Source organism: Salinarimonas rosea DSM 21201 (assembly GCF_000429045.1).
In the GTDB taxonomy this organism is placed as follows: domain Bacteria; phylum Pseudomonadota; class Alphaproteobacteria; order Rhizobiales; family Beijerinckiaceae; genus Salinarimonas; species Salinarimonas rosea.
In genome coordinates this window covers 113,883-167,213 of record NZ_AUBC01000012.1, presented here as the reverse complement: position 1 = coordinate 167,213, position 53,331 = coordinate 113,883, and the positions used below count along the sequence as shown (strand labels likewise).

Below are 53,331 nucleotides of genomic sequence, written 5' to 3'. Positions count from 1 at the left end.
CGAGCGCGGCCTTGACCTGCGCCATCAGCGAGGTCGGGCGCTCCTCGACGACGAAGCCGGCCGCCTCCATCTGCTCCGCCCAAGTCGTGCAGCAGCCGCACAGCGGATCCTTGTGAACGATCATCGTCCGCTCCGCCGGCGCGGCGGCGGCCGGTCCCGCGGCGAGGGGGACGAGAAGGACCAGCGCGGCGCCGAGGGTACGAGCCTTCGTCATGTCGATCGTCTCCGATGGGTCGCAGGCGGGCCTGCGCGCTCGCGCGACATGCCCCGAAGGTAGATCCGCAGCCGGCTCGGCACAAGCTCGCGGACGACGGGGAGGCTCCCGGGACGAGCACTCTCCCGGGACGCGGATTTTCCCTGGACTGAGGACTCTCCCGGCCGGGCGCGGACCCTCGCGGACGCGCGCGAGCGCCCGCGCCGCGAATGCCACCACCTTCGGCAACGGCCTTCGGAACGAAATCGGGCATACGACCATTCGTCATGGGCAACGAAGCCGGAGGAGCAGATGCCTGAGGAGCCGATGCCGGACCGATCGGGGCGCGGGGGATCGAGGCACATGGCCATGGGCGCGCTCGCGGCCATCGTCGGGCTGTTCGTCCTCGCCGGGATCGTCGGGCTCTCGATCGTCTACGGCGGCCTCTACAACGTCGCCGCAACGGAGGAGCATGCGTCCTTCACGCGCTGGACCTTCGACACCACCTTCCGCAATTCCGTCGAGAACCGCGCCGAGGATATCCTCGCGCCGGAGGCCGTCGCGCCGGCCCTCGTCGCCCGCGGGGCCGAGACCTACAAGTCGTCCTGCCAGCTCTGCCACGGCGGCCCGGGCGTCGACCCCGAGGAATGGGCGAGCGGCATGCGCCCGCGTCCGCCGCACCTCGCCGAGGCCGCGGCCGAGTGGGAGATCGAGGAGATCTACTGGCTCGCCTCGAACGGCGTGAAGATGTCCGGCATGCCCGCCTTCGGCCCGAGCCACGACGAGGAGACGCTCTGGGGCGTCGCCGCCTTCGTGAAGGGGCTCCCCGGGCTCACCCCCGAGGACTACGCGCAATCCGCCATCGAGCCGGACGCTGTGCCTTCGGGCGTGCCGGGCGCCGGCAGCGCGAGGGAGTAACAACGAGATGTCCTACTGGCGTTTCGCCGCGATGATCGCGACCTCCACCGTCGTGATGTATGGCCTGATGTATCTCAACACCTACGCCTGGGAGCAGGTCTTCTGGTCGGAGACGCGATTCTGGATGGCGCTGATCATGGGAGCGACCATGGCCGTGATCATGCTGTCCTACATGATGAAGATGTACTCGAGCCGCATCACCAACCTGGCGATCTTCGGCTCGGCGATCGCGGTGTTCGCGCTCTCGCTGTGGCTCGTGCGCAGCCAGGCCACCGTGGACGACCAGGATTTCATGCGTGCGATGATCCCGCACCATTCGATCGCGATCCTCACCGCCTCGCGGGCGCAGATCTCGGACCCCCGCGTGCGCAAGCTCGCCGACGAGATCATCGAGGCGCAGGAACGCGAGATCGCCGAGATGCACTACCTGATCGAGGACCTGGAGGAGCGCGACTGATGGCCCGGCGCACCTCCCGCACCCCGCGCCTGCTCGCGGTCGCCGGGGCGACCCTCGCCCTCGCCGCCTGCGCCGACGCGGTCGCGCCCGACGACGTCGTCGATCCCGCCCGCGGCGACACCGTCGCGCGCATCGTCCCCGCCGAGGAGGCGCTGGAGGGCGTTCACCTGCCGCCCCTCGACCCGGCGACCATGGTGCCGGCGGAAATCGAGGCCGCGATCGAGGCGCCGAGCATCTGCGTCTTCCGCTACACCAGCACGGGCCGTCCCATCCTCGCCACCGGCTTCGGGCCCGACGCGCGACCGATCCAGGGCGTCGTCAAGCTCGCCGGGAAGCTCGTGATGCTCGACGCGAGCGCCGGCACGGACGGCGCGCAGTACGATCTCTCGGCCGGCGACATCCGCATCACCGTCTCGCCGCTGGCGGGCGAGGATCGCGTCGCGGAGCTGACCTTCGCCGTCGGCGAGACGCTGCAGGCGGGCTATCGCGGCTATCACGACTGCGCCGGCTGAGCCGCCCGCGCGCGAGAGCCTCGTCTCACCGGCGGGATCCGGTCGGCGAATCCCGGTGATGCCCTCCGACATGGAGACCGTGCCGTCCTACCGTGCCCACTGGTCGAGGAGCAGCGCCGCGCCCGCCGGCCGACCGGCCGGCGATCCGGCTCGACCACCGGACTAGCAGGTCGGCCACTCCCGGCTGGCGAGGAACTCCCGCAGCAGCGGGACCCGCCGCGGGCGGAAGCCGACGCCGGGCTCGGACAGGGTGCGGATGCGGTCGAGCCGGAACGACCGGAAATCCTCGCGCAACCGGCAGAAGGCCAAGAGGATCAGGGCGCGCTCGAAGAACACCACCGACAGCGGCCAGATCCGGCGGCTCGTCTCCGTGCCCGCATCGTCGACGTAGACGACGTCGAGCGCCTGCTCCTCCCACACGGCGCGCCGGACGATCTGCGGGTCGATGGCGACGGCCGGCTTGGAATGCACCCGCGCGACGCGCAGCGCGGCGTGGCGGGCCTGGTCGCGCAGGCTCTCGGGCAGCGTCGCGGTGATCTTCGCGAGGGCATCCCGGGCGGCACGGGCGAGGCTCGGGTCGCCCTCCGCCTGCACCGTGGAGAGGCCGAGGATCACCGCCTCCATCTCCAGGCGCCCGAGCATCTGCGGCGGCAGCACGATGTCCTCCTCCAGCGTGAAGCCGTAGCCCGCCTGCCCCTCGATCCGCGCGCCGAGCGCCCGCAGGGCCGCCATGTCCCGGTAGACCGAGCGCTCCGAGACGCCGGTGAGGTCCGCGAGCCGCGCCGCGGTGACGGGCGGCCGCTCGGTGCGCAGATGCTGGAGCAGCTGGAGCAGCCTGTCGCTGCGGGGCATCGATCGTCCTCCTGACGCGAACCGTCAGCATCCCGGGCGCAAGGATAGCCCGTCGATGAAACGAGGACATCCCATGCTGACCTTCTACCACGCCTCCAAGTCCCGCTCAGACCGCGTGCTGTGGCTGCTGCAGGAGCTCGACGCGCCCGTCGAGACGATCCGCACCGACATCCGCCGGCAGGACGGCAGCGGCGGCCGCGACCCGCGCAACCCACACCCCGAGGGCAAGGTGCCGGCGCTCGTGCACGACGGCGACCTCGTCACCGAGAGCGGCGCGATCCTGCTCTACCTCACCGATCTCTTCCCGGAGCGCGGCCTCGGCATCGGCGCCTCGGAACCGGGCCGGGGCGCCTACCTGACCTGGCTGTTCTGGTACGGCGGCGTGCTCGAGCCGGTGTACCTCCTGGAGATGATGGGCGTGTCGGACCACCCGATCGCCCACACCACCTTCCGCGACCGCGAGGCCGTCGCCGCGCGTCTCAGTGCGGCGCTGCGGACGGGCCCCTGGCTGATGGGCGAGCGCTTCACCGCGGCCGACATCCTGCTCTGCTCGCTCTACCTGTACCTACCGGATGCGGTCCCCGCGGACCCGGCGGTCCGCGACTGGATCGCCCGGTGCACGGCGCGGGACGCCTTCGCGCGTGCCCAGGCCCTCGACTGACGCCTCGCGTGATCGGCGCGCGGATTCGCGCTTGCGTCGAGGCGGGATCCGTGCACGATCCGTTCTCATGACGAAACGCTCCGGCAGCGCCGATCTCCCGCTCCACGGCGGCCGTGTTCCCCGCTGGCTCGGGGAGCGGATGACGGCGCTCGGCGCCGTGATGGCGGAAGCGATCGTGCTGGAATACGGGCGCGACGAGTTCCTGCGGCGCCTCGCGCATCCGTTCTGGTTCCAGAGCTTCGGCGCCGTGATCGGGATGGACTGGCACTCGTCGGGCGTGACGACGAGCGTGCTCGGTGCGCTCAAGCGCGGGCTCGGCCCGCGGGCGGGCGAGCTCGGCATCCACGTCTGCGGCGGGCGGGGCAAGCAGTCTCGCGCCACGCCGGCCGAGCTTCTCGCCGTGGGCGAGCGCACGGGGGTCGACGGCGCCGCCCTCGCCCGGGCGAGCCGGCTCGTCGCCAAGGTGGATTCCGCCGCGGTGCAGGACGGGTTCGCGCTGTATCTCCACGGCTTCGTCGTCACCGACGACGGCCGTTGGGCGGTGATCCAGCAGGGCATGAACGGGGACCGCAAGCAGGCGCGGCGCTACCATTGGCTGTCGGAGGGGCTCTCGAGCTTCGTCGACAGCCCGCACGCGGCGGTGGACGGGCCCGGCCAGGGCACGATCGTCAACCTGGCGGACCGCCGGGCGCAGGCGTCGCGTGCCCGCCAGCTCGATATCCTCGCAGAGATGGGGCCGGACGGGATCGTCGGCGAGATCGCGCGGCTCGACGCGGCGGCGGCGCGTGAGGCCGGGCGCACGCCGGCTCCCGCCGAGCCGCAACAGCCGCTCCTGCCGCATCTCGTGATGCCGGCGCACGAGGAGGTGCGCGCCGAGACCGTCGTCGCGCGGCGCCTGCACGGCGCGCTCGCGGCAGCGACCGAGCGCGGGCCGGTCGACTTCCCCGACCTCCTGCTGACGCCGGGCGTCGGCGCGCGCACCGTCCTCTCGCTCGCCATGGTCGCGGAGGTCGTGCACGGCACACCCTGCCGCTTCAGCGATCCCGCCCGCTTCTCGCTCGCCCACGGCGGCAAGGACCGCAACCCGTTTCCCGTCCCCACCGCCGTCTACGACCGCACCATCGCCGTGATGAAGGCCGCCGTGCGCAAGGCGCGCCTCGGCGAGGCGGACGAGCTCGCCGCCCTGCGCCGCCTCGACGCCCAGGCCCGCCGGCTCGAGGCTCATGCGACGGGGCCGTCGGTGGACGCGTTCATGGCGCAGGAGAAGGCGCGCTCGCACGAGTACGGCGGGCGCAGCGTGTTCGGGTGGGAGCCGGCACCGACGGGGCGCGGCGCGGTCGAGGGTTCGTGAACGCGACGGAGCATCGCCCGGCCGATGTCGCGCGTTGGATCGGAACCGATCGGCGGCAGCACGCTGCCTTCCCCGCTCGTCCCTGCGAACAGAGAGTCCCCATGCCCGACACGACACCCCACGACCGCGTCCTCCTCGTCACCGGCGCCTCCACCGGCATCGGCGCCGCCACCGCCCGGCGGGCCGTCGAGGCCGGCTGGCGCGTGGCGCTGGCCGCGCGCTCGACCGATAAGCTCGCGGCGCTCGCCGAGGAGCTCGGCGCCGAGCGCGCCACGACGATCCCCTGCGACGTCACCGACTACGCCGACCAGGAGCGCATGGCGGCGACGGTGCTCGAGCGCTTCGGACGGCTCGACGCAGTGTTCGCCAATGCCGGCGTCGGCGGCGAGCCCGGCGGGTTCTCGGGGGCGCCGCCGGAGAGCTGGCGGCGGATCGTCGAGGTCAACATCCTGGGCGTCGCGCACACCCTGCGCGCGACGCTCGCCCACGTGAAGGCGGCGCGCGGGCACGTGCTGATCACGGGCTCGATCGCCGGGCGGCGCACCCTCGCCGGCTCGATGTACGCGGCCAGCAAGTGGGCCGTGACCGCCATCGGCTACAACCTGCGCGAGGAGCTCGCCGGCACCGGCGTTCGCGTCACGCTGATCGAGCCGGGCATGGTCGACACGCCCTTCTTCGACGAGGCGAAGCCCGACGCCCTGCGCCCGGACGACATCGCGCGCGGCGTGGTCTACGCGCTCTCGCAGCCCGAGAGCGTCGACGTGACCGAGCTGGTCATCCTGCCGACCCCGAAGGCGGGCTGACCGGCGGAACGGCTCCGGCGGCCGCACGATCGAGCGTGCGACCGGGCCGCGCGCCGGTCCCCGCGCCCTCGCGCCAGACCTCGCGGCCGTTGACGAGGACGCTGCGGATGCCCTCCGCCGGCCGCGTCGGCGTCTCGTAGGTGGCGCCCTCGCGGATCAGGTCGGGGTCGAACAGGACGAGGTCGGCGAAGCCGCCCTCGGCGATGCGCCCGCGCCCGGCGAGACCGAAGCGGTCCGCCGGCATCGAGGTCATGCGCCGCACCGCCTCCTCCAGCGTGAACAGCGGGTGCTCGCGCACGTAGCGGCCGAGCACCCGCGGGAAGGTGCCCCAGGTGCGCGGGTGCGGGTGGGAGCCCTTGGCGATGCCGTCCGAGCAGACGATCGTGTGCTCGTAGGCGAGGATGCGCTGGACGTCGCCCTCGTCCATGATGAAGAAGATCCCCGTCGCCGGCACGAGCCGCTCCACGGCCTCGTCGAGATCGACGCCCCATTCCGCCGCGACGTCCGCGAGATCGCGGCCGGCGCATTCCGGATGCGGCTTCGATTCGGCGACGATGACCCGAGTCGCCTGGCGGTGGCGGCCGGAGTTCAGCATCGTCGAGGAGGCGATCCACGGCGTCGTGTCGAGCCCGATGTCCTGGTGCGCGCGGGCCTCGTCGATGATCTTGAGCGTCGTCTCCGAGAGCCCGTGATTGGCGAGCCCGGCGCACTTGTGGTGCGAGACATGGACGCCGCAGCAGGCCTCGCGCCCGATCTGGAGTGTCTCCTGCAGCGCCTCGACGACGCGGTCGCCCTCGTCGCGCATGTGCGTGACGTAGAGCTTGCCGTGAGCCTGCGCGACCTCGGCCATGGCGACGAGCTCGGACGTCGGCGCCGCGCGCGCGGGCGGATAGAACGGCCCGGTGGAGAGGCCGATGCCGCCCTCCGCCAGCGCGCGGTCCAGCGCCGCGCGCATCGCGGCGATCTCGCGCGCGTCCGCCGGGCGGCCGAGATCGGCGACCTCGTTGATGCGCAAGGTGCCGTGGCCGATCAGGCAGGCGGTGTTGACGGAGGGCGGCGCGGCGTCGAGACGCGCCTTGTAGGCGCCGTAGCTCGAGAAGCGCGGCGCCGTCTCGTCCAGGATCATGCCGAGCGGCGCCGGCAGCGGGCCGGAATGGGTGAGCGGCGCGATCGAGAAGCCGCAATTGCCGTTGATGATCGTCGTCACGCCCTGGCTGACCATGCAGGCCATGTCCGGATCGCCGAGCACGACGTCGTCGTGGTGCGTGTGCGGATCGATGAAGCCGGGTGCCAGCGCGAGCCCCGTGCAGTCCTCGACGCGGTTCGCGCTCCAGCGGGAGAGGTCGCCCACCGCGACGACCCGGTCGTCGACGACGGCGACGTCGCCCGTGCGGCGCGGCGCGCCGGTGCCGTCGATGATCTGCGCGTGGCGGAACAGGGTGTCGGCCCGCATGCGGGTGCCTCCTCCAATGCGTCTCGGATGGGATCGTATGCCGGCTCAGCCGTCCGCGGACGGCACCGAGCCCGCCGGGTCGCCGCACCAGCGCGCCGCGAGGTGGACGAGGATGACGACCACCATCAGCGGCACCGCGATCGCGACGACGAGCGTCGGCACGTCGAGCGTGCTCGCGCTCATGCGCGCATGACGCAGCAGGAACCCGCGCTCGAAGTTCATGCCGGGCCCGTAGACGCTGTGCCAGAGGATCGGCAGCAGGTAGACGAGCACCACGAGCGACTGCATGACGGCCGCGCCCACGGCGAGCGCGGCCAGCCGCGGGTGCGGGTTCTGGAACATGGCGGGGTCGAAGCGGCGCTTGAACGACATCGTCGCGCCCATCAGCCCCGCCCAGATCATGGCGTAGCGCGCGAGCTCCTCCGTCCACGCCGGCGGCGAGTCGAAGGCGTAGCGCGCCACGACCTGGATCATCACCGCGACGACGAGAACGCACAGGAAGGTCACGGTCAGTGCCCGCGCCACGCGGTCGAGCCCGTCGCTCGCGGCGATCACCGCCCTGCCCAGCGTCTTCGTCATCTCACGGCTCCGATCCCGCGCGGCCTCACTGGCCGCGCACCTGCGCCAGCGCGTCGAGATAGGCCTGGAGATCCTCGGCCGTCATGATCGAGTCCCAGGTCGGACGGGTCGCCTCCGCCATCTTGTCGCGCTCGCCCGGCGCGAGCTCGGAGAGGGTGACGCCCGCCTCCAGATGCCGCTCGGTGACGATGCCGGACCACTCGTCGATCCAGGCCCGGTTCGCCTCGATGCCGGCCTCGATGGCCGCGTCGATCGTGGCCTGCTCGTCGTCCGAGAGGGAGGCGTACCAGTCCTCGGAAATCAGCACGGCGCGGGTCGAGGGCGAGATGTTCGCCTGGGTGAAGTGCTTCAGGAACTCGGTGTGGCCGGTGCGGATGGCCGAGTTCGGCGGGTTGAGGTAGCCGTCGGCGATGCCGGTCTGGATGGCGTTCGCCACCTCCGACCAGGCGACGATCGTCCCGTTCGCGCCCAGCGCCTCGATGTACTCGAGCTGCTCGGCATTGAGCGCGCGGAAGCGGATGCCCTCGAGGTCCGCCATCGTCGTGATCGGGACCTCGGTGTTGTGGATGCCGATCGGCATGCCGATGTAGTTGAAGCCGGCGAGCCGAACGCCGTTCTCCAGGAGCGGCTCGTTCATCTGGTCGAGCAGGTCCGTCTGCGCCACGATGGCGTCGAACTCCTCGTTCGACTCGAACATGAACGGCAGGAGCACGCCGCGCAGGAGCGGGCTCATGCCGAAGGCGGTCGAGACGGTGGCGAGGTTCAGCTCGACGAGCCCCTGGGCGACCTGGTCGAAGCGCTCCTGCTCGTTGCCGAGCGTGCCCGACGGGAAGACCGCGGCGGTGAAATCGCTGCCCTCCAGCGCCTGCGCGAAGCCGCGGGCGAAGGCGGCCTCGGCGTTCGTGACCGGATCGTCGACGCCGTTCATGGCGATCTTGATCTCGTACGCGAGCGCCGCGTTCGGCACCAGCGCCGTGCCGGCGAGGAGGGCCGCCGCGAGCATCGCGGGGGCGAGGGCTGTCCGGGTCATGTCCGCTCTCCTGTTCGTGTTTTCTCGTTGAGGGTTCGTGCCGGCCTCAGGCGAGGCCGAGCGCACGCGGCAGGGCCAGCGTGATCGCGGGGAAGAAGGTGAGCAGCGCCAGGATGCCGAGCTCCGCCAGGAAGAAGGGCAGCGTCGCGCGGATGAGGCGCCAGTAGTTCATGTTCACGGTGGTGGCGAGGATGAGCAGCACGCCCCCGAGCGGCGGCGACAGGAGGCCCGTCGTGATGTTGAAGCAGATGACGATGCCCAGGTGCACCGGGTCGATGCCCATGGCCAGCGCCGGCGGCACGAAGATCGGCGCGAACAGGGCCACCGCCGCCTTCACGTCCATCGCCATGCCGGCGACGAGGAAGACGACGTTGACGAGCATCAGGTAGCCGAGCGGCGAGAGGCCGAAGCCGGCCACCGCCGCGGCGATCGCCTGCGGCCATTGCTGGAGCGCGGCGAGGTAGCTGAAGGTCGAGATCGCGCACAGGATGATGAACAAGGCACCGAGGAGCACGCCGGTACGCTTGAGGCTCGCGAGCACCCGCGCGGCGTCGAGGTCGCCGTACGCGACGCCGATCGCGAGCGCCGCGACCACGGCGACGGCCGCCGCCTCCGCCGGCGTCATCACGCCGAAGAGCGTGCCGCCGAGGATGATCACCGGCAGCGTCAGGGCGGGAAGCGCCTTGGCGAAGGACGGCAGCAGCCGGGGCACGTCGAGGTCGCTGCCGCCCGGATGGTCGTCGCGCCAGGCGTAGAAGGCGTTCATCGCCATGAGCACGCCCGCGAGCAGCAGCCCCGGCACGATCCCGGCGGCGAACAGCGCCGCGACGGATGTCTCCATCAGCGCGCCGTAGAAGATCAGGATCGTGCTCGGCGGGATGATCGGCCCGATGATCGAGGACGCGCCGGTGATGGCGGCGGCGTAGTCGAGCTTGTAGCCGCGGCGGGTCATCTCGGGCACCAGCGCGTTGCCGAGCGCGGCGGCGTCCGACACGGCGGAGCCCGAGACCCCGGCGAAGAACACGCTGGTGAGCACGTTGACGTGCCCGAGCCCGCCCTTGAGCCGCCCGACGAGCGCCATCGAGAAGTCGATCAGCGCCTTGGCGAGGCCGCCGCGGTTCATCAGGTCGCCGGCGAGGATGAAGAGCGGCATCGCCAGGAAGGCGAAGACGTCGAGCTGCGAGAACAGCCGCTGCGGCAGCACCGCGAGGAAGCGGGTGTTGTCGGCGAGCACGAAGGTGAGGACCGCCGCCGCGCCGATGGCGTAGGCGATCGCCGCCCCCGACAAGAGGCCGATCAGCAGAAAGCCGATGACGACGCCAGCCTGCATCCCGCGCAGTCCCCCCGGCGGCCGATCGCCGCACTTCGCGGGTCAGTAAAGAAGCCTCCTTGCGTTTCGGAAACAGAAAAGATTTGCGCCTCCCATAGAAGCTTTCTATGGGTGCTTCCGGGGCTTCCGCATGCGCTTCGTCACCGTTCAACGTCTGCAGGTCTTCTGCGCCGTCTTCGAGCAGGGCTCGGTGAGCGCCGCCGCACGGCTGCTCGGGCTCTCGCAGCCGACCGTGAGCCGCCACCTGCGCGACTTCGAGCGCGCCATCGGCCTGCCCCTCTTCGTGCTGGAACGCGGGCGCATCTATCCGACGGCGGAGGCGGAGGGGATCTATGCGGAGAGCCGCTTCCTCGGCGACGGGCTCGATCGGCTGGAGCGCTCCATCGCGGAGGTGCGCACGGGACAGGGCCGGCGCTACTCGATCACCTGCGTCGGCCTGCTCGCGCAGCTCCATCTGCCGCGCGCGATCGCGGAGCTGGCGCGGCGCATGCCGGAGCTCGAGATCGACGTGGACGTCGGCGGCGCCATCCAGCAGCTCGCAGCCCTGCGCGCGGGCCGCGCCGACATCGGCATCGTCGCGGGATCGGTCGACGCGCCCGACCTGCACGCGACCCGCATCGGCGAAGGCCGGCTCGTGGCGCTCCTCCCCGCCGGCCACCCGTGGGAGGGCCGAGCGGCCGTGTCGCAGGAGGAGATCGCGGCCGAGCCGCGGCTCATCGGGATGCCGCTCGACCGGCCGATCGGGCGCCTCGTCGCGCACCTCGCGCCGGCGGACGGTGCGGGCGGGCGCGAGCGCATCACCGCGAGCTCGCTCCTCGCGGTGCCGAACCTCGTGCGCACCCTCGGGCGGGTCTCGATCGTGGACGAGTTCACCGCGGAGGCGGCGACGCACGTGGGCGTCGCCGCCGTCCCGATCGCGCCGCCGCTCGTCTTCGAGATCCAGGCGCTGTCCGTCAGGCCGCTCGAGACGCGGCGCGCCGGACCGATCCTCGTCGAGGCGCTGCGCGAGCTCCTCGCGGCCCGCTGACGTGCGCGCGTGTCACTGCGGGCCCATGAAGAGGTTCGGCAGGAACAGGCTCAGCTGCGGGAAGGCCGCCAGGCAGGCGAGGACGATCAGCAGCGGGATGAAGAACGGCAGCACCGCCCGCACGATGTCCTCGATCGGCGTCTGCGCGATCCGCGAGGTGACGTAGAGCCCGATCCCGAGCGGCGGCGTCGCGATGCCGAGGATCAGCGACATCTGCAGCACGATGCCGAAATGCACCCGGTCGATGCCGTAGGCGTCGACCAGCGGCAAGAGGATCGGCACGAGCAGCAGCTTGATCGTGATCCCGTCGATGAAGCAGCCGAGCACGAGCACCGTCACCGAGACGACGAGAAGGAACATCCCGATCGACTCGACCCGGCTCGGGATGCCGCGCGCGAGGTCCTGCGGGATCTGCTCGATGGCGAGGAGCCAGCCCATCGAGCCGGCGAAGCCGATGATGATCATGATCATCGACGTGATCAGCACCGTCTCGGTGAGCGCCTTGGTCAGCGCCTCCCAGGTCAGCGTGCGGAAGATCGCGCCGAGCAGGATGACGTAGCCGGAGGCGAGCACGCCGGCCTCGGATGCGGTCGTCGTCCCGGTCAGGATGCCGCCCATGATGATCGCGGGCGCGATCAGCGCCGAGGCGCCCGACAGGGTCTGGCGCCAGACCTCGCCCAGGCTCGCCTTCTCCTGCTGCGGGAACTCGACCCTCGTGGCGAGCAGCCGGTTGAAGATCATCAGGGCCACCGCGACGAGGAGCCCCGGCACGATGCCCGCGAGGAACATGCGCGCCACCGACGTATTCGACAGGAAGGCGTAGACGACGAGCGGCACCGAGGGCGGGATGAAGGGCGCGACGATGGCCGAGACCGCCGTGATCGCCGCCGCGAAGGCCGGCTTGTAGCCGCGCTCGCGCATCGCCTTGATCTCGACGGCGCCGAGGCCCGCGATGTCGGCCACCGCCGCGCCGGTGCCGCCGGCGAGCAGGACCGAGGCGAGCACGTTCACCTGCGCCAGGCCGGCGCGGAAATGGCCGACGAGGGCGTTCGCCAGGTTGAAGATGCGCTCGGTGATCCCGATCGCGTTCATCAGGTTGCCGGTGAGCACGAAGAAGGGGATCGCCAGCAGCGAGGCGTTGCCCGCCCCCTCCAGCACCTTCATCGGCACGATCCAGAGCGTGGTCGAGAAGCCGGCGGCGATCAGCGCGCCGACGACGGCGATGCCGATCGCCATGGTGATCGGGGTCCTGAGCGCGATGAGCGCGAGGAATCCGGCGAAGAGCGCGACGGCGGTCATGGGCGGGCCTCCCGCGGCTCGGGCCTGTCGTCCGGGGTCTCGTTGCGATGATGCGCCTCGAACGCGGCGCGCTTCGGGTCCGCGACGGCGCGGACGGCATCGCGCAGGTCGAGGACGAACTGGCAGGCGATCAGGAAGCAGGAGACGAAGAGCGGCACCGAGAGCCAGTAGCGCTGGATGCCGACGAGATCGATGACGCCGACCTGGCGCGGGATCAGGGTGGGCGCCTGGGCGAGGATCGTGGCGAGGAGCGAAAGCGCGAGCAGATCCACGAGGACGCGCACGAACGCGCGCCCGCGGTCCGGCAGACGTCGCACCAGGACGTCGACGGCGACGTCCTGCCCCCGGCGATAGATGCAGAAGAAGCCGAGGAAGATCGTCCAGACGAACAGGACGCCGGTCCAGGGGAAGACCCAGATGATGCCGAGGTCGAGGATCAGGCGCGAGAGGATGTTGGCGAGGTTGATCGCCAGCATGGCGAGGAGCAGCCCGTTGGCCGCCGCCAGGAAGATCCTGTCGGCGGCCGAGAGGCCCCGGTCGAGGAGCCGCCACATGGCTCAGTTCGCGGCGCGGGAGGCGTCGACGGCTTCGAGGAAGCCTTCCGGCAGCGCGCCCTCGGCATCCATCTGCCGGTAGAGCTCGGCCATACGGGCGACGAAGGGGCCGGTGTCGACGGCGGAGTAGGACACGTCCTCCTCGGCCATCCGCGCGAGCGACTCCTCGGCGACGCGATCGGTCTCGGCGGCGAACTCGGCCGCCACCTCGTCGTAGGCCTCGATGATCTGCCCGCGGGTCTCCTCGTCGAGCCCGTTCCAGGCGTCGGCGTTCGCCATGAAGGCGAGGCCCTGCGGGTACTCGTCGTGGCGGGTGATGTGGGGCGCGACCTCGTAGAAGCGCATCGGCTCGACCAGCGCGACGGGGCTGTTCACCGCCTCGACGATGCCGCGGCCGAGCGACTCGTAGACCTCGGTCCAGGCGAGCGTGCGCACCTCCGCGCCGAGATGCCGCCAGGCGGCTGCCGCGAGCTCGTCCGGATGCAGGCGCAGCTTCAGGCCCGCGACGTCGTCGAGGCTCTCGATCGGCTTCGTCGAGACCATCACCCGGTAGGGGCCGCGCACCATCTTGGTCGAGTCGCCGATGACGGTGATGCCGGCCTCGTCCTCGATCGCCTGGTGCCAGCCCTCGACGAGGTCGGTCGCCATGAAGCGCGACCAGTGCTCGCGATCGTCGAACAGGAAGGGCGCGCTGACGAACTTCATCTCCGGCACCCACTTCTGCAGGTACGAGGAGCCTTCCGGGTAGATGTGGACCGTGCCGAGCTGGAGCTGCTCGAGGATGGCGTCGTCCTTCCCCAGCTGCTCGTTGGGGTACACCTCGACGGTGATCTCCCCGTCCGTCTTCTCGCCGATCCGGTCGGCCACCGCCTGGAAGATGCGGCCTTCGATCGAGTCGGCGGGCATCTTGTGGGCCATGCGCCACGTCTCCGCCTGCGCCGCGCCCGCCGCGACGAGGGCGGTGGTCGCCACGAGGGCGAGAAGTGCGTTCTTGATCGTCATCGTCCGGTCCTCCCGTTGGTGAAGCAGCCGCGGCCGGCGTTCCCTTCTGCTCGGCCGCGGCGGGGTTCGATCAGCGCGCCGCCATGACCTTGGCCGTCGCGCCGGAGATGTCCGGCAGCTTCTCGCCGGCGCGCAGGCGGTCGAGGAGCCCGAGCTCGCGCTCCTGCATCCCGATCGCCCGCTCGGCCACGGCCTGGATCTGGCCGGGCTTCAGGAAGAGCACGCCGCTCTCGTCGGCGAGCACGGCGTCGCCGGGCTCGACCGCGCAGCCGCCGACGCTGACGGGCACGTTCATCGCGCCCTCGAGGCCGAGCAGCTTGGTGGTGATCGGCGAGGGGCCGCGGCACCACACCGGCATCTCGCAGCGGCGGATCTCGTTGAAGTCCGTTGCCGGCCCGTCGATCACCGCGCCGACCACGCCCGCGAGCTTCGCCGCGTTGGTGACGACCCCGCCCCAGCACGCGTGCCTGGTGTCGCCGGCACGGTCGATGACGAGGAAGTCGCCAGGCCGCACGAGGGCGAGCGCATGGTGCAGGAGGGTCGAATCCGCGCCGGGGATGCGCAGCGTCACGGCCGTGCCGGCGACACGGGTCTCCGGCAGGACGCCGCGCAGCGCCGCGTCGGCGAACTGGCTGTGCAGGAAGTGCCCGACGGTGGCGGTCTCCACCTGCTCCAGCAGGCGAACGAGGCGGGGGTCGATCTGGCGGGGAAGGTCTCTGATCTCGAACACGGGACGGCTCACAGCACGTGGTGGGTGGCGACGGGGACGTTCCGGCGCACGCGCGCCTGGTACTCGGCATCGATGCGCGCGACCGCATGGCCCTGGTGGTCGCCGACCTGGGCGACGATGTGCCCCCACGGATCGATGATCATGCTGTGGCCGTAGCAGGCCTTGCGGCCGCCGGCATGCGTGCCGATCTGGCCGCAGGCGAGGACGTGCGTCTGCGTCTCGATGGCGCGCGCCCGCAGCAGCACCTCCCAATGATCCTTGCCGGTCATCAGCGTGAAGGCCGCCGGCAGCACGATCAGGTCGGCGCCGCGGTCGCGCAGCGCCCGGAACAGCTCGGGAAAGCGCAGGTCGTAGCAGATCGAGCAGCCGATCATGTAGCCGCCGCAGGAATAGGTGACGATCTCGCGCCCGGGCGAGATGGTCTCGCTCTCGCGATGGCGCATGCCGCCGGGCACGTCGACGTCGAACATGTGGATCTTGCGGTAGCGCGCGATCTCCCGGCCCTGCGGGTCGAAGACGAGGCTCGTGTTGTAGAAGCGCTCGCCGTCGGTCTCGACGATGCTGCCGCCGTGCAGCGTCACCCCGTGCGTGCGGGCGAGCTCGGCCATGGTGGAATAGGCCTCGCCCTCGGGGAAGCGCTCGGCGCTGGCGTGGAACTCGGCCGGCCCATCGCCGAGACAGGCCCAGTATTCGGGCAGGACCACCAGATCCGGCTTGTCCTGCGCGGCCTCGTCGACGAGACGTCGGGCGGCATCGAGGTTCGCCCCCTTGTCTCCCTGCGAGTTCATCTGTACGACGGCGACCTTCATGCGTGACCTCCCCTGACGTTCGTTCGAGAACATCTTCGCGAGGGGGTCCGCCAGCTGTCAAAAGACAAATTTCTGTCGCCGCGATCGGGTTTCGTTATGCAACCGCCCGCTACCAGGCGAGGGCCGGCTCCTGGCCGGCGCAGAAGTCGCGGGCCACCTCCCGGGCGAGGTCGGCGAGGGCGGCGGGCAGGTGCGAAGCCGGCCCGTCCCGGTAGGTCGCCTGGAAGCCGAGCGGCGGGAAGGGCTGGCGCACGTCGAGCCGCACCAGCTCGCCGCGCTCGATCTCCCGGCGCACCACCGTGGGCGGTATGGCCGCGACGCCGATGCCGTCGACCGTCATGCGGATGATCGTGGCCAGCGAGTTCGTCGAGTAGAAGGTCGGCTGCGCTTCCGGGAAGCGGCTGAAATAGCGCATCATCGCCTCGTGCGGCTGCGAGCAGCGCGGGAAGGATACGATGGCGTGCTGCGCGAGGTCGCCGACGTCGAGCGTGCGTCCGTGCAGGTCGAGGCCGGGCGAGGCCAGCCATGCGGAGGCGTAGGTGCACAGGTCGATCTCGACGACCTCCGGCCCGCCGACCGGCCCCATGATCAGCCCGAGATCGATCTCGCCGGCGACGAGCATGTCGGCGAGCCGCAGGCTGGTGTCGGCGACGAGCTCGAGGTCGATCCTCGGGTGGGTGGCGCGCGAGCGGCGGATGAAGTCGATGAGCCAGGTGTGGGAGATCGTGTCGATCACCCCGATCCGCGCCGTGCCCCGCAGGCCGTCGCCGCCCGCCACGTCGCGATAGAACTCCTTCGAGCAGCGCAGCATCCGCTCGGCATGGGCGAGCGCCCGCTCGCCCTCGGGGGTCAGCCGCACGTCCCGGGGCTCGCGCAGGAAGAGCTTGACGCCGAGCTCGCGCTCCAGCGAGGCGATGCGCGCCGACACCGCGGCCTGCGTGGCGTGCATGCGCTCCGCGGCGAGCGTGAAGCTCCGCAGGTGCGCCACCCAGACGAAGGTCTCGAGGAACGTCAGGTTCATCGTCGCGCGGCCTCCGGGCTCCAGTCGAGCACCGGGGGGCGAGGTGCGCAAGGGTCGGGGTGCGCGGACGTTCTGGGAGGGTGTGCACGGGGGCGGACGGCGCGCCGCTCCCCTGCGGGGCGGGGGCGCTCCGTTCACGAGCCCATCGGGTAACGGGACAGCGCTGCGCTCAGCCGTACTTCGCCGCGAGGTGGCGCAGGTAGGGCGCCGGATCGAGCCCGCGGCCCGTCGCCTGCGCCAGGAGCTCGTCGCGGCCGAAGCGCCGGCCGTGGCGCCAGACCGCGGCGCGCAGCCAGTCCGCGAGCGGCGCGTAGTCGGCCCGCTCCAGGGCGTCGATCGCGCCGGGATCGTCCTCGCGCACCGATTCCATCAACTGCGCGGCCATGACGTTGCCGATCGTGTAGGTCGGGAACGAGCCGATGTAGCCCGACGACCAGTGCACGTCCTGGAGCACGCCCCGGCGCGCATCCGGCACGACGAGCCCGAGGTCGCGCCGCACCCTCTCGTCCCACGCACCCGGCAGGTCGGAGACGCCGAGGTCGCCCGCCATCAGCGCCGTCTCCAGCTCGACGCGCAGCATGATGTGCAGATCGTAGGTCAGCTCGTCCGCCTCGACGCGGATGAAGCCCGGCTCGGCGCGGGTCACCGCGGCGTAGAAGGCGTCGGCGTCGACGTCGGCGAGCTCGTCGGGGAAGTGCGCCTTCAGCTCGGGAAAGTGGTTCGCCCAGAAGGTGGGCGTGCGCGCGACGTGGTTCTCCCACAGGCGCGACTGGCTCTCGTGGGCGCCGAAGCTCGTCCCGCCCACCGCGTAGAGGCCGACGAGGTCGGTCGCGAGCGCGGAGCGGGTGTAGGCCGGCTCGACGTTCTGCTCGTAGAGCGCATGGCCGGTCTCGTGGAAGATGCCGAACAGCGAGCCGGGCAGGTAGTCCGGCCGGTAGCGCGTGGTGATGCGCACGTCGCTGCGCGTGAAGCTCACCTCGAACGGGTGCACGGTGGTGTCGAGCCGGCCGTGGGCGAGGTCGTAGCCGAAGCGCTCGGCGATGGAGAGGCCGAAGGCGCGCTGGCCCTCTTCTCCGTAGCCGCGGGCGAGGAAGTCGTCGCGCGCCGGCGCGCGCCCGCGAGCGGCATCGAGGAGCGGCGCGACGCCCGCGCGCAGGGTGGCGAACAGGGCCGAGAGCGAGGCGGCGGTCTCGCCGGGCTCGAACATCCCGACCATCGCGTCGTAGGGATGCGCCTCCCAGCCGACGGCGTCGGCATAGGCGCGGGCGAGGCTGATCGTCTCCTCGAGATAGGGGGCGAAGAGGGCGAAGTCCGAGGTCGCCCGCGCCTGCGTCCACGCGGCCTGCGCGCGCGTGCGCAGCGCCGCGCGGCGCTCGATCAGGTCCGCCGGCACCCGCGCATGATGTGCGACCGCGGAGAGCGTCTGCGCGACGGCGCGGGCGTCGGGGTGATCCGCGGGCAGGCCCTCGACGGCGCGCCGCGCCGCGTCGAGGGCGCGGGCGAGGTCGGCGCCCAGCAGCCGGTCGCGGGCGGCGCGGATCAGCGTCGCGATCTGCAGACCGCGCGTCTCGGCGCCGCCCGCCGGCATCATCGTGCGGCTGTCCCAGGTGAGCACGGACGCCGCGCAGAGCAGGTCGTTGATCGCGCCGATCTCGGCGCGGAAGGGTGCGAGCGTCACGCGACGCCTCCGTCGTGAAGGTGGCAGGCGGCGCTCTGGCCGGGCCCGATGGATTTCAGCACCGGCGCCTCGCGGCCGCAACGGGGGCCGGCCGACGGGCAGCGGGGGTGGAAGTGGCAGCCCTGCGGCGGCGCCAGCGGCGAGGGGATCTCGCCGGCGATCGGGCGGAAGACGCCACGGCCCGCGCCGATCTTCGGCACGCTCTCGAACAGCGCCTTCGTGTAGGGATGCGCCGGCGCGGCGTAGAGGGTCCGGGTGGGCGCGGTCTCGACGATGCGGCCGAGATACATGATCGCCACCCGGTCGGAGACGTGGCGCACCACGCCGAGATCGTGGCTCACGAAGATCGCGGTGAGGTCGAGGTCGCGGCGCAGGTCCTGGAACAGATTGAGCACCTGCGCCTGGATCGAGACGTCGAGCGAGGCCACCGGCTCGTCGAGCACGAGCAGGTCGGGCTTCATCGCGAGCGCCCGGGCGATGGCGATGCGCTGGCGCTGCCCACCCGAGAACTGATGGGGAAAGCGCCGGCGCGAGGCGGCGTCGAAGCCCACGCGCTCGAGCATGTCGGCGACGTAGGCGTCCGCGTCCTTCTGCGAGACCAGCTTGTGCGCCACCGGCCCCTCGGCGACCGTGTCCGCGACCCGCACCCGCGGGTTGAGGCTGGCGAACGGGTCCTGGTGGATCATCTGGACGCGGGTGGTGAGCTTCTCCACCCGCCGCCCGCGCGAGACGGCCACGGGCGCGCCCTCGAACCGGATGCGGCCGTTGCTCGGGGTGTAGATGCCCGCGACCATGCGGCCGAGCGTCGACTTCCCGCAGCCGCTCTCGCCCACGAGCCCCACCACCTCGCCGCGGGACACGGTCAGGCTCACGTCCGTGACGGCGCGCACGATCTCGGGCGCGCCGCCCGCGCCGAGCGCGCGCGCGATGCGCTCGCCGAGCGTCGTCTGCTTCACGAAGCGCTTCGAGACGCCGTCGATGTCGAGGAGGTGTTCCATGCTGCGTCGGGCTCGATCGGGTGGTGGCACAGCGCCGCGCGGCGCTCGCCGTCGTAGGTCTGGATGACGGGGTCGACGAGGCAGGCGTCCGTCGCGCGCGGGCACCGCGGGCGGAAGGCGCAGCCCTCGGGGCGCTCCATCGGCGGCGGGGCCGAGCCGGGGACCTGCGGCAGGCGCTCGCCGGGCTCGTGCAGGCTCGGCACCGAGGCGAGCAGCCCCTGCGTATACGGGTGGCGCGGGGAGGCGATCACGGCCTCCGCCGGCCCGCGCTCGACGATGCGCCCGGCATACATCACGCAGACCTCGTCGGCGAGGCTCGAGACCACCGCGAGGTCGTGCGTGATCCACACGAAGGCGGTGCCGGTCTCGTCCGCGAGGCGGCGCACCTCGGCCAGGATCTGGCCCTGGATGGAGACGTCGAGCGCGGTCGTCGGCTCGTCGGCGATGATCACCGACGGGCTGTGCAGCAGCGCGGTGGCGATCGCCACGCGCTGGCGCATGCCCCCGGAGAGCTGGTGCGGGTAGGCGTCGAGCCGCTCCTCTGGCGAGGGGATCCCCACCGTCCCGAGCGCGTCCCGGGCCCGCGCCAGGGCCTGCGCCTTCGACACCCGGTCGTGGGCGCGCACGGCCGCCGCCATCTGCGTTCCGATCTTCAGGACGGGGTTGAGCGTCATCATCGGGTCCTGGAAGACCATGGCGACGCGCGCCCCGCGCATGCGACGCAGCTTGTCGGGGGAGAGCGCGAGCAGGTCCTCGCCCTCGAGCAGCACGCGCCCGCCGACGATCTGGCCGGGCGGCTCGATCAGGCCCAGGATGGAATAGCCGGTCACGCTCTTGCCGGAGCCGGACTCGCCGACGAGCCCGACGACCTCGCCCCGGCGCACGTCGAAGGAGACGCCGTCGACAGCCTTGAAGCTGCCGGCGCGGGTGGCGAACGCCGTCGCCAGTCCCTGGACCGAGAGGACGACGTCGCTCATCGGCCGCGCCTCGGGTTGAGCACGTGACGCACCTGGTCGCCGACGAGGTTGATCGAGACGACGAGCACCATCAGCACCAGCCCGGGATAGATCGAGATCCAGTAGCGCCCGGAGAGCAGATACTGGAAGCCGTTGGAGATGAGCGAGCCGAGCGAGGGCTGCGTCATCGGCAGGCCGAGCCCGAGGAAGGACAAGGTCGCCTCGAGCGAGATGGCGGAGGCGACCTGCACCGTCGCGACCACGATGAGCGGCGGGAGCGCGTTCGGCAGGAGGTGCTTGAACAGCACGCGCCGGGCCGGCAGCGGCGTCGAGAGCGCCGCCTCGATGTAGTCCTTGCGCCGCTCGGCGCTCGCCGCGCCGTGGGTGGTGCGGGCGAAATAGGCGTATTGCGCGGCGACCAGCGCGACGATGAGCTGGATCATGCCCTGGCCGAGCACGGCGACCAGAACGAGCGCGAGGAGGATCGCCGGCATCGAGAGCTGGAGGTCGATCGTGCGCATGATCAAGGCCTCGATCCGCCCGCCGTAATAGGCGGCGACGAGCCCCACGGTCGCGCCGAGCGCGAGCGCCACCGCGCCGGCCGCGACCCCCACCGTGAAGCTCACCCGCAGGCCGTAGAGGATGGCCGAGAACAGGTCCCGCCCCATGCCGTCGGTGCCGAGCAGATGGACGTAGCCGCCGCCGCCGACGCTGCCCGGCTCGAGGCGGGCGTCGAACAGGTCCAGCGTCGCCTGGTCGTAGGGGTTCTGGGGCGAGATCAGCGGCGCGAGGGAGGCCGCGACGAGCAGGATCACGACGATCGCGAGCGCGATCACGGCGACGGGGCTCTGCCGGTAGTCGTACCAGACATCGGCGAGCCGGGCCCGGCGGCTCGGGGCGGCGGCGGCGGTCATGCGGCGCCCTTCGTGCGGATGCGGGGGTCTAGCTGGCCGTAGACGAGATCGACGACGAGGTTGATCGTCACGAACAGGACCACGACGAGGATGAGGTAGGCGACCATCACCGGGCGATCGAGCACCATGATCGAGTCGATGATCAGCTTGCCCATGCCGGGCCAGGTGAAGATCGTCTCCGTGACGACGGCGAAGGCGAGCGTCGAGCCGAACTCGAGGCCGAACACCGTCACGATCGGGATGGAGATGTTCTTGAGCACGTGCAGGCCCACCACCTGGCGCTCCGGCAGGCCCTGCGCGCGGGCGAAGCGCACGAAGTCCGAGCTCATCACCTCGATCATGCCCGCGCGCGCGAGCCGGATCAGCAGGCCGAGCTTGAACAGCGCGAGATTGAAGGCCGGGAGCGCGAGATGGGAGAGCCCCTCCCACGAGAAGATCGAGACGTCGACGCCGAGGATCTCCTGCGTCGGCCCGCGCCCTCCCGAGGGCAGCCAGCCGAGCTCGATGGCGAAGAGCATGATCAGGAGGAGCCCGACCCAGAAGGTCGGCACCGAGAAGCCGAGCACCGAGAGGCCCATGATCAGCTTCGAGGACACGGCGTCCGGCTTGTAGCCGGCCCAGATCCCGAGCGGGATGCCCAATACGGTGGCGATCACCATGGCGGAGAGCGCGAGCTCCAGCGTCGCCGGCAGGCGGGAGAGGATCAGGTCGAGCACCGGCAGGCGGTAGACGAAGGACTGGCCGAAGTCGCCGGTGAGCATGTTGCCGAGGAAGGTGAGGTACTGCACCGGCAATGGCTGGTCGAAGCCGTATTGCCGGATGAGCGCCTCTCGCAGCGCCTGATCGGCGGCGGGGTCGATCAGGACGTCGATCGGGTTGCCGATGGCGTAGACGCCGACGAAGACGATCAGCGACATCACGAAGACGACGGCGATCGCCTGGAGGAGCCGTTGGATGAGGAAGCCGATCATGCGGGACGCGTCGTCTCGGTGAGGGGACGGGTCCGGCCGGGAGCGGGCGCGCCCGGCCGGATGGTCGGTTCAGCCGCGGCTCACGGCTTCGGCGTGATCTTGTAGGCCAGGGTCTCCTGGTCGATGCGCGGCGTGAAGTCGAGCATGTCGGCCTTGGCGGCCCACACCGTCTGCAGCTGCACGGTCGGGATCAGGATGCGCTCGTTCATGGAGATCTCGGTGACCTGCTCGAACAGCTCCGCGCGCCGGTCGTCGTCGAGCTCGGCCGCGGCCTCCTGGATCAGCGCGTCGAGCTCCGGGTTCGAGTAGTCCGCGCGGTTGAAGGCGCCGAGCCCGACCTCGGGATCATTGGTGTGGACGAGCGAGCCGTAGGTGTAGGAAGCCTCGCCGGTGAGCGTGCCCCAGCCCGACATCCACATCGAGTATTCCTTCCGCGAGACCGCGGGGAAGAACACCGTGCCGTTGAGCGCCTCGGCGCGCACCGTCAGGCCGGCGCGGGCCCACATCTGGCCGAGCGCCTCGCACACCGCGGCGTCGCCGGGCAGGCGGTTGTTGGTGCATTGGAACGGGATCTCGAAGCCGTCCGGATAGCCGGCCTCGGCGAGCAGCGCCTTGGCGCGCTCGAGGTCGTACACGCGCTCGGGCAGGTCCATGCTGCCGCCGAAGAAGTGGGGCGGCATCAGCTGGTTGGCGGGCTTGCCGAGGCCCTCGAGCACCACGCGCACCAGCGCGTCGCGGTTGATGGCGAGGTCGAAGGCCTCGCGGACGCGGGCGTCCTGGAACGGGTTCTCGTCGATCTCCTGCCCGTCGACCCGCACCTTGATCGGCAGCTCGTCGGCGAAGCTGAAATAGATGTCGAGGATGTAGACGCTGTCGCCGATGAAGGTCTCCAGCGAGGAATCCCGCTGCATGGCCGCGTAGTCGGTCGCCGGCACGTAGTTGATCATGTCGACCTGGCCGGACTTCAGCGCCGCGACGCGGGCCGGGTCGTTGGGGATCTCCTTGCGGACGACGGTCTCCCACTGCGGGGCCTCGCCCCAATAGTCCTCGAAGCGCTCCATCACCAGGTCGCCCTTCGGCTCCCAGGAGACGAGCCGGTACGGGCCGGTGCCGATCGCCGCCTCGCCGGAGTTGAACTCCTCGTTGCGGGGCTCCATGCCGATGTCGTCCTGCACGACGAAGAGACGGATGAAGTCGTTCGGCAGCGTGGGCGCCGGGCCGTTCGTCTTCACGTGCAGCGTGTAGTCGTCCACCACGATCGCCTCGGCGACACGCTTGGTGTAGATCGTCATGCTCATCGGCCCGGTGACGACCGGGATCCGCTCGATGGAGAACTTGACGTCGTGCGCGGTGAGCTCGGTGCCGTCGTGGAATTTCACGCCCTCGCGGATCTTGAACTCCCAGGTCGTATCGTCGACCGGGGTCCAGGAGGTGGCGAGCGCCGGCTCGAGCTGGAGGTTCTCGTCGACCCCGACCAGCGTGTCGAAGATGTGCCGCAGCGCTTCCGCGTGGCTGCCGAGCGTCGACCAGTGCGGATCGATCGACTCCGGCCCGGCGCGCACGCCGAGCGTCAAGGTCTGAGCCTCGGCCACGCTGGTCAGCGCGGTTGCGGCCATGAGCCCGGCGGCGAGCGCGCCGGCGAGCGCGAGAGACTTCGTCATCCGCATCCCCTCTTGATTTGGTGATTGTTTTCCGTCCAGACTGTTCTAGACGGATATGACAGTAGGCAGCGCGAAGAACGAGTGTCAACCGCCTCGTCAGCCGTCGTCGGGAAGGAAGTGCGGCCATGGCCGGTAAGCGTACCAGCGCGATAGAACGCAGCGATGTCCCGGCACCGATCTCGCGGCCGGTCTCCCGACTCGTGGCGGCGCTCGACCGGGGGCTGCCGATCCCGCTCGGAGTGCAGCTGCGCGGCCTCGTAGAGTACGGCATCGCGTCCGGCGAGCTGAAGCCCGGAGACCGGCTTCCGTCCGTGCGCGAATGCGCAGAGGAGGCGGGCATCGCGCCGATGACCGTGTCGAAGGTCTACGACGAGCTGCGCGAGGCGGGCCTGATCGCGACGAAGCCCGGCGCCGGCACCTACGTCGCCGAGATCGCCCCCGGCGGGCTCGAGCGCATGCGCGCGCTGCGGCGGCTCCAGAGCCGTGCCGAGGCGCTTTTCGCCGAGGCCGAGGCCGCCGGCCTGAGCGCTGCAGACGTGGCGAATCTCGTCTCCGCCCGTGCGGCGCGGGGCGCCCCGCGGGGGCTCGCGCTCCTGTTCGTCGGCGTCTTTCCCGATGCGACGCGCGGCTATGCCGAGCATCTCGCGCGCCACCTGGAGCCGCGCGACCGTGTCGACGCCGCGACGATCGACGATCTGCGCGCGGGCGCCGTCGCGGCGGCGGACTACGACGTCGTCGTGTCGCTGGTCCACCGCCGGGGCGAGGTCGAGGCGCTGGTCGGCCCGGGCCTTCCCGTCGTCGGCCTGTCGGTCATTCCCTCCGAGGAGACTCGCGCACGGCTCGCCGCCATCGATCCGATGGCGCGGGTGGGCATGGTCTCCGTCTTTCCGGAGTTCGTGCCCATCATGAAGCCCGGCGTGCTGCGCTTCGCCCCCGACGTCGCCGACGTCGACATCCGCCTGCTCGACGACCCCGACCTCGACGTGCTTCTGCGCGGGGTCGACGTGCTGGTCTACGCCAGCGGGGCCGAGCTGGCGCTGCCGCGCCTGCCCCGCGGGGCCGTGGCCATCGAGTTCCGCCACGTTCCCAGCCCGCACGCGGTCCGCGAGACGCTCCTGCCTCTGGTCGAGGAGATGCGCGCGGGCCTCGCCAGGGACAACGCCACTTGAAGAACGACGCGCCGTGAAGGAGAACGCGACTTGAAGATCGCCGAGACCAACTGGATGCAGGTGGAGGACTACCTTCGCCGCGACGACCGCTGCGTGGTGCCTCTGGGCTCCACCGAGCAGCACGCCTACCTGTCGAACTGCGTCGACGCCATCCTGTCCGAGCGCATCGCGCTCGAGGCGGCCGAGCCGCTCGGGGTGCCTGTGTTCCCGGTCCTCGCCTACGGCGTGACGCCGTACTTCGCGGCCTATCCGGGAACGGTGTCGCTGCGGCTCGCGACCTATCTCGCGGTGGTGCGCGACGTGCTCGACAGCCTCGCCCGCACCGGCTTCCGGCGCATCCTGCTGGTCAACGGCCACGGCGGCAACAGCCCGGCCCAGACCGGCGCGATGGAGTGGATGACCGACAACCCGGAATGCCGGGTGCGCTTCCACAATTGGTGGTCCGCGCCGCAGACCATGGCGAAGGTGAAGGAGACCGACCCGCTCGCCTCCCACGCCTCCTGGATGGAGAACTTCCCCTGGACCCGGCTCGCCGGCGTCGCCGCGCCCCCCGAGCAGAAGCCCATGGCCGACATCGAGCGCATGCGCAGCCTGCCCGCGATGCGCGCCCGCGAGATCCTCGGCGACGGCAATTTCGGCGGCCTCTACCAGCGCCCCGACGCCGACATGCTGGCGATCTGGGACGTCGCGACCGCCGAGACGCGCGCGCAGCTCGAGGGGGACTGGGCATGACCGGTCCCGTCCTGATCTGGGGCGCGGGCGCCATCGGCGGCGTGCTCGGCGCCTATCTCGCCCGCGCCGGCGAGGACGTGCTCCTCGTCGACATCGCGGCCGACCACGTCGCGGCCATGAACCGCGACGGGCTCTCGATCGAGGGCCCGGTCGAGACCTTCACCCAGGCCGTGCGCGCGGCGACGCCGGAGGAGGTCGAGGGAACCTTCACCCGGGTGTTCCTCGCGGTGAAGGCGCACCACACGAGCGACGCGATCCGCGCCATCCGCCCGCACCTGGCGGAGGACGGCTATGTCGTCTCCGCGCAGAACGGGCTCAACGAGCTCGTCATCGCCGAGGAGATCGGCGTCGAGCGCACCATCGGCTGCTTCGTCAACTACGGCGCGGACTGGCTCGCGCCGGGGCGCGTCCTGCTCGGCAACCGCGCCACCGTCGCGGTGGGCGAGCTCGACGGCCGGGAGACCGACCGCGTGCGCGAGGTCCATCGCCTGCTCTCGATCTACGAGCCACAGGCGGTGCTCACCGACAACATCTGGGGCTATCTCTGGGGCAAGCTCGGCTACGGCGCGATGCTGTTCGCCACCGCGCTCACCCCGGCCTCGATGACCGAGAACTTCGCCAGCGCGCGCCACTTCCCGGTCTTCCGCGCGCTGGGCTGCGAGGTGATGGCGGTGGCGCAGGCCAAGGGCGTGCGCCCGCTCGGCTTCAACGGCTTCGACCCCGCAGCCTTCGCGCCGGGCGCGCCCGAGGAGGCCGCCCGCGCCTCCGTCGCGGCGATGGCGGACTTCAACAGCCGCACCGCCAAGACCCATTCCGGCGTCTGGCGCGATCTCGCCGTGCGCAAGCGCAAGACCGAGGTCGACGCGCAGATCGCGGTGATCGCCGAGGAGGCGCAGGCCGCCGGCATCGCCACGCCGGCCATCGGGCGACTCGTTGCGCTGATCCACGACATCGAGGACGGCCGCCGCCCGCAATCCTTCGACACTCTGGACATGTTGCTCGACACATGCACATCGACCTCTCGACCCGCCGCGTAGCGGTCACCGGCGCGGCCCAGGGCATCGGCCGCGCCGTCGCGCGCGCCTTCGCCGCCGAGGGCGCGCGCGTCCACGCGCTCGATCGCGACCCCGACGGCCTCGCGCTGCTCGAGGCGGACGGCGTCGCCACCGCGAGCCTCGACCTCGCCGACCGCGCCGCCGTGCAGGCGGCGTTCGCCGCCGTCGCAGCGGAGGGCGACGGGATCGACACCCTCGTCTGCTGCGCCGGCGGCGTGCGCGGGCAGGTGGCGCGCCCGCTCGAGGAGATCGACGAGGCCTCCTGGCGCGTGCTGTTCGAGGCCAATGTCGAGAGCGCGCTCTGGTGCGCCCAGGCCGCCGCGCCGGCCATGAAGGCCGGCGGCTTCGGGCGGATCGTCACGATCTCCTCGGGCGCGGGCCTGCGCCCGAGCCTCACCGGCATCCAGGCCTACACGGCGGCGAAACACGCGCTGGTGGGGCTCACCAAGCAGCTCAGCCAGGAGCTCGGGCCGCACGGCATCACGGTGAACAGCGTCGCGCCGGGCTTCGTGCTGTCGAACCCCGCCACGCAGCGACAATGGGAGAGCTACGGCCCCGAGGGCCAGAAGCGGCTCGTCGAGAGCATCCACACACGCCGGCTCGGGCGCCCGGAGGACATCGCGGACGCGGTGCTCTTCCTCGCGTCGGACCGGGCGTCCTGGATCTCGGGCCAGATCCTGTCCGTCGACGGAGGGCGCTCGTGAGCGCGCCCTTCGCCGCGGGCACGCCCGAGCGAGAGCGCCTGGAGCGGCTCCTCGCCATCCCCTCCGTCAGCGCCGACCCGGCCTCCGGGCCGGCGATGGGGCAGGCCCGCGCGCTCCTCGCCGGCTGGCTCGCAGCCATCGGCTTCGAGGGCATCGTCGAGCTCGACGGCGGCGGCCATCCGGCGCTCTATGCCGAGTGGCTGCACGCCCCGGGCAAGCCGACGCTCCTGGTCTACGGCCATTACGACGTCCAGCCGCCGGATCCGCTCGACCTCTGGGAGAGCCCGCCCTTCGTCGCGACCGAGCGCGACGGGCGGCTCTACGCACGGGGCGCCTCGGACGACAAGGGCCCGGTCGCGGCGGCTCTATTCGCGCTGGAGCGGCTGATGGCCGAGACCGGCGGCCTGCCGGTCAACGTCAAGATCCTGCTCGAAGGCGAGGAGGAGGTCGGCAGCCGCACGCTCGGCGCGCTGCTCGAGCGCCACCGCGAGCGGCTCTCCGCAGACGCATGCCTCTCCGCCGACGGCGCGCGGTGGCGCCCCGACCTGCCGACGGTCAATGTCGGCACGCGCGGCATCGCGGCCCTCGAGTTTCGGGTGCGCACCGCCGCCAAGGACCTGCATTCGGGTCGCTACGGCGGCATCGCGCCGAACGCCGCGCAGGTCGCGGCGCGGCTCGTCGCGAGCCTGCACCGAGAGGACGGCGCGATCGCGGTCACAGGCTTCAACGACGACGTGACCACCCCGGATCCGGTCGAGCGGGCGGCGGCACAGGCGTTTCCCTTCGACGCCGACGCCGTGCTCGCCGAGGTCGGCGCGGTTCCCGCGGGCGACGCGGCCTTCGCGCCCATCGACCGTCTCTGGTTCCGGCCGACGCTCGAGATCAACGGGATCTTCGGCGGCTACGACGGGCCGGGCTCGAAGACCGTGATCCCCGCGCGGGCCGGGGCGAAGATCACCATGCGCCTCGCGCCGGGCCAGGACCCGGCGCGCTGCCGCGACCTGGTCGAGGCGCATCTGATCCGGCACTGCCCGCCGTTCGCGACGCTGTCCGTCCACCACGAGGAGGGCGGCGTGGAGGCGACGCGGCTCCCCTCGGAGCACTGGCTGCTCGCGGCCGTGGAGGAGACCGTGGCGATACAGGCCGGCCGGCGGCCTCTGCGCATGCGCATCGGCGCGACCTTGCCGATCACGGCGCTGTTCGCGCGCATCCTCGGCATCGAGACGGTCATGTTCTCCTGCTCCACGGCGGACGAGGACTTCCACGCGCCCAACGAGCACATCCGCCTCTCCGGCCTCGCGGACGGCGTCGCCGGCTGGCGCGACGTGCTGGAGCGGCTCGGCCGCGCGCCGTGGCCGGGATGACGAGCCTGGCCGCGCCGGCGACGCCGCAATCGACCCTGCGCGGGGCGATCCTGCTCGTGTGCGCCGCGCTCGCCTTCACGCTGGAGATCGTGCTCGTGCGGCTGACCAGCCCTGCGGTCAGCCAGATCGACATCGTGGTCTTCCGCGCCGGCGCGCAGCTCCTGTTCGCGACGACGTGGCTCCTGGCCACGCGCGGCCCCGCGGGCTTTCGCACGTCGCGGCCGGGGCTGCACGTGGTGCGCGGGCTGCTCAGCCTGTTCTGCTGGGCCTTGTACTACGCGAGCTTCGTGCGGCTCGAGATCGCGCTCGCCACCGTGCTCACCTTCACGACCTCGCTCTTCGTCGTGGCGCTGGCCGGGCCGGTGATGGGCGAGACGGTCGGGCGCGCGCGGGTCGCGGCGACGCTCATAGGCTTCGTCGGCGTGGTGATCGCCTCGGGGCTCGGCACCGTGGGGTTCGAGCCCGCGGTGCTCCTGGGGCTCGCCGCCTCGCTCGGCGGCGCGGGGATCGTGCTGATGAACCGCCGCCTCTCGGCGAGCGAGCCGACGCCCACCATCATGGCCTATATCGGCATCGTCACGGTCGCGGGCAGCCTGCCCGTGGCGGCTCTCGACTGGAGCGTGCCCGTGGGGCGCGACCTCCTGCTCCTCGTGCTCATCGGCGGCGTCGGGACGCTGGGCATGTGGCTGACGATCGAGGCCTACCGGGTGGGCGAGGTCTCGGCGCTCGCGCCCATCCCCTATGTGCGCCTCGTCTTCGCGACGCTGGCGGGCTTCCTCGTCTTCGGCGAGGCGCCCGCGTCCGTGTTCTGGATCGGCGCGGGGCTGATCGTCGCGAGCGCCCTTCTCCTCCATGCCCGTCGCCCGCGGGCGACGACGAAGACGGAGCCCCGATCATGACCGACACGCCCGAGGACCACGGCGACCTGCAGCCCTGGCAATGGCCCGAGCCGCGCTGGCGCTCCGCCGTCGAGCAAGCCGTCGCGACCGTCCTCAGCGCCCGGTGATGCCGGGGAAGGCGATGAGGACGCCAACCGCGACGATCTGCAGGGCGATGAAGGGCAGGAGCGCGCGGAAGATCTCGCCGAGCGTCATGTCCGGCGGCGCCACCGATTTCAGGTAGAAGGCGGCGGGCCCGAAGGGCGGCGAGAGGAAGCTCACCTGCATGTTCATGGCGAAGAGCACGCCGAACCAGATCGGGTCGTAGCCGAGCTCGATCACGATCGGCACGAAGATCGGCACCGTGAGGAGGGCGATGCCCACCCAGTCCAGGAACATGCCGAGCACGAACAGGATCAGCATCATGAAGAGGATGATCACGATCGGCTCCTCGGAGATGCCGGTGATCAGTCCCTGAACGAAGCGCAGGCCCCCCATCAGGTTGAAGACGCCGACCAGCGCGGAGGCGCCGATGCCGATCCAGACGATCATGCCCACGGTGGCGAGCGTCTGGGTCGCTGCGCCCATGATCAGCGTGCGCGAGAACTCCCCGCGCACCACGGTGGCGAGCGTCACGCCGAGAACACCGATGGCGGAGGCTTCCGTCACGCTGGCGAAGCCGCCGTAGATCGAGCCGAGCACCATCACGACGACGAGGAGCGGCAGCGAGACGCCGATCAGGAGCCGGTTGCGCTCGGTCTTCGAGACCGCGCCGGGCTCCGGGACCGGCGCGACCTTCGGGTCGAGGTAGGCGCGCACGAGCACGTAGGCGACGTAGAACGAGGCCAGCATCAGTCCCGGCAGGAAGGCGGCGGTGAACAGCCCGCCGATCGAGACGTTCGCCGAGAGCCCGTAGATGATCAGCACGATCGAGGGCGGCACCATCGTGCCGAGTGCCCCGCCGGCGCAGCACACGCCGATGGCGAGGCTGCGGTCGTAGCCGAGCCGCAGCATCTGCGGCAGGGCGATGACGCCGAGCAGCACCACCTCGCCGCCGATGATCCCCGACATCGCCGCGAGCACGACCGCGACGACGAGCGTCTGGATGGCGACGCCGCCGCGCAGCCGCCCGCCGATCAGGCGCATGGCGTCGAACAGGTCGCGCGCGATGCCGGAGCGGTCGAGGATCGCCGCCATCAGGACGAACATCGGCACCGAGGCGAAGACGAAGCTGTTGACGAAGGAGAAGATCCGGCTCGCGATCAGCGGCACCGCCATCGGGCCGAACCAGCCGAGCGCGAAGATCAGCGCGACGAGCAGCGTCACGAAGGCGAGCGGCATGCCGGTGAGCAGCAGTGCCATCAGCGCGCCGAACATGAGCAGCGTCGCCGTCTCGATGCCCATGGCCTTGAAGTCGGGGAGGAAGCCGAGCAGGTCCAAGCCTCACCGCCCCCGGGCGTAGTTGATCGCGAGCACGGCGAACTGCAGCGCCATCACGATGAGCACGACGAAGAGGAAGACCTTGAGCAGGCCCGGCGTCGGCGGGTTCCAGGCCGAGCCCGACGTCTCCAGGCGGAACGCTCCCGCGGGCGTCCAGATCGCGCGGCGCACGACCTGCCAGGCGGCCCAGGCGAAGATGGCGGACGCGACCGCGTTGGCGATCGAGATCGCGACGTTCAGGATGCGTCGCGCGCCCGGCTGCAGGGCGTCGTAGATGAGCACCACCCGGATGTGCCTGTCGCGCGCGGCGACCAGCAGGCCGCCGTAGACGAAGGTGATGGCGGTGAGGAAGATCACCGTCTCGTGGGCCCAGATCGTGGGCGCGTTGAAGACGTAGCGAAGCGCGATCTCCATCACGAGGACCGCCGCCGATGCGATGATGGCGAGCGAGAACAGGGTGGAGAGCGCGTTGATGCCCCGGCCGAGAAGCCCCGCCGCGGGGATCGCGTCGGGCTCCTTGCGCGGTGCGTCGGCCGACGGAGGCTGGTCCATCCGGGCCACCTTTCACGGAACTCGGAAGGCCGGGGCCGCGGCGCGACGGCGCGCCGCGGCGGGACAGCCGGCCTCACTCGGCGGTGAGCAGGCCCACGTCCGTGAGGTGCGTGGTCAGCGCGTCGAACACGCGCTGGGCGTTCTCGGACTGCTCGGCGACGTTGCTCCACTCGCGGACCGCGATGGCGCGGAACTTGGCGCGCTCCTCGTCGGACCAGTCGTGGATCGTGATCTCCGGGTTGGCGCGCGCCTCGGCCACGGCCTTCTGATCACGCAGGGCGAGCTGGGAGGTCATGTCCCGGGCGAAGTCGCGCACGGAGACCTCGAGGATCGCCTGCAGGTCGGCCGGCATCGAGTCCCAGGTCGCCTTGTTCATCGAGACCTCGATGAGCGGCAGCGAATGGAAGCCCGGATAGACCGGATGCGGGGCGACGTCGTGCAGGCCCTGCGCCTGGTTCGTCGAGAACACGGTATAGTCGGCCGCGTCGATCACGCCCTTGTCGAGGGAGGTGAACACCTCCGACCCGGGCAGGTTCACCGGTGCGGCGCCCGCGGCGGCGAAGACGTTCTGCACGAGGCCCTCGGGCGCGCGCAGCTTCAGGCCCTGGAGATCCTCGACGCCGTCGAGGGGCACCTTGGAGACGAAGGACTCGAGGCCCGGCGTCGTCGCGCCGATGAACTGGAGGCCGTAGGGGTTGAGGAGCTCGTTCATCAGCTCCTTGCCGCCGCCGTATTCGACGAACTGGAGCATCTGGTCCGGCGAGCTCCAGGCGCCGACCGGGTTCGCGATCAGGCCGAAGGCGGGGTCCTTGCCGGTGAAGTAGCTCGTGTCGGTGACGTGTCCGTCGATGATGCCGGCAGCCACCGCGTCCTGCGTCTCGGTGTGCTCGACGATCGAGCCGACCGGGAGCATCTCGATGGTGACGCGCCCGCCCGACATCTCGGCGACGCGCTCCGCCCATTCCTGCTTGAGCACGAAATTCGGGTTGCCGGCGGGGTCGGACGACTGGAAGCGCAGCGCGAAGTCCTGGGCCGCGGCTTCGGGGACCGCGAGGCCCGAGGCGATCACGACCGCGGCCGCGCTGGATGCGAGCAATTTCTGAGCGTAATTCATCGACAGTTCCTCCCTAGCTTCTTATCTTTGCTCTCCTGGAGTGCCATGGCGGCGAGCGGATCGTCAACGCCCCGGCTCTGTGACCGATCCAGGGCAGCGCGTGAAATCGGCGGCCCGGGTCCGGTGGTGCGCGGACGCGCGCAACGGTTCACGCCGGCCGCCGGTCGACGGCGCCGCCGTGGACGAACACGTCCTTTCCGCCGCCCTCGGACTCGATGAAGCCGTTGCCCTTCTCGGGGGCGGACCCCTCGACGGTGCCGGTGGGCACGATCGTCTCCTTTCGCTCTCCCGTGCCGAACGCGCGACGGACCGTCCCGTTTCAGGTCCGCTCCGTGCAATCGTCGTGGAGCGCGCGGCTGATCTCGTTCCACGGCGCCAGCCCGCCGTCGGTGACGTCCAGACGGTCGATCAGCCGGGCGCGGTCGTCGGGGGCGAGCAGGTCGAGAACGTCGACGACCCGCGACAGCAGCCGAGGGGCCATGACGTTCGTGCAGGCGTTGTTGTCGAGCCCGCCTCCGGGGCGAGCCGGCGGGCCTCGTCGAGGCGACGCTAGCGGTAGCGCAGCAGGGCGCGGGTGAGGACGGGCAGGCGCAGGTTCGAGTAGGGGAAGATGAACAGCTCGTCCCACGTGGCGTGGCCGCGATAGGCCTCGCCGTGCCGGCCCCGGGGCGGCACGCCGACGTGGCGGTCGACCGAATGGCGGGACGCGGTCTGGAGCAGGTGGAAGACGCTCCCGGTCGTCACGCCATCCCGAGCGCCTGCATGTAGAGCTCGAGGATCGCCTCCTCCTCCTGGCGCTCGGACGCGTCCTTCTTGCGGATCCTGAGGATCTGGCGCACGGCCTTGGCGTCGAAGCCGCGGCCCTTCAGCTCGGCGAAGACGTCCTTGATGTCGGACTGGATGCCGGCCTTCTCCTCCTCGAGCCGCTCGATGCGCTCGATGAACTGGCGCAGCTCGTCGGCGGCTACCCCGGAATCGGCGACGTCGGCGACCATGGCGATGTCCTCTCGTGATGAAGGCGGGCGAGGCGTGCCGGTGCCGGCACGCGAGACGAGGCGGTTGCGATAGAGAACCGCGGGGCCTCTGGCAAGGGCGCGAGAGCCACAGGCGCCGGCGCCCGCGCGTCGCGCCTCAATGCTCGCCCTGCGCCTTCTCGAAGGCCGCCTTCTGCTCCGGCGTCGCCTCCCCCTGGTGCTTCGCCTTCCAGGCGTCGTAGGGCATGCCGTAGACCGCCTCGCGGCTCTCGTCCTTGGAGAGCGCGACGGCGCGCTCGTCGGCGGCGTCCTTGAGCCAGTTCGAGAGGCAATTGCGGCAGAAGCCGGCGAGGTTCATCAGGTCGATGTTCTGCGCGTCGGGGCGCGAGGCCAGGTGGGCGAGGAGGCGGCGGAAGGCCGCGGCCTCGAGCTCGGTGCGGGTCGCCGGGTCCAGGTCTGAGAAGCGCATGCCGTCGGTCCTCGATGGCGTGGATCGGATCTCGTCCTCGGAGAGCGCGACGGCGCGCTCGTCCGTGGATGAGACGTCGTGCCCACGATATGGCGGATGACCCCGCGCCTGAAAAGGCATAAGGAAGGAAACAGAACCTTCGAGAAGCGCGCATAGCGCTCGGGTGCGGGAGGGACCGATGCGAGCAGGGACGACCGACGCCGCCGCGCGCCGCGCGCTCGCCGCGCGGATTTTCGACGCCGCCGTGGCGCGTGCGCATCCGCAGACGTGCCTGCCGCCGCACCTGCCGCCCGCGCCCTCCGCCGGACGCATCGTCGTTCTCGCCACGGGAAAGGCCGGCGCGAGCCTCGCGGCGGCCGCCGCGGCGCACTACGCGGAGGCGGGCGTCGCTCCGGGGCGGATCGGCGGGCTCGCGGTGTGCCGCCACGGCTACGCGCAGGACGCCGGCCCGATTCGCGTCGTCGAGGCCGGGCACCCGATGCCCGACGAGGCGGGCGTCGCGGCCACGCGCGAGACGCTGCGGCTCGCCCGCGAGGCGGGACCCGACGACCTCGTGCTCGCGCTGATCTCGGGGGGCGGCTCGGCCAACTGGATCGCGCCCGCGGGCGACCTGACGCTCGCCGACAAGCAGGCGGTGACGAGGGCGCTCCTGCGCTGCGGTGCCTCGATCGGCGAGATCAACTGCGTGAGGAAGCGCCTCTCGCTGATCAAGGGCGGGCGCCTCGCCGCGCTCGCCGCCCCCGCGCGGCTCGAGGCCTTCGCCATCTCGGACGTGCCGGGCGACGACCCCGCCACCATCGCGTCGGGCCCGACGGTGCCCGACCCGACGACGAGCGCGGATGCCCGCGCCGTCGTCTCCAAGTACGGCCTCGCGCTTCCCGACGCCGCGCGCCGGCTCCTCGACGATCCCGCCAACGAGACGCCCAAGCCCGGCGATCCCTGCTTCGCCCGCACGCGCTTCACCGTGATCGCCCGCCCCGCCGAGGCGATCGAGGCCGCAGCCCGGGCCGCCGGCGCCGCAGGCTACGAGCCGATCGTGCTCGGCGCGGACGTCGAGGGCGAGGCGCGCGAGGTCGCCCGCGCCCACGCCGCCCGCGCCCGCGCCGAGAAGGCGGCGGGGCGGCGCGTCGCCATCCTGTCCGGCGGCGAGCTCACGGTGACGATCCGCGGCGCGGGGCGCGGCGGGCCGAACCAGGAATATGCGCTCGCCCTCGCGCTGGCGCTGGAGGAGACCCCCGGCATCGCCGCGCTGGCGGGGGACACCGACGGAACCGACGGCGGGTCCGGCGCGTCCTCGGACCCGGCGGGCGCCTTCGTCGACGAGACCACCCTGGCGCGCGCCCGCGCGAAGGGCCTGGACGCCGCGCGGTTTCTGGACGAAAACGATTCAACGGCCTTCTTCGAGACCCTTTCCGATCTGCACGCCCCCGGCCCCACCCGCACGAACGTCAATGACTGCCGCATCATCCTCGTCGACTGAGCGGCGCGTCCGCGCGCGCGCCGCACGCCTCCTCGCCGCATGCGCCCTGGCGTCGCTCGCCACGACGCTCGCGTCGCGCCCGGCGGCTGCGGATCTGCGCCTGTGCAACATGACGGGCTCGCGCGTCGGCATCGCCGTCGGCCATCGCGATGCCGACGGCTGGATCACCGAGGGCTGGTGGAACCTCGACCCGCGCGCCTGCGAGACCCTGCTGGAGGGTGCCCTCGCCTCGCGCTTCTACTATGTCTACGCGATCGACTACGACCGCGGCGGCGAGTGGGGCGGGCGCACGCAGATGTGCACCCGCGAGCGCGAGTTCACCATCCGCGGCGTCGAGGACTGCCTCGCCCGCGGCTTCGACCGAAACGGCTTCTTCGAAGTCGACACCGGCCAGCAGCGCAGCTGGACCATCCAGCTCACCGATCCCGATAGACCCGGAGCCGCTCTGCGATGACGCGATCGAGACGCACCAAGATCGTCGCCACCCTGGGACCCGCTTCCAGCACGGTCGAGATGGCCTGCCGGCTGCACGAGGCCGGGGCGGACATGTTCCGCATCAACATGAGCCATCTCTCGCGCGACGACCTGCGCGCGCGCGTCGAGATGGTCCGGGAGGTGGAGGAGCGCGTTCGCACGCCCGTGCCGGTCCTCGTCGACCTCCAGGGACCGAAGCTGCGCGTGGGCACCTTCTCCGGCGACCGAGCGGAGATCATGGCCGGCGACCGGTTCGTCCTCGACGACGACCCGCGCCCGGGCGACGCGCACCGCGTCCACCTGCCCCATCCGGAGATCCTCTCCGCGCTCGAGCCCGAGCACGTCGTCATCATCGACGACGGCAAGCTGCGGCTCGTGGTCGAGGACGTCGTGCCCGGCAGGAAGGCCGTGACCCGCGTCGTCGTCGGCGGCACGATCTCGAACCGCAAGGGCGTCTCCCTGCCCGATACGCAGCTCCCCGTCTCCGCGATGACGCCGAAGGACCGCTCGGACCTCGAGGCGGCCATGGAGATCGGCGTCGACTGGGTGGCGCTCTCCTTCGTGCAGCGGCCCGAGGACATCGCCGAGGTGAAGAAGGTCACCCGCGGCCGCGCCCAGGTGCTCGCCAAGATCGAGAAGCCGCAGGCGCTCCAGCGCCTCGACGAGATCATGGAGATCTCGGACGCGCTGATGGTGGCGCGCGGCGACCTCGGCGTCGAGATGCCGCTCGAGCAGGTGCCCGGCATCCAGAAGCGCATCACGCGGGGCGCGCGACGGCTCGGCAAGCCGGTGATCGTGGCGACGCAGATGCTCGAATCCATGATCACCGCCCCCGTCCCCACCCGCGCCGAGGTCTCCGACGTCGCGACGGCGGTCTACGAGGGCGCGGACGCGGTGATGCTCTCGGCCGAGAGCGCGGCGGGCCAGTATCCGCTCGAGGCGGTGGCCACGATGGACCGCATCGCCACGCAGGTGGAGCAGGAGGAGCTCTACTGGACGATCATCGCCTCCCAGCAGGCCGAGCCCGAGGCGACCGGCTCGGACGCGATCGCTGCCGCCGCGCACCGCATCGCCGACACGCTGGGCATCAACGTGATCTGCGCCTGGACCTCGTCCGGCGCGACCGCGCTGCGCATCGCCCGCGAGCGGCCGAACTCGACGATCGTGGCGCTCACCCCGAGCCGCGGCGCGGCCCGGCGCGCCCAGCTCGGCTGGGGCGTCCACCCGATCATGACCCGCGACGCCCACGACGTCGACGACATGACCTTCCGCGCCTGCAAGTTCGCGGTGCGCACCGGCCTCGCCAAGGTGGGCGAGCGGGTGATCGTCGTCGCCGGCGTGCCCTTCGGGACCCCGGGGGCGACGAACATGGTGCGCATCGCGTTCGTGAAGCAGGAGCATGCCGACGCGGCGTGAGGCTCGGCCGGGGCCGTCGGGCGCGCCGTCCGAGCCGCTCGCGCCTCAGCCGCGCTCCGCCACCGGCGTCGCCACCGGCTGCGGCGCGCGCTGGAACTCGATGCCGCACTGCTTGCGCGTCGAGACCTGCTCGATCGCGTCCATCTCGCCCTTGAGGCGGGCGAGCTCGGCCGCCTGAGCGCCGTCGCCGCGCACGAGGAACGCCGCCGGCCAGAACAGGACGAGGCTCACGCCGGTCGCCACGGCGTCGTTCGAGGCGCGCTGGTTCTGTGCGCCGGTCGCCGCGACCGCGCGCGAGGAGACCCGCGCCGCCTCCTCGCGGAGCTGGTCGCACGTGTAGCTCTCGTAGGTCAGCGGCGAGACGTAGGCCGCCGTGACGTCGTTCGCACGAGAGGCGCAGCCCGCCAGCGCGGCCGCCACCATGATCGCAATCGGGATACGCATGTGCCGCCCACCCCCAGATAGTCCAATGTGGCGGCAATGTGGCACACCACCGCTGGTTCGTCGATGCGAGTCGCGTGAAAGGTGTCGGGGATGTTGCGGATGCCGCCTTCGCAGGCGAGCGCCGACCGCCGCCCTCAACGCCCGCTTAACCCTACCCGCGCCTCACCCGTACCCGCTGAGACTTTCCTAACGCCCCCTCCCCCCTAATCCCCGCGGCCCAGCACCGGGGAGGCATCATCGTGCCGTCGAGCGTCGCCGAGAGCGAGACACCGCGCTATTCCTTCGTCATTCCCATCTTCGACGAGGAGCTGGCGCTGCCGATCCTGTTCCACCGGCTCGGGCAGCTGACGGACGCACTGGACGGGCCGGCGGAGGTGATCCTCGTCGACGACGGCTCACGGGACCGCTCCGGCATCCTCGCCGCCGGCAAGGCCAAGGACGACCCGCGCTGGCGCTACCTCGCGCTGTCGCGCAACTTCGGGCACCAGATCGCGATCACCGCCGGCATGGACGTCGCCCGCGGGGACGCCGTCATCGTGATGGACGCGGACCTGCAGGACCCGCCGGAGGTCGTGCACGACCTCATTGCCAAGTGGCGCGATGGCTACGAGATCGTCTACGCCCAGCGCGTCTCGCGCGCCGGCGAGAGCCGGCTGAAGCTGTGGACGGCGAGCCTGTTCTACCGGCTGCTCGCGCGGCTCACCCGCGTCGAGATCCCGCGCAACGTCGGCGACTTCCGGCTCGTGGACCGCAAGGCGGTGGACGCCTTCAAGGCGATGCCGGAGCGCGACCGCTTCGTGCGCGGCATGTTCGGCTGGATGGGCTTCCGCCAGGCGGCCGTGCCCTACCACCGCCTCGCGCGCGTGGCCGGCGAGACCAAGTACTCGATGCGCAAGATGATCCGCCTCGCCTTCGACGGCATCGTCGGGTTCTCGGACGCGCCGCTGCGGCTCGTGCTCTGGCTCGGGCTCGCGGTCTCGCTCGGGGCGCTGGGATACGGCGGCTGGGTCGTCGCGCTGAGCCTGCTCGACGCGACGCTGGTGCCGGGCTGGGCGTCGCTCGCCGTCATCCTGTCCTTCCTCTCGGGCATCAACCTGATCACGACCGGGGTGGTGGGGCTCTATGTCGGGCGCATCCACAACGAGGTGAAGGGACGGCCGCTCTACGTCGTCGGGCGCACCGTCAACCTCGGGGAAGCGCCGGGCGCCGGGGCGGCGCGCCCCCTGCGGGAGGTCGCCGGGTGAACGCCTCCTTCGACGCCTATCGCGAGAGCTACGAGGACGAGGTCGCCCGCTCGATCGCCTTCTCGGGCCTGTCGCACGACTTCTTCCTCGCGGCCAAGGCGGACTTCCTGGCGGGCCTCTTCGCGCGGCATTTCGGCGAGCGCGCGCCCGACCTGCTCGATGTCGGCTGCGGGGTCGGGCGGCTGCATCCGCTCCTCCAACCCCTCGTGAGCCGCCTCGTCGGGACGGACGTCTCGGCGCAGAGCCTCGCGCGGGCCCGGCAGGACAATCCCTTTGCCGAGTATCGCGAGGGCGACGGCGGGGCGCTGCCGGCGGAGGACGCCTCGGTCGACGTCGCGCTCGCGACCTGCGTCGTCCACCACGTGCCGCCGGCGTGCTGGCCGTCCTTCGTGGCCGACATGCGCCGGGTCGTGCGTCCGGGCGGGCTCGTCGTCCTGATCGAGCACAACCCGCTCAACCCCGGCACGCGCCTCGCGGTGGCGCGCTGCCCGTTCGACCACGACGCGGTGCTCCTCGGCGCGCGGCGAGCCCGCGCGCTGCTGGCGCAGGCGGGCTGCACGGCCGTCGAGAGCGCGCACATCCTCCTCGCCCCCACCGCCGCGCCGTGGGCGCGCGGGTTGGAACGGCGCCTCGCGCAGCTTCCGCTCGGCGCGCAATACGTCGCCTGGGGGCGCGCATGAGGGACGCCATCGCCGCCGCGGCGGGACGGCTCGCCCGCACGCCGCTCGTGCGGCTCCTCGCGGTGGGCGGCACGTCGACCGGCCTCTACCTCGCCCTCGCCTTCGCCGGAGAGGCGCGGCTCGGCCTGCCCGCCGCCGCCGCCTCGATCGGCGCCTACGCCGTCGCGGCGGTGTTCTCCTATCTCGCCCATCGCGGCTTCACCTTCCGCTCGCGGCGCCCGCATCGCGAAGCCGCCTGGCGCTTCTCCCTGCTGACGGCGGCCGGGTGGGGTGCAGCGCTGGCGATTCCGGTCGTGCTGACGGGCGCTTTCGGCGCGCCGCCGCTCGCGAGCTTCCTCGTCGTGGCGATCGCTATCCCCGCCGCGAACGCGCTCGCCCTGTCGCGCCTCGTCTTCGCCCGCGCGCTGACCACGCCCCACTCCCGCTAGGCGACGCCCCATGCAGACCACGAGCCCCGCCTTCGTCGCCGCCGACCGGCCGCTGCCGCTCGGTCTCGACAAGACGCTCCTCTACCCGGCCCTCGCCTTCGCCGCGTGCCTCCTCGTCGAGCTCCTGCGTGCGCCGCTGCTCCTCGCCGATCCCGACACGCAGTGGCACGTCACGATCGGGCAGCACATCCTCGCGACGGGGAGCTGGCCGCGCACCGACCTGTGGTCGCACACGTTCGCCGGCGAGCCCTGGATCGCCAAGGAATGGATCTCGCAGGTCCTGCTCGGCGGTGCGCATCTCGCGGCGGGCTGGCCGGGCGTCGCGTTGCTCGCCGCGCTCGCCATCGCCGTCAAGGTCTCGTGGCTGATGGCTTTCCTGATGCGCCGCCTGGAGCCGCGCGTCGCGCTCCTCGCCTTCCTCGCGGGCGTGTTCCTCGTCATGCACGGCTCGCTCGCGCGCCCGCACATCCTCGCCCACCTGCTGATGATCGGCTGGCTCGTCGGCGTGACGCGGGCGGTCGAGCGCGGGCGCGCGCCGCCCCTCGCACTAGCGCTCCTGATGATCCCGTGGGCGAACATGCATGCGAGCTTCCCCCTCGCGATCGGCCTCGCGGGCCTGCTCGGCCTGGAAGCGCTCGCGCGCGCCGCCGCCGCCGACAGGATGCGGCTCGCGCTGTCGTGGGCCGGTTTCGGGCTCCTCGCCGTCGCCGGCACGACCGTGACGCCCTACGGGGCGACGCCGCTCCTGGTCGCGATCTCGGTGTTCGAGGCCAAGGAGGCGGTGCTCTACATCGGCGAGTGGCAGCCCCTCGATCTCTTCGGAAAGCACTGGTTCGTGCTGCCGGCCTTCGCGGGGGCGGCGCTCGCGGTCGGCGCGATCGCCGTGCGCGACCCGCGCGCAGGGCTCGTGCGCGGCGCCATCGTCCTCGTGTGCGGGTACCTGGCGCTCCAGCATCAGCGCTTCGTGCCGGATTTCGCGATCGTGGCGCTCGTCGTGCTCGCCGATCCGCTGGCACGGCTGTGGCCTCGGCTCGCGGCGCCCCCGCGCACAGCCCCGTCGCGCGCTGCACGCCTGGCGGTCGGCGGCGTCCTCGCCGCGGCCCTCTTCGCGGCCCTCCTGCTGCCCCGCACGCCGATGGCGCCGCACCCGCGGGTGACGCCCGTCGCGGCGCTCGACGCGGCGCGCGCGGCGGGCGTCGCGGGCACGCCGGTCCTGAACGACTACCTGCTCGGCGGCTTCCTCATCGGCGAAGGCGTCCCGACCTTCATCGACGGGCGGTCCGACCAGCTCTTCCTGGGCGGATTCATGCACGAGTCGATGCGCGTCCTGGAGGCGCCGGACTCCGCCGCGCTCACCGCGATGGCGGACCGCTACGCGGTCGGCTGGGCGCTCACCGCGACGGACACCCTCCTCGACCGCCGGCTCGCGGACGCCGCCGGCTGGCGCGAGATCCACCGGGACGGCGACGCCGCCGTCTTCGTGCGCGAGCGCCCCTGACGCCGCCACGCCTCCGACCGGCAGCCCGCTCCGCGCCCGCCCCGGCTCCCCCGGGGCGGGCGTACGCGTTCGCGACGGGTCGACCGGCCGCTCTGATATTTCCCTAACGGCAACGGTCTGGTTTCATGTGGATGATCGGCACCCATGACGGGTTTCCGCCTCGACTACTTCCGCCAGAACGCTATTCAGGGCGAGAGTAGTTGCGAGCGGCCGGCGTCTGCATCATCCCAAGTAGCAGCGAATGCTCAAATACTCACGCACATACCTATTTTGCTTAAATCTCCATTCACAAGCTGGCGCTAATGATTGCGAAACTACACGGAGATTCCGACAATGCGCGTCCAGACTTTCGGCTTCTTCATGCTCGCGACGAGTATGGCGGCGGCTCCGGCCCTGGCCCAGGGGACCCCGCCCCGCGCGGACCGGCTGATCGACGATGCGGTCGTGGCGGAGGTCCGCTCCTGGCTCGAGCAGGAGATCGTATGGCTTTCCGTGGAGAGCCAGAATGCGCGCTATGCCGGCATCGACGCCGCCCGCGTCACCGCCCTCGACGACGCCTGGCGGGCAGAGCGCGAGGCCTCCGACAAGCCGCTCATCGCCGCGACGCTCTCCTCGCCGCTCTCGGTCTACCTCACCCGCGTCCAGGCCCGCGCGCTCGGGCTCTATGTCGAGGTGTTCGTGACGGACGCCAACGGGCTGAACGTCGGCCAGAGCGCCATCACCTCGGACTATTGGCAGGGCGACGAGGCGAAGTTCACGGAGACCTTTTCCAAGGGCCCGAGCGCCGTCTTCGTCGACGAGCCCGAATGGGACGAGGAGATGAGGATCTGGCGCGCCCAGCTCAACCTCACCGTCACCGACACGGCCGGCACGACCCCGATCGGCGCCGCCACGGTCGAGATCAACCTCACGGAGCTGATGCGCCGCAACGGCTTCGTCGGCGGCTGAACGCGAGAACCCGGGAAGATCCATGCTCAACGACCTCTCCGTCACCAAGAAGGGCCTGGCCGCCTTCGTCGGGCTCGCCCTCGTCGGCGTCGCCGCCGGCCTCGTCTCCTTCGACCGCGCCAGCGTCGCGGGGCACGCCATCGACCAGACCCGCGAGGCGCAGGAGCTGATATCGGACTCCCGCGAAATCGAGGGCGCCGTCCTCGGCCAGGCCTTCGCGCTCCAGAGCTTCATCGTCTCGGGCAATCGCGAGCGGCTCGCGGAGTACGAGACGGGCGCCGACACGACGCTCGCCGTCTTCGCCGAGATGACGGCGGAGGCGCAGGCGCTCTCGCCCGATCTCGCCGCGAAGGCGCGGGAGGCCGAGGCCGGGTGGGAGGCCTGGCGCAGCACGTACGTCGCCCCCCAGATCGAGCGCATGCGCGATCCGCTCACCGTCGACCTCGCCCGCGCCGTCGCCGGCTCCGTCGAGGCCGATCGGCTGTTCGACGAGGCGCTCTCGCGGATCACGGCCGTCGAGGCCGACCTCGTCGCGCTGAGCGAGACCCTCGCCGCCGCGCAGGAGGACGCGCTCGCCACGGTGAAGACGTTGGGCATCGGCGCCTCGCTGCTGATCGCGGCCGTGGCGCTGGCGCTCGCCTACATGAACTTCGCGACGATCTCTCGCCCGCTCGCCCGGCTCGCCGGGACGACCCAGCGCCTCGCCGAGGGCGACCTCGACGCGCAGGTCGACGTCACCACCCGCCGCGACGAGATCGGCCGCATGGGCGCGGCGCTCGCCGTCTTCCGCGAGAACCTGGTGCGCACCCGCGCGCTCGAGGCCGAGTCCGCCGAGCAGCGCGACCAGGCCGAGCAGCGCCGCCGCGACGAGATGGCGCGGCTCGCCCAGGAGTTCGAGGCCTCCGTGCTCGAGCTCTCGGACGAGATGCAGTCCGAGACCGCGCGCCTGTCGGAGGCCGCCGCGACCCTGTCGGGCATCGCCGCGCAGACGACGGAGCAGGCGGTCGGCGCCTCGAGCGCATCGGAGGAGACCGCCGCGAACGTCCGTGGCGTCGCCTCGGCCGCCGAGGAGATGTCCGCCTCCATCAACGAGATCGCCGGCCAGGTGAACGCCTCCTCCGAGATGGCGGTGGCCGCCGCGGGCGACGTCGAGCGCTCCAACGCCGCACTCTCCAACCTCAGCGGCGTCGTCCAGCGCATCGGCGACGTGACGAAGCTCATCTCCGAGATCGCGGCGCAGACCAACCTGCTCGCGCTTAACGCCACGATCGAGGCCGCGCGTGCCGGAGAGGCCGGCAAGGGCTTCGCGGTGGTCGCCGCCGAGGTGAAGTCGCTCGCCGACCAGACCGGCAAGGCGACCGAGGAGATCGCGGGCCAGATCGCCGAGATGCGGGGAGCCGCGCAGGCCTCCGTCGACGCCGCCGCCGCGGTGGCGGAGAAGGTGCGCGCCATCACCGAACGGATGAACACGGTGGCCGCCGCCGCCGAGCAGCAGAACGCCACGACGGGCGAGATCGCCCGCAACGTGGCGGAGGCCGCCTCCGGTACGCAGGACGTCAGCCGCACGATCGGCGAGGTGTCCGGCCAGGCGACCCGCACGGGCGAGCTCTCCGAGCTGGTCGAGACCTCCTCGGGCGCGCTCCAGCAGCGGTCCGCCGCCCTGCGCGCCGCGATGGACGCGTTCGTGAGCCGGGTGCGCGCCGCCTGAGGGCAGCACGAACGAAGGTCCGGGCGCCCGTCCCGCGGCGAGCCTCTCGGAAGGCGACCCGCAGGCGGGCGCTCGGCCCGTGCTCGGCGGCCCGGTCGTCGAGCGTCGCCGTGTAGTCGACGGCGATCGCCGCACCGCCTCCCAGCGCCGCCTCGAAGCCCGCGCCCAGCACGGCGGCATCGCGGGCGATCGGCGCCCCCGCCGTGCCGAAGCCTTGTCCGCCGATAGTCGGCCGCGTCGCCGGCGTCGTGTCGCCGAAGGCGTGGCGCCAGCCGATCGCGGCGTAGGCCGTGGTCGGCAGCGGCAGCTCGACCGTCGCGAAGGCCCGCAGCCCGACCGTGGTGTAGGTCGTGCGCGTCGTCCCTTCCGGCAGGGCGAGCGCTGCAGCGCCGCCCCGCTCGCGGAACGCGTCGGTCGTGGTCTCGACATGCGCGACCCCGGCGAAGGGCTCGAGGTCGAGCGGCCGGAGCGCCGCGCGCCGGGCGACCTCGCCGAACAGGGCGAGAGTGCGCACCTCGAACGATGCCGACGCCGTGTCCGAGAAGGTGACGAAGCGCACCGCGCGCGTCGTCTCGACGTCGTGCGTCGTGTGGATCGCGCCCGCCATCAGCCGACATCCGCCGAGCAGGCCGAACGCCGGCGCGCCTCGCCCCCCGAGAGGGGGATGATGGCGTCGTGCACCGCGCTGCCGGCGCCGAGCTGCTCCGCGTGATGCCGGCAGTCCGCCGACGATCGAGCGGTCTCGGTCAATTCTCCTCCGCAGCCGCGTCCTCGCTCGATGAATTGCCGCTGAACGGACGGTTCAAGCGCGGTTCCGCCGGGCCCCCCTACACCAGGACCCACGCCGCTCGCACGGCGCCGACCCGACGGAGGAGACCAGACCATGCCCCAAGCGACGCTCACGCCCCGCAAGACCATCGCCGCCGTTCTCGTCGCGCTCGCGACCGCCACCGCTCTGCCGGCATCCGCCAACGAGATCTCGATCCGCCAGTACGGCTACGGCCACGGCGCAGGCGGGGAGCAGACCGGCTGGCGCAACCGCATCGGCACCTTCCAGGAGGGGCGCTTCAACGACGCGGTCGTCCGCCAGAACGGCCGCCGCAACACCGCCGCCGTGGGCCAGAACGGGCGGCGCAACAACGCCGACGCCTGGCAGCGCGGGCGCGACAACGCCGCCGGCATCGGCCAGTTCGGGGACGATCACTCCATCGTCGTCACGCAGGACGGCAACGGCAACATCGCCGCCGGCGTGCAGGTCGGGAGCGGCTGCTCCGGAGAGGTCGTCCAGAACGGGCGCGGCAACGTCTCCGCCTTCGTCCAGACCTGCAACTGACGCGACCCGGGAGGACACGACGATGACCGCCATTCCCGTCAAGCTCGCCGCCGCGGCGGCCGTCGCGCTCAGCGCGCTCGGCCCCCTCGCCGCCTCCCTCGGCGCGAGCGCCGCCGCCGAGGGCCCCGCCGGCCTCGCCTGCGAGATCCGCACGAGCCGCTCCGGCGGGCTCCTCCTGCTCGAGCCCGTCGTGCGCTCGGACCGAGCGGCGCGCGGAGACTACGACTTCGTGGTCGAGGGCCGCGGCTCGGGCAGCCGCAGCGACATCGCGCAGGGCGGCGCCTTCACCCTCGCCGCAGGCGAGACGGCGCGGCTCGCGCAGGTGTCGCTCTCCTCGTCGGCGCGCTTCGAGGCGCGCCTCGAGATCGAGGCCGGCGGCCGCCGCGCCGCCTGCCGCGCTGTGACCCCGCGCGGCTGACGCCCCCCTCGCCCGAACCGATGCGGCTCGAGCCGCATCTCGCCCGAACCCGTGGAGACGATACGATGATCCGCACCCGCCGCACCCTCGCCGCCGCAGGCTTCCTCGCCGCCGCCCTCGCCGGCGGGCCCGCCCTCGCCGGGGGCACGCTCAGCGTGACCGCGAACCCGGACGGGAACGCCGGCCGCCTGCTCGCCGCCGGCCTCGCCATCTACGGCATCGCCAAGGACATCGATGCCAACGGGCGCATCACCCAGCGCGGGCGCGACAACGCCGCGGGCCTCCTGCAGGACGGGCGGGGCCATCTCGGCATCGTCCACCAGGACGGCGAGGGGCACGTCGGCACGCTCGAGCAGAGCGGCGCCGCCAACAGCTACGGCCTGTTCCAGTTCGGCCGCGGCGCCCGCGCCGCCGTGCGCCAGCACGGCGTCGGGCGCAGCGGGGTGACGTTCCAGCTCGGGTTCTGAGCGGGGCTCAGAACAGGCTCGCGAACAGCGCCCGCCGGGACGCCGCGTGCGGCGCGGGCTCGAGCTCCGGGGCCATGGCGTAGAAGCCGCCGGCGTTCTGCTTCACCTTCACCGTCGCGCCGATCTCGGCGCGCTCGTAGAGGTGGAGCGCGTCCTGGTTGAGCATGCGGATGCAGCCCGAGGACACCGCCTGCCCGATCGACCAGGGCTCGTTCGTGCCGTGGATGCGGTAGAGCGTGTCGCGACCGCCCTCGTAGAGGTAGAGCGCGCGGGCGCCGAGCGGGTTGTCGAGCCCGCCCTCCATGTGGCGCGGCAGCTCCGGCTGGCGGCGGCGCATGGCGGCGGGGGGCGTCCAGCCCGGCCAGCGCGCCTTGCGCCCGACCCGCGCGGTGCCCGACCAGGAGAAGCCGTCGCGCCCGACCCCGATGCCGTAGCGCCACGCCGTGCCGTCGTCGCGCACGAGGTAGAGGTGCTTGTCGGCCGTGTCGACGATGATCGTGCCGGGGCGCTCCTCGCCTTCGTAGGCGACCTGCGTGAGGCGCAGGCGCGCCGGCATCCGGCGCGGGTCGACGAAGGGGATGTCGTAGGGCTCGTCGGGCATGTAGCCGGAATACCAGCCGGACGTCTGCGCGAGAGCGGGAAGGGACGGGGCGACGACGGCAGTCGCCGCGGCCGCGCTCAGGAACGAGCGGCGCGTGAGCATGCTGCACCTCGGTTCGATTGGGCTTGCCCGTAAGGGACTCGACGAGACAAGCCTCGAGCCGCATCCGGGTTCCCGGGGGGCGCGCCGGCGGGGCGCGGCGCCGCTCAGGCGTTGCGCCAGGCCTTCGCGAGATCGATGAAGTTCCCGAGGATCGTCTCGCCGTGCTCCGAGAGGATGCTCTCGGGGTGGAACTGGACGCCGTGGACGGGCAGCGTCCGGTGCGACGCGGCCATGATCTGCCCGTCCTCGGTCTGCGCCGTGACCTCGAGCACGTCCGGGCAGGTGTCGCGGGCGACGACGAGGGAATGGTAGCGCGTCGCGGTGAAATCCTGCGCGCAGCCCGCGAAGAGCCCCGTCCCCGTATGATGCACGCGGCTCGTCTTGCCGTGCATCGGCAGCGGCGCGCGCACGACGTCCCCGCCGAAGGCCTGCCCGATCGTCTGGAGGCCGAGGCAGACGCCGAAGATCGGCACCCGGCCCGCCCCCTTCTCCACCACGTCGAGGCAGACGCCCGCCTCGTTGGGCGTGCACGGGCCCGGCGAGAGCACCACCGCGTCGAAGCCGCCGTCGAGGATCTCGTCCGCGCTCATGGCGTCGTTGCGCACGACCTCGATCGCGCGCGTGAAGCGGCTCACCAGGTGCACGAGGTTCCAGGTGAAGCTGTCGTAGTTGTCGACGACGAGGAGGCGGGGCGTGTCCGAGGCGGGCATGACGGCTGGCATGGGCGGGCGGCTTCCGGTTGCGCGCTCGACCTCTAGCAGGAGCCGCCCGCGGGCGCAAAACGGTCGTGCCGCGTCCGGCGCCGGGGAACCGCGTCGGCGGCCGGTCGTTTCCCGAGGGACGAAACAAGAACGCGCACGCGTTCGAGAAACGGAGAGCCGACATGTCGTCTCAGGACGCCCGCGCCCGCGGCGCGCACGAGGATCCGCCCGAGGTGGAGAACCCCAAGCAGACGCCGCCCGCGGGCAACCAGCAGAAGGATCCGGAGGAGTGGGTCACCGGACACGAGCCGATGACCGGCGCCCAGGCCTCCTATCTCAAGACCCTCTCCGAGCAGGCGCACGCCCCGGAGCTCTACGACCCGGAGCTCGACAAGGCCGAGGCGTCGAAGCGCATCGACGAGCTCCGGGAGCGGACGGGGAAGGGGTGAGGCCGGCGGGTCGATGCTCAGCGCTTGAACAGGATCACCCCGTCCGGCGGCGGGGCGTCCGCCGCGGGGACGATCGCCGGCAGCGGGCCTGCCGCCGGGCGCCGCGGGGGCGCGACGATCCCCTCCGCGCAGGCGCCGAGCTCGCCCACGGCGAGCCCGTCCAGCGTCGCGATCTCCACGTCGAGCGCGGCGAGCGCGCGCTCGGGCTCGATGGCGGAACGCTGGGGAGCCTCGATGGCGAGGCGCTCCAGCGCATAGCGGTAGCGCAGCGCCCGCTCGCGGGCCTCGGCGCGGACCCAGGCGATCAGGCAGCGGTTCTCGGCGACGCGCAGCGCCGCCTCCTCGGCCTGGCTCTCTTCCAGCACCGTGACGTAGAGGAGGAAGCGCAGCCGCGCGTCGTCCGCCTCGAGCACGCGCAGCGCGATCTCGCGCAGGAGCGGGATCAGCATCCGGTCCTGGTCCGCGTCCTGGGCGATGCGACGGAAGAGCGGAGCCGGGGACGTGCCGCGCGAGAAGATCAGCGCGTCCCAGTAGCTGCGCCGCATGCCGAGCCGCAGCGGCGCGGGGGTGACGCGGTGGCGGGTGAGGTCGGCGAGGCCGCGCTCGACGACCTGCCATTCGTGGGCCGGCATCAGGAAGCGGTAGGCGCGGGCGCGCAGCTCACGCTCGTCGTCCGTGAGGATCGACCAGGCGGCGGGCTCGCCGCGCGCCTCGGCGGCGACGCGCCCGGCGAAGGGCAGCGCGTGGCCGCCAATCACGGAGGGGGCCGGACGGCCGAAGTCGCCGCGCGGCGCACAGCCGGCGAGCGTGGCGAGGCAGATCAGGCTAGCGGCGGCGACGGCGACGCGGCTCGTCCGGTGCGTGGGCGTCCTCGCGGTCCGGCGTGCGGCGTTCATACATCACCCCGGTGAAGAGCAGGATCTTCCCCCGCGGGGCGTCGTCGGGCAGGATCGCGGGTGGTCGCGTGCGCGCATAATCGGCCAGCCGCACGATCCGTACGGCGTCTGCGCACGGCGTATTCCGCCGGTCTGAGCGCGTCTCGCCCATGGTCGTTCCCCGCATCCGCCCGCCGACCCCGGTCGGCGGCGACGGCGATGATCAATGCGGATGGTTAACGCTTGGTTTCCACGGCGCGAGAGGGTTTGTTCTTACGTGGGATGACGAGGCTCGAAGCAACGTGGCGTGGGGCGGTTCACCGGCCCGCCTCGGCAAGAGCCCGGAACACCAGCGCGTGACGCCTGCCGATCGCCTCCGCGTCGTCGCCGTAGCCGCCGCCGATCACCGCGACGAGGGGAATCGCGCGCCGCCGGGCCTGCGCCACCACGAACCGGTCGCGCCGCCACAAGCCCTCGTCGGAGAGCGCGAGGCGGCCCAGCCGGTCCTCCCGGTGCGGGTCCACCCCGGCATTGTAGAAGACGATGTCGGGGGCCACCCGGGCGAGCATGTCGGGCACGTGCTCGGCGACCGTGGCGAGGTAGGCGTCGTCCTCCATGCCGTCGGGGAGCGGCACGTCGCGGTCGCTCGGGACCTTGCGCACGGGGTAGTTCTTCTCGGCGTGGACGGACAGCGTCACGAGGTCGGGGACCCCGGCGAGGATGTCGGCCGTGCCGTCGCCCTGGTGGACGTCGAGGTCGACGACGAGCGCGCGGGAGATCGCGCCCTCGCGGTGGAGCGCGAGGGCGGCGACGGCGACGTCGTTGAAGACGCAGAACCCGGCGCCGCCGGCGCGCCGGGCGTGATGGCTGCCGCCCGCCGTCGAGCCGGACAGGCCGTGCTCCAGCGCCAGCCGCGCGGCGAGCAGCGTCCCGCCGACGGAGGAGCGCGCGCGGCGCGCGACGCCGGCGTCGATCGGCAGGCCGATGCGGCGCTCGACGTCCTTCGCCACGCTCTGCGTCAGCACGGCCTCGACATAGGCGGGATCGTGGGCGAGAGCGAGGATCTCGGGCTCCGCCGGCTCGGGCCGCACGAAGCCGTCGGGCACGAGGCCCTCCGCCTCGAGCGCCCGCCGCAGGGCGCCGTACTTGCCCATGGGGAAGCGATGGCGCTCCGGGAGCGGCGCCTCGTAGTGCTGGTGGGAGACGATCGGGGGAAGCCGCCTCACCGCGTCACCATCAGCCGCTCCAGGCCGTGGAAATGGTACGCGTCGCGCACGCGCGGGCGTTCGGCGAGCCGCAAGGCAGGGCAGCGTTCGAAGAGGATCGGCAGGGCGACCTGCAGCTCGAGCCGCGCCAGCGGCGCGCCGATGCAGAAGTGGATGCCCGCGCCGAAGGCGGCGTGGAGCGGCTTCTCGCGCGCGGGGTCGAACCGGTCCGGCTCCGGGTTGGCGGCGGGGTCTCGCCCGGCGGCGCCGAGTACGAGACCGATCCTCTCGCCCTTCCGGAGGGCGACGCCGCTCTCCTGCGTGTCGGCGAGGACGTAGCGCGTGAACATGTGCAGCGGCGGGTCGAAGCGCAGGCATTCCTCGACGGTCCGCTCCGTCGCGGCCGCATCCGCGAACAGCGCCGCGGGGTCGGCGCCGGTCTCCAGGATGGTGCGCACGGCGTTGCCGAGCGCGTGCACGGTGGCCTCGTGGCCGGCATTCAGGAGGAGGATCGCGGTCGAGACGAGCTCGTCCTCCGTGAGCCGGTCACCGGCCTCCTCCGCCGCGATCAGCACGGAGAGCAGGTCGTCGGCGGGTCGGCCGCGACGCTCGGCCACCGTCGCGCGGACGAAGTCCGCGAAGGCGGCGGCGGCGGCGTCGGCGTCCTCCTCCACGGCTCGGGTGCGGCCGAAGGCGTACATCGCCACCATGCGGTGCGACCAGTCGAGGAGCCGCGGCGCCTCGTCCTCCGGCACGCCGAGCATGCGCGCGATGATCCGAACGGGGATCGGCGTGGCGTAGGCCTCGAGCAGGTCGAACGGCTCGGCGCGGGGGAAGCCGTCGATCAGCGCGTGCGCCAGGGCGGCGATCGCCGGGCGCAGGCTCTCGACACGCCGCGAGACGAAGGCGCGGTTGACGAGGGTGCGCAGGCGCGTATGCACCGGCGGCTCCCGCTCGAGCATGGAATGCGCGTCGATCGCGTCGAAACGCGCGGTGTGCGCCGCCGGCTCGGGCAGGCCGAGCTCGGCGCGGGTCGAGACGTGCAGGATCTCGCGCCCGAAGCGCCGATCCCGCAGCAGGCGGTCGACGTCGCCCTGGGCGAGGAAGACCCAGTGGCCGTACTCCTCCCAGAACACGACGGGCGCCCGCGCGTGCAGGCGCGCATAGGCCGCGTACGGGTCCTCGTAGAAGGCGGGGTCGCGGGGATCGAGGGAGAGACGGCGGGCGGCGGGGTCGAGCTTCATGGAGGCCATATCGATCGATCCGCCGAGCCTGGCAAGGGGGTGGCGGGGTGGCGGCAAGTGGAGGGCAAGCGGAGGGCAGAGGGAGGGCAGAGGGAGGGCAAGAGAACGGCAAGGGACAGGCAGGGGAACGGCAAGGGATAGGCGCGGAGGAGGCGACAGCGCGGCGAGCGGACGGTGGGTAAGGTTTCTACAAATTGACCACGTGGTTCGAAAAAGTTAGTGTTTCAGTAACGAATGAGGCGACGACGCGCCGCGGCCGTACTCGCGAAGACGAGGCCCGCAACAGACAAGTCGTCTTTGGATGCCGGGGGCATGACCGGGCAGTCCGCGTGCGAGCAGCTTCGCACGACCATTCGGCGCACATCCGCGCCGCTGCCAGCCGATCACATTCCGAGCTCTTCATCGTGCGCGCCTCCGCGTGTGCCGATGGCGAGGCCGTGCGTGGACGCGATCGACGCGTCCCGCCGGGCGACCGCGCGCCGTCTTCATGGCGGCAGGTGCAATTCTTGGACGGGAGGCGCTCACCGGAAGCCATTCCAGCACAGCATGATCCGGCCACGGCCGCGCGATCTCCGGCGAGAGGCGGGAGACGTCCGGTACCGCATCGGCCGACGCTTCGAACACGCCACATCACGCAACCGCATCGTATCCGGCGGGGACGTCCGCACAGAAGAGTGGATGTGCGCCGCGGCGATGCTTCGTTCAACGAAGGGAAATCGTCATGTCTATCCAGGGACAGGGTCAGCTCCAGGCGGAGCTCCAGGCGCAGCTGCAGGGCCAGCTCCAGGGTCAGGGTCAAGGCCAGGGCCAGGGACAAGGCCAGGGTCAGGGTCAGGGTCAGGACCAGTCGCAGAGCTCGACGCTCTACTCGGCGAGCCTGAACGGCAACGGCAACCTCAACGGTAACGGCAACGGCAACGCCAACGGGAACGCCAATGCCAACGCGAACTACTCGAAGGACGTCGAGTACGAGTACGAGCACGAGGTCGAGAAGGAGCTGAACGCGAACCTGAACGGCAACGCCAACGTCAACTACAACGAGAACGACGTCGACGTGGACGTGGACGTCAAGGTCAAGATGGACCTGGAGGGCTATCTGCCCACCGACGACGACATCATCGACATCGAGCAGATCACGGGGATCACCAACTCGATCGTGATGCCCGACGCCGTGAGCCAGGCGGTGACCACCGGCAACGCGTTCAACCTCGACCAGGTCAACAACCTGGCCGACCAGGACACGGCGACCGGCCAGGACGTCACCTACAACGGCGGCGGGGGCTTCGACCTGTCGCTCCTCGGTGGCGGGCACGGCGGCGGGCTCCCCGGCGAGGGCGCCGGCTTCAGCCAGACGGCGACGGCGACCGGCGGGCGGATCACCACCGACGATCCGAGCTCCAGCGTCG

60 protein-coding genes and 1 pseudogene (2 of these 61 running past the window's edge) are annotated in these 53,331 nt (G+C 71.8%); 27 read left to right on the top strand and 34 right to left on the bottom strand.

Annotated elements, in window-relative coordinates; genetic code table 11:
• Positions 1-214, bottom strand: the start of a protein-coding gene (locus tag G407_RS0110845; protein ID WP_029030816.1) for a DUF411 domain-containing protein. It extends 263 nt beyond the left edge of the window; 214 of the gene's 477 nt are visible here — the first part of the coding sequence; the start codon lies at positions 212-214; the stop codon falls past the left edge of the window.
• 342 nt (positions 215-556) lie between these two features.
• On the opposite strand from G407_RS0110845, the gene G407_RS27080 reads away from it, so the two are divergent.
• Genes G407_RS27080 through G407_RS0110830 form a run of 3 tightly spaced genes read left to right on the top strand, consistent with a single transcriptional unit; the run spans position 557 to position 2,080 of the window.
• Complete coding sequence (locus G407_RS27080) at positions 557-1,111, top strand: c-type cytochrome (RefSeq protein ID WP_210163104.1); 555 nt, start codon at positions 557-559, stop codon at positions 1,109-1,111.
• Positions 1,112-1,118: 7 nt separating this feature from the next.
• Positions 1,119-1,568 (top strand): DUF305 domain-containing protein, encoded by a 450-nt coding sequence (locus G407_RS0110835; protein ID WP_043539491.1) that lies wholly within the window; start codon positions 1,119-1,121, stop codon positions 1,566-1,568.
• Positions 1,568-2,080, top strand: a complete 513-nt coding sequence (locus G407_RS0110830) for a hypothetical protein (RefSeq protein ID WP_029030814.1) — start codon at positions 1,568-1,570, stop codon at positions 2,078-2,080. The genes G407_RS0110835 and G407_RS0110830 overlap by 1 nt, the downstream gene beginning before the upstream one ends.
• A 162-nt stretch (positions 2,081-2,242) precedes the next feature.
• On the opposite strand, the gene G407_RS0110825 is transcribed toward G407_RS0110830, so the two are convergent.
• Complete coding sequence (locus tag G407_RS0110825) at positions 2,243-2,932, bottom strand: helix-turn-helix transcriptional regulator (RefSeq protein ID WP_029030813.1); 690 nt, start codon at positions 2,930-2,932, stop codon at positions 2,243-2,245.
• Positions 2,933-3,005: 73 nt separating this feature from the next.
• Between G407_RS0110825 and G407_RS0110820 the strand changes: the two genes are divergently transcribed.
• The 3 genes from G407_RS0110820 to G407_RS0110810 all read left to right on the top strand — a co-directional run bounded on the left by G407_RS0110820 (position 3,006) and on the right by G407_RS0110810 (position 5,747).
• Entirely contained in the window at positions 3,006-3,593 is a 588-nt protein-coding gene (locus G407_RS0110820; protein ID WP_029030812.1) for a glutathione S-transferase family protein, read from the top strand.
• Positions 3,594-3,660: 67 nt separating this feature from the next.
• A complete protein-coding gene (locus G407_RS0110815; RefSeq protein WP_029030811.1) occupies positions 3,661-4,944 on the top strand; it encodes a DUF763 domain-containing protein in 1,284 nt (427 codons plus the stop codon).
• 101 nt (positions 4,945-5,045) lie between these two features.
• On the top strand, positions 5,046-5,747 hold the full coding sequence (locus tag G407_RS0110810) for an SDR family oxidoreductase (protein WP_029030810.1): 702 nt from the start codon (positions 5,046-5,048) through the stop codon (positions 5,745-5,747).
• On the opposite strand, the gene G407_RS0110805 is transcribed toward G407_RS0110810, so the two are convergent.
• From G407_RS0110805 to G407_RS0110790, 4 genes are read right to left on the bottom strand one after another with little or no spacing between them, the layout of a single operon-like run.
• Positions 5,719-7,200, bottom strand: a complete 1,482-nt coding sequence (locus G407_RS0110805; RefSeq protein ID WP_029030809.1) for an N-acyl-D-amino-acid deacylase family protein — start codon at positions 7,198-7,200, stop codon at positions 5,719-5,721. The genes G407_RS0110810 and G407_RS0110805 overlap by 29 nt on opposite strands.
• A gap of 45 nt (positions 7,201-7,245) precedes the next feature.
• A complete protein-coding gene (locus G407_RS0110800; protein ID WP_029030808.1) occupies positions 7,246-7,779 on the bottom strand; it encodes a TRAP transporter small permease in 534 nt (177 codons plus the stop codon).
• Between the two features lie 25 nt (positions 7,780-7,804).
• Positions 7,805-8,809, bottom strand: coding sequence for a TRAP transporter substrate-binding protein (locus G407_RS0110795; RefSeq protein ID WP_245259073.1), 1,005 nt, complete (start codon positions 8,807-8,809; stop codon positions 7,805-7,807).
• 46 nt (positions 8,810-8,855) lie between these two features.
• A complete protein-coding gene (locus G407_RS0110790; RefSeq protein ID WP_029030806.1) occupies positions 8,856-10,139 on the bottom strand; it encodes a TRAP transporter large permease in 1,284 nt (427 codons plus the stop codon).
• 130 nt (positions 10,140-10,269) lie between these two features.
• On the opposite strand from G407_RS0110790, the gene G407_RS0110785 reads away from it, so the two are divergent.
• Entirely contained in the window at positions 10,270-11,166 is an 897-nt protein-coding gene (locus tag G407_RS0110785; protein WP_029030805.1) for a LysR family transcriptional regulator, read from the top strand.
• A 12-nt stretch (positions 11,167-11,178) separates the two neighbouring features.
• On the opposite strand, the gene G407_RS0110780 is transcribed toward G407_RS0110785, so the two are convergent.
• From G407_RS0110780 to G407_RS0110725, 12 genes are all read right to left on the bottom strand, one after another.
• Positions 11,179-12,465, bottom strand: a complete 1,287-nt coding sequence (locus tag G407_RS0110780; protein WP_029030804.1) for a TRAP transporter large permease — start codon at positions 12,463-12,465, stop codon at positions 11,179-11,181.
• Positions 12,462-13,019 carry a TRAP transporter small permease gene (locus tag G407_RS30395; RefSeq protein ID WP_052341225.1) on the bottom strand — a complete coding sequence of 186 codons (558 nt, stop codon included), beginning with the start codon at positions 13,017-13,019 and terminating at the stop codon, positions 12,462-12,464. The genes G407_RS0110780 and G407_RS30395 overlap by 4 nt, the downstream gene beginning before the upstream one ends.
• A 3-nt stretch (positions 13,020-13,022) precedes the next feature.
• On the bottom strand, positions 13,023-14,021 hold the full coding sequence (locus tag G407_RS0110770; RefSeq protein WP_029030803.1) for a TRAP transporter substrate-binding protein: 999 nt from the start codon (positions 14,019-14,021) through the stop codon (positions 13,023-13,025).
• A gap of 70 nt (positions 14,022-14,091) precedes the next feature.
• Positions 14,092-14,751 carry an RraA family protein gene (locus G407_RS0110765; RefSeq protein ID WP_029030802.1) on the bottom strand — a complete coding sequence of 220 codons (660 nt, stop codon included), beginning with the start codon at positions 14,749-14,751 and terminating at the stop codon, positions 14,092-14,094.
• Between the two features lie 8 nt (positions 14,752-14,759).
• On the bottom strand, positions 14,760-15,560 hold the full coding sequence (locus G407_RS0110760) for a carbon-nitrogen hydrolase family protein (RefSeq protein ID WP_029030801.1): 801 nt from the start codon (positions 15,558-15,560) through the stop codon (positions 14,760-14,762).
• Positions 15,561-15,669: 109 nt separating this feature from the next.
• Positions 15,670-16,581 (bottom strand): LysR family transcriptional regulator, encoded by a 912-nt coding sequence (locus tag G407_RS0110755; RefSeq protein ID WP_029030800.1) that lies wholly within the window; start codon positions 16,579-16,581, stop codon positions 15,670-15,672.
• Between the two features lie 169 nt (positions 16,582-16,750).
• Positions 16,751-18,259: a carboxypeptidase M32 gene (locus G407_RS0110750; RefSeq protein WP_029030799.1), complete on the bottom strand. Its 1,509-nt coding sequence runs from the start codon at positions 18,257-18,259 to the stop codon at positions 16,751-16,753.
• The gene (locus tag G407_RS0110745) at positions 18,256-19,257 is read right to left on the bottom strand and encodes an ABC transporter ATP-binding protein (protein ID WP_029030798.1); all 1,002 of its coding nucleotides are present in this window, start codon (positions 19,255-19,257) and stop codon (positions 18,256-18,258) included. Before G407_RS0110745 ends, G407_RS0110750 begins: the two co-directional genes overlap by 4 nt.
• The gene (locus G407_RS0110740; protein WP_029030797.1) at positions 19,212-20,234 is read right to left on the bottom strand and encodes an ABC transporter ATP-binding protein; all 1,023 of its coding nucleotides are present in this window, start codon (positions 20,232-20,234) and stop codon (positions 19,212-19,214) included. Before G407_RS0110740 ends, G407_RS0110745 begins: the two co-directional genes overlap by 46 nt.
• Positions 20,231-21,127 carry an ABC transporter permease gene (locus G407_RS0110735; protein WP_029030796.1) on the bottom strand — a complete coding sequence of 299 codons (897 nt, stop codon included), beginning with the start codon at positions 21,125-21,127 and terminating at the stop codon, positions 20,231-20,233. Before G407_RS0110735 ends, G407_RS0110740 begins: the two co-directional genes overlap by 4 nt.
• Entirely contained in the window at positions 21,124-22,098 is a 975-nt protein-coding gene (locus G407_RS0110730) for an ABC transporter permease (RefSeq protein WP_029030795.1), read from the bottom strand. Before G407_RS0110730 ends, G407_RS0110735 begins: the two co-directional genes overlap by 4 nt.
• 80 nt (positions 22,099-22,178) lie before the next feature.
• The gene (locus G407_RS0110725; RefSeq protein WP_043539546.1) at positions 22,179-23,759 is read right to left on the bottom strand and encodes an ABC transporter substrate-binding protein; all 1,581 of its coding nucleotides are present in this window, start codon (positions 23,757-23,759) and stop codon (positions 22,179-22,181) included.
• Between the two features lie 125 nt (positions 23,760-23,884).
• On the opposite strand from G407_RS0110725, the gene G407_RS27070 reads away from it, so the two are divergent.
• The 6 genes from G407_RS27070 to G407_RS0110695 are packed head-to-tail and all read left to right on the top strand — an operon-like array spanning position 23,885 to position 29,682.
• Positions 23,885-24,928: a GntR family transcriptional regulator gene (locus tag G407_RS27070; RefSeq protein ID WP_084327454.1), complete on the top strand. Its 1,044-nt coding sequence runs from the start codon at positions 23,885-23,887 to the stop codon at positions 24,926-24,928.
• A 30-nt stretch (positions 24,929-24,958) separates the two neighbouring features.
• Complete coding sequence (locus G407_RS0110715) at positions 24,959-25,660, top strand: creatininase family protein (RefSeq protein ID WP_029030793.1); 702 nt, start codon at positions 24,959-24,961, stop codon at positions 25,658-25,660.
• Entirely contained in the window at positions 25,657-26,697 is a 1,041-nt protein-coding gene (locus G407_RS0110710) for a ketopantoate reductase family protein (RefSeq protein WP_029030792.1), read from the top strand. The genes G407_RS0110715 and G407_RS0110710 overlap by 4 nt, the downstream gene beginning before the upstream one ends.
• Complete coding sequence (locus tag G407_RS0110705; RefSeq protein WP_029030791.1) at positions 26,667-27,419, top strand: SDR family NAD(P)-dependent oxidoreductase; 753 nt, start codon at positions 26,667-26,669, stop codon at positions 27,417-27,419. The genes G407_RS0110710 and G407_RS0110705 overlap by 31 nt, the downstream gene beginning before the upstream one ends.
• Positions 27,416-28,783, top strand: coding sequence for a M20/M25/M40 family metallo-hydrolase (locus tag G407_RS27065; RefSeq protein WP_043539489.1), 1,368 nt, complete (start codon positions 27,416-27,418; stop codon positions 28,781-28,783). Before G407_RS0110705 ends, G407_RS27065 begins: the two co-directional genes overlap by 4 nt.
• The gene (locus G407_RS0110695) at positions 28,780-29,682 is read left to right on the top strand and encodes a DMT family transporter (protein ID WP_029030790.1); all 903 of its coding nucleotides are present in this window, start codon (positions 28,780-28,782) and stop codon (positions 29,680-29,682) included. The genes G407_RS27065 and G407_RS0110695 overlap by 4 nt, the downstream gene beginning before the upstream one ends.
• 93 nt (positions 29,683-29,775) lie before the next feature.
• Here the strand turns inward: G407_RS0110695 and G407_RS0110685 are convergent, their stop codons facing one another.
• The 8 genes from G407_RS0110685 to G407_RS0110650 form a co-directional block, all read right to left on the bottom strand.
• Entirely contained in the window at positions 29,776-31,065 is a 1,290-nt protein-coding gene (locus G407_RS0110685) for a TRAP transporter large permease (protein ID WP_052341236.1), read from the bottom strand.
• Positions 31,066-31,104: 39 nt separating this feature from the next.
• Positions 31,105-31,653, bottom strand: coding sequence for a TRAP transporter small permease subunit (locus tag G407_RS0110680; protein ID WP_029030788.1), 549 nt, complete (start codon positions 31,651-31,653; stop codon positions 31,105-31,107).
• A 73-nt stretch (positions 31,654-31,726) separates the two neighbouring features.
• The gene (locus G407_RS0110675; RefSeq protein ID WP_029030787.1) at positions 31,727-32,767 is read right to left on the bottom strand and encodes a TRAP transporter substrate-binding protein; all 1,041 of its coding nucleotides are present in this window, start codon (positions 32,765-32,767) and stop codon (positions 31,727-31,729) included.
• A 148-nt stretch (positions 32,768-32,915) separates the two neighbouring features.
• Entirely contained in the window at positions 32,916-33,035 is a 120-nt protein-coding gene (locus G407_RS31050; RefSeq protein ID WP_156917549.1) for a cold-shock protein, read from the bottom strand.
• 51 nt (positions 33,036-33,086) lie between these two features.
• Positions 33,087-33,248 carry a Clp protease/crotonase-like domain-containing protein gene (locus G407_RS31725; protein ID WP_156917548.1) on the bottom strand — a complete coding sequence of 54 codons (162 nt, stop codon included), beginning with the start codon at positions 33,246-33,248 and terminating at the stop codon, positions 33,087-33,089.
• A 68-nt stretch (positions 33,249-33,316) separates the two neighbouring features.
• Positions 33,317-33,511, bottom strand: coding sequence for a hypothetical protein (locus G407_RS0110660; protein WP_029030786.1), 195 nt, complete (start codon positions 33,509-33,511; stop codon positions 33,317-33,319).
• A complete protein-coding gene (locus tag G407_RS0110655; RefSeq protein WP_029030785.1) occupies positions 33,508-33,762 on the bottom strand; it encodes a DUF2312 domain-containing protein in 255 nt (84 codons plus the stop codon). Before G407_RS0110655 ends, G407_RS0110660 begins: the two co-directional genes overlap by 4 nt.
• Before the next feature lie 136 nt (positions 33,763-33,898).
• The gene (locus G407_RS0110650) at positions 33,899-34,210 is read right to left on the bottom strand and encodes a DUF1244 domain-containing protein (RefSeq protein ID WP_043539488.1); all 312 of its coding nucleotides are present in this window, start codon (positions 34,208-34,210) and stop codon (positions 33,899-33,901) included.
• 178 nt (positions 34,211-34,388) lie between these two features.
• Here G407_RS0110650 and G407_RS0110645 point away from each other — a divergent pair, with 178 nt between their 5' ends.
• From G407_RS0110645 to pyk, 3 genes are read left to right on the top strand one after another with little or no spacing between them, the layout of a single operon-like run.
• The gene (locus G407_RS0110645; RefSeq protein WP_029030783.1) at positions 34,389-35,690 is read left to right on the top strand and encodes a glycerate kinase type-2 family protein; all 1,302 of its coding nucleotides are present in this window, start codon (positions 34,389-34,391) and stop codon (positions 35,688-35,690) included.
• Complete coding sequence (locus G407_RS0110640) at positions 35,662-36,144, top strand: DUF1036 domain-containing protein (RefSeq protein ID WP_084327452.1); 483 nt, start codon at positions 35,662-35,664, stop codon at positions 36,142-36,144. Before G407_RS0110645 ends, G407_RS0110640 begins: the two co-directional genes overlap by 29 nt.
• The gene (pyk, locus tag G407_RS0110635) at positions 36,141-37,580 is read left to right on the top strand and encodes a pyruvate kinase (RefSeq protein ID WP_029030781.1); all 1,440 of its coding nucleotides are present in this window, start codon (positions 36,141-36,143) and stop codon (positions 37,578-37,580) included. Before G407_RS0110640 ends, pyk begins: the two co-directional genes overlap by 4 nt.
• 45 nt (positions 37,581-37,625) lie before the next feature.
• Here pyk and G407_RS27060 read toward each other — a convergent pair whose 3' ends face one another.
• Positions 37,626-38,024, bottom strand: a complete 399-nt coding sequence (locus G407_RS27060) for a hypothetical protein (protein WP_043539487.1) — start codon at positions 38,022-38,024, stop codon at positions 37,626-37,628.
• A 233-nt stretch (positions 38,025-38,257) separates the two neighbouring features.
• On the opposite strand from G407_RS27060, the gene G407_RS27055 reads away from it, so the two are divergent.
• From G407_RS27055 to G407_RS0110600, 6 genes are all read left to right on the top strand, one after another.
• Complete coding sequence (locus G407_RS27055; protein WP_052341222.1) at positions 38,258-39,268, top strand: glycosyltransferase family 2 protein; 1,011 nt, start codon at positions 38,258-38,260, stop codon at positions 39,266-39,268.
• The gene (locus G407_RS0110620) at positions 39,265-39,948 is read left to right on the top strand and encodes a class I SAM-dependent methyltransferase (protein ID WP_029030780.1); all 684 of its coding nucleotides are present in this window, start codon (positions 39,265-39,267) and stop codon (positions 39,946-39,948) included. Before G407_RS27055 ends, G407_RS0110620 begins: the two co-directional genes overlap by 4 nt.
• On the top strand, positions 39,945-40,376 hold the full coding sequence (locus tag G407_RS0110615) for a GtrA family protein (RefSeq protein ID WP_052341221.1): 432 nt from the start codon (positions 39,945-39,947) through the stop codon (positions 40,374-40,376). The genes G407_RS0110620 and G407_RS0110615 overlap by 4 nt, the downstream gene beginning before the upstream one ends.
• Positions 40,377-40,386: 10 nt before the next feature.
• The gene (locus G407_RS27050; protein ID WP_052341220.1) at positions 40,387-41,874 is read left to right on the top strand and encodes a hypothetical protein; all 1,488 of its coding nucleotides are present in this window, start codon (positions 40,387-40,389) and stop codon (positions 41,872-41,874) included.
• 333 nt (positions 41,875-42,207) lie between these two features.
• A complete protein-coding gene (locus tag G407_RS0110605; protein WP_052341219.1) occupies positions 42,208-42,822 on the top strand; it encodes a hypothetical protein in 615 nt (204 codons plus the stop codon).
• A gap of 22 nt (positions 42,823-42,844) precedes the next feature.
• Positions 42,845-44,530 carry a methyl-accepting chemotaxis protein gene (locus tag G407_RS0110600; RefSeq protein WP_029030777.1) on the top strand — a complete coding sequence of 562 codons (1,686 nt, stop codon included), beginning with the start codon at positions 42,845-42,847 and terminating at the stop codon, positions 44,528-44,530.
• Positions 44,531-44,681: 151 nt separating this feature from the next.
• On the opposite strand, the pseudogene G407_RS32855 reads toward G407_RS0110600, so the two are convergent.
• Positions 44,682-45,137, bottom strand: a pseudogene (locus G407_RS32855) (autotransporter outer membrane beta-barrel domain-containing protein); the annotation flags it as partial.
• Positions 45,137-45,280 (bottom strand): hypothetical protein, encoded by a 144-nt coding sequence (locus G407_RS32850; RefSeq protein ID WP_156917546.1) that lies wholly within the window; start codon positions 45,278-45,280, stop codon positions 45,137-45,139. The gene G407_RS32850 and the pseudogene G407_RS32855, both read right to left, overlap by 1 nt.
• Before the next feature lie 133 nt (positions 45,281-45,413).
• Here G407_RS32850 and G407_RS0110585 point away from each other — a divergent pair, with 133 nt between their 5' ends.
• From G407_RS0110585 to G407_RS0110575, 3 genes are all read left to right on the top strand, one after another.
• Positions 45,414-45,863: a curlin gene (locus G407_RS0110585; protein ID WP_043539486.1), complete on the top strand. Its 450-nt coding sequence runs from the start codon at positions 45,414-45,416 to the stop codon at positions 45,861-45,863.
• A gap of 22 nt (positions 45,864-45,885) precedes the next feature.
• Positions 45,886-46,281, top strand: coding sequence for a curli-like amyloid fiber formation chaperone CsgH (csgH, locus tag G407_RS27045; protein ID WP_052341218.1), 396 nt, complete (start codon positions 45,886-45,888; stop codon positions 46,279-46,281).
• Between the two features lie 65 nt (positions 46,282-46,346).
• A complete protein-coding gene (locus G407_RS0110575) occupies positions 46,347-46,748 on the top strand; it encodes a hypothetical protein (RefSeq protein WP_029030774.1) in 402 nt (133 codons plus the stop codon).
• A gap of 7 nt (positions 46,749-46,755) precedes the next feature.
• On the opposite strand, the gene G407_RS27040 is transcribed toward G407_RS0110575, so the two are convergent.
• Both G407_RS27040 and G407_RS0110565 read right to left on the bottom strand, forming a co-directional pair.
• Positions 46,756-47,451: a L,D-transpeptidase gene (locus G407_RS27040; RefSeq protein WP_084327451.1), complete on the bottom strand. Its 696-nt coding sequence runs from the start codon at positions 47,449-47,451 to the stop codon at positions 46,756-46,758.
• A gap of 104 nt (positions 47,452-47,555) precedes the next feature.
• Positions 47,556-48,173: an anthranilate synthase component II gene (locus tag G407_RS0110565; RefSeq protein WP_245259072.1), complete on the bottom strand. Its 618-nt coding sequence runs from the start codon at positions 48,171-48,173 to the stop codon at positions 47,556-47,558.
• 161 nt (positions 48,174-48,334) lie between these two features.
• Here G407_RS0110565 and G407_RS0110560 point away from each other — a divergent pair, with 161 nt between their 5' ends.
• A complete protein-coding gene (locus G407_RS0110560; protein WP_029030772.1) occupies positions 48,335-48,601 on the top strand; it encodes a DUF3072 domain-containing protein in 267 nt (88 codons plus the stop codon).
• A 17-nt stretch (positions 48,602-48,618) separates the two neighbouring features.
• On the opposite strand, the gene G407_RS27035 is transcribed toward G407_RS0110560, so the two are convergent.
• The 3 genes from G407_RS27035 to G407_RS0110545 form a co-directional block, all read right to left on the bottom strand.
• The gene (locus G407_RS27035) at positions 48,619-49,497 is read right to left on the bottom strand and encodes a hypothetical protein (protein WP_052341217.1); all 879 of its coding nucleotides are present in this window, start codon (positions 49,495-49,497) and stop codon (positions 48,619-48,621) included.
• 296 nt (positions 49,498-49,793) lie between these two features.
• Positions 49,794-50,630 carry a histone deacetylase family protein gene (locus G407_RS0110550; protein ID WP_084327463.1) on the bottom strand — a complete coding sequence of 279 codons (837 nt, stop codon included), beginning with the start codon at positions 50,628-50,630 and terminating at the stop codon, positions 49,794-49,796.
• A 68-nt stretch (positions 50,631-50,698) separates the two neighbouring features.
• Positions 50,699-51,925, bottom strand: coding sequence for a cytochrome P450 (locus tag G407_RS0110545; protein ID WP_425337492.1), 1,227 nt, complete (start codon positions 51,923-51,925; stop codon positions 50,699-50,701).
• A 721-nt stretch (positions 51,926-52,646) separates the two neighbouring features.
• Between G407_RS0110545 and G407_RS27030 the strand changes: the two genes are divergently transcribed.
• Positions 52,647-53,331, top strand: partial view of a hypothetical protein gene (locus G407_RS27030; RefSeq protein ID WP_052341216.1) — the 5' portion only. Its footprint extends 152 nt past the window's final position; 685 of the gene's 837 nt are visible here — the first part of the coding sequence; the start codon lies at positions 52,647-52,649; its stop codon lies off the right edge, out of view.

Bases quoted from the DNA above. Each gene is read 5' to 3' on its own strand.
- G407_RS0110730 (WP_029030795.1), bottom strand. From the start codon at position 22,098: ATGATCGGCTTCCTCATCCAACGGCTCCTCCAGGCGATCGCCGTCGTC.
- G407_RS27060 (WP_043539487.1), bottom strand. From the start codon at position 38,024: ATGCGTATCCCGATTGCGATCATGGTGGCGGCCGCGCTGGCGGGCTGC.
- G407_RS0110675 (WP_029030787.1), bottom strand. From the start codon at position 32,767: ATGAATTACGCTCAGAAATTGCTCGCATCCAGCGCGGCCGCGGTCGTG.
- G407_RS0110760 (WP_029030801.1), bottom strand. From the start codon at position 15,560: ATGAAGGTCGCCGTCGTACAGATGAACTCGCAGGGAGACAAGGGGGCG.
- G407_RS0110650 (WP_043539488.1), bottom strand. From the start codon at position 34,210: ATGCGCTTCTCAGACCTGGACCCGGCGACCCGCACCGAGCTCGAGGCC.
- G407_RS0110645 (WP_029030783.1), top strand. From the start codon at position 34,389: ATGCGAGCAGGGACGACCGACGCCGCCGCGCGCCGCGCGCTCGCCGCG.
- G407_RS0110655 (WP_029030785.1), bottom strand. From the start codon at position 33,762: ATGGTCGCCGACGTCGCCGATTCCGGGGTAGCCGCCGACGAGCTGCGC.
- G407_RS0110835 (WP_043539491.1), top strand. From the start codon at position 1,119: ATGTCCTACTGGCGTTTCGCCGCGATGATCGCGACCTCCACCGTCGTG.
- G407_RS0110800 (WP_029030808.1), bottom strand. From the start codon at position 7,779: ATGACGAAGACGCTGGGCAGGGCGGTGATCGCCGCGAGCGACGGGCTC.
- G407_RS27050 (WP_052341220.1), top strand. From the start codon at position 40,387: ATGCAGACCACGAGCCCCGCCTTCGTCGCCGCCGACCGGCCGCTGCCG.
- G407_RS0110740 (WP_029030797.1), bottom strand. From the start codon at position 20,234: ATGAGCGACGTCGTCCTCTCGGTCCAGGGACTGGCGACGGCGTTCGCC.
- G407_RS0110615 (WP_052341221.1), top strand. From the start codon at position 39,945: ATGAGGGACGCCATCGCCGCCGCGGCGGGACGGCTCGCCCGCACGCCG.
- G407_RS0110795 (WP_245259073.1), bottom strand. From the start codon at position 8,809: ATGACCCGGACAGCCCTCGCCCCCGCGATGCTCGCGGCGGCCCTCCTC.
- G407_RS27080 (WP_210163104.1), top strand. From the start codon at position 557: ATGGCCATGGGCGCGCTCGCGGCCATCGTCGGGCTGTTCGTCCTCGCC.
- G407_RS0110815 (WP_029030811.1), top strand. From the start codon at position 3,661: ATGACGAAACGCTCCGGCAGCGCCGATCTCCCGCTCCACGGCGGCCGT.
- G407_RS0110825 (WP_029030813.1), bottom strand. From the start codon at position 2,932: ATGCCCCGCAGCGACAGGCTGCTCCAGCTGCTCCAGCATCTGCGCACC.
- G407_RS0110695 (WP_029030790.1), top strand. From the start codon at position 28,780: ATGACGAGCCTGGCCGCGCCGGCGACGCCGCAATCGACCCTGCGCGGG.
- G407_RS0110560 (WP_029030772.1), top strand. From the start codon at position 48,335: ATGTCGTCTCAGGACGCCCGCGCCCGCGGCGCGCACGAGGATCCGCCC.
- G407_RS0110705 (WP_029030791.1), top strand. From the start codon at position 26,667: ATGCACATCGACCTCTCGACCCGCCGCGTAGCGGTCACCGGCGCGGCC.
- G407_RS0110725 (WP_043539546.1), bottom strand. From the start codon at position 23,759: ATGACGAAGTCTCTCGCGCTCGCCGGCGCGCTCGCCGCCGGGCTCATG.
- G407_RS0110575 (WP_029030774.1), top strand. From the start codon at position 46,347: ATGATCCGCACCCGCCGCACCCTCGCCGCCGCAGGCTTCCTCGCCGCC.
- pyk (WP_029030781.1), top strand. From the start codon at position 36,141: ATGACGCGATCGAGACGCACCAAGATCGTCGCCACCCTGGGACCCGCT.
- G407_RS31725 (WP_156917548.1), bottom strand. From the start codon at position 33,248: ATGGCCCCTCGGCTGCTGTCGCGGGTCGTCGACGTTCTCGACCTGCTC.
- G407_RS0110735 (WP_029030796.1), bottom strand. From the start codon at position 21,127: ATGACCGCCGCCGCCGCCCCGAGCCGCCGGGCCCGGCTCGCCGATGTC.
- G407_RS0110605 (WP_052341219.1), top strand. From the start codon at position 42,208: ATGCGCGTCCAGACTTTCGGCTTCTTCATGCTCGCGACGAGTATGGCG.
- G407_RS0110770 (WP_029030803.1), bottom strand. From the start codon at position 14,021: ATGACGATCAAGAACGCACTTCTCGCCCTCGTGGCGACCACCGCCCTC.
- G407_RS30395 (WP_052341225.1), bottom strand. From the start codon at position 13,019: ATGTGGCGGCTCCTCGACCGGGGCCTCTCGGCCGCCGACAGGATCTTC.
- G407_RS27040 (WP_084327451.1), bottom strand. From the start codon at position 47,451: ATGCTCACGCGCCGCTCGTTCCTGAGCGCGGCCGCGGCGACTGCCGTC.
- G407_RS0110640 (WP_084327452.1), top strand. From the start codon at position 35,662: ATGACTGCCGCATCATCCTCGTCGACTGAGCGGCGCGTCCGCGCGCGC.
- G407_RS0110600 (WP_029030777.1), top strand. From the start codon at position 42,845: ATGCTCAACGACCTCTCCGTCACCAAGAAGGGCCTGGCCGCCTTCGTC.
- G407_RS0110755 (WP_029030800.1), bottom strand. From the start codon at position 16,581: ATGAACCTGACGTTCCTCGAGACCTTCGTCTGGGTGGCGCACCTGCGG.
- G407_RS27035 (WP_052341217.1), bottom strand. From the start codon at position 49,497: ATGAACGCCGCACGCCGGACCGCGAGGACGCCCACGCACCGGACGAGC.
- G407_RS0110550 (WP_084327463.1), bottom strand. From the start codon at position 50,630: ATGGGCAAGTACGGCGCCCTGCGGCGGGCGCTCGAGGCGGAGGGCCTC.
- G407_RS0110780 (WP_029030804.1), bottom strand. From the start codon at position 12,465: ATGACCGCCGTCGCGCTCTTCGCCGGATTCCTCGCGCTCATCGCGCTC.
- G407_RS0110805 (WP_029030809.1), bottom strand. From the start codon at position 7,200: ATGCGGGCCGACACCCTGTTCCGCCACGCGCAGATCATCGACGGCACC.
- G407_RS0110830 (WP_029030814.1), top strand. From the start codon at position 1,568: ATGGCCCGGCGCACCTCCCGCACCCCGCGCCTGCTCGCGGTCGCCGGG.
- G407_RS0110545 (WP_425337492.1), bottom strand. From the start codon at position 51,925: ATGAAGCTCGACCCCGCCGCCCGCCGTCTCTCCCTCGATCCCCGCGAC.
- G407_RS0110685 (WP_052341236.1), bottom strand. From the start codon at position 31,065: ATGGGCATCGAGACGGCGACGCTGCTCATGTTCGGCGCGCTGATGGCA.
- G407_RS27070 (WP_084327454.1), top strand. From the start codon at position 23,885: ATGGCCGGTAAGCGTACCAGCGCGATAGAACGCAGCGATGTCCCGGCA.
- G407_RS0110820 (WP_029030812.1), top strand. From the start codon at position 3,006: ATGCTGACCTTCTACCACGCCTCCAAGTCCCGCTCAGACCGCGTGCTG.
- G407_RS0110745 (WP_029030798.1), bottom strand. From the start codon at position 19,257: ATGGAACACCTCCTCGACATCGACGGCGTCTCGAAGCGCTTCGTGAAG.
- G407_RS0110810 (WP_029030810.1), top strand. From the start codon at position 5,046: ATGCCCGACACGACACCCCACGACCGCGTCCTCCTCGTCACCGGCGCC.
- G407_RS0110680 (WP_029030788.1), bottom strand. From the start codon at position 31,653: ATGGACCAGCCTCCGTCGGCCGACGCACCGCGCAAGGAGCCCGACGCG.
- csgH (WP_052341218.1), top strand. From the start codon at position 45,886: ATGACCGCCATTCCCGTCAAGCTCGCCGCCGCGGCGGCCGTCGCGCTC.
- G407_RS0110565 (WP_245259072.1), bottom strand. From the start codon at position 48,173: ATGCCAGCCGTCATGCCCGCCTCGGACACGCCCCGCCTCCTCGTCGTC.
- G407_RS0110710 (WP_029030792.1), top strand. From the start codon at position 25,657: ATGACCGGTCCCGTCCTGATCTGGGGCGCGGGCGCCATCGGCGGCGTG.
- G407_RS0110790 (WP_029030806.1), bottom strand. From the start codon at position 10,139: ATGCAGGCTGGCGTCGTCATCGGCTTTCTGCTGATCGGCCTCTTGTCG.
- G407_RS0110785 (WP_029030805.1), top strand. From the start codon at position 10,270: ATGCGCTTCGTCACCGTTCAACGTCTGCAGGTCTTCTGCGCCGTCTTC.
- G407_RS0110585 (WP_043539486.1), top strand. From the start codon at position 45,414: ATGCCCCAAGCGACGCTCACGCCCCGCAAGACCATCGCCGCCGTTCTC.